Below are 57,671 nucleotides of genomic sequence, written 5' to 3' on the forward strand. Positions count from 1 at the left end.
CGGCCCGCAGGGATCTGCGGGCCGCCCCCTCCTCGTACGTACGCCTGCTGCGGGTCTCAGACCCGGGTCCACGCCTCCAGGGCCAGGCCCGGCTCCGGCTTCTGGCGGGCGACGCGGAGCTCGCCGTCGGTGCCGAGGGCCGCCAGGACCACGCGGCCCTCACCGTCCAGGCAGAGGGCCGGTGCGCCGGTGCAGGGCTCGCCGGTGGCGGTCCACTCGGTGCCCGCCTCCTCGTGCTCGGTCGGGTAGGCGGCGAGCGCGGGGCGGCCCGAGGCGTCGCGCTGGGCCAGCAGGGTGCAGTCCTGGCCGTCGACCGGGGTGCGCAGCACGGCCAGCGGACCGGTGCCGCCCTCGCCGCCCAGGCCCTGGGCGACACCGCCGTCGCGGTGGGCGGTGACCGCGCCGCTCTTGGCGTCGCGCCAGAAGTGGGTGCGGCTGCCGGGGGCGGTCTCCACCGAGGTGAAGGTGCCGTCGGCGATCGCGGCGGGCAGGGCGTCGGCGACCGGGAAGTCCAGGCCGAGCGCGTCCTGGCGCCAGCGCACCACGGTGTCCTCGCCGGGACCCAGCAGGTCGACCAGGCCCTGGCCGTGGACGGTGGCGGCGACCGTGCCGGTGATGCCCTTGCCCTTGAGGTCGGCCCACTTGGGCTGCCAGCGGCCGTTGGTGCCCTGGCCGCGGGCGCTCATGCCGCCGCCCGCGTTGCGCAGGAAGACGTGCAGCGAGCCGCCCGCGTCGAGGACGGTGACGGGCATCCCGATCTGGTCGGCGAAGTGGCGGTGCTGCGGCAGCGCGTAGGGGCTGCCGAGCGGGTGCCAGTCCCGCAGCGGGCGGGCGGTCTGGTACTGGACCGCGTAGACCACGGAGACGTCGGGCAGGCCGTCGGCGCCCGGGGTCCGCTTGAGCCCGGTCAGGTACACGTACCCCTCGGGGCTCTGCACGATCGACAGGTACGGCGCCAGGCCGGGGGCGGCGAGCGTCTCGGAGGTCCAGTCGGGGCCGCCGACGCGGTCCTCCGTCCAGCGGCGCAGTCCCCGGTCGGTGACGGCGTAGGCGGTGAGGCGGCCCTCCGGGCCGCGCACCAGCCAGTTGGCGGTCGCCGGGGGCGGGGTCCTCAGCGGTACGGCGGGGACGTGCGGGCGCGGCCTGGTGAGCTCGGCGACCGTGGAACTCTGCCTCGGCTGCTCCGGGTTCTGACGTCGCGACCTGCGCGCGGACCAACCGGCCATGGCCTGAGGGCCCCTTTCTTCGACACGCTGCGGATTGGAGCGACAATAACACCGGGCGGCCGCTCCCCCTTCGGCCGGGAGCGGAGGACGAGGCGATGGCCGAGCGGGTGCGGACCCTGTTGGTCGTGGACGGCGCGAACGTCGTCGGATCGGTGCCCGACGGCTGGTGGCGGGACCGGCGCGGGGCGGCCGAGCGGCTGCGCGACCGGCTGGCCGGCTACGCGGAGCAGACCGACGCCGAGGTGCTGCTGGTGGTGGAGGGCCGGGCCCGCGGGGTGGAGCCGGTGCCGGGCGTACGGGTGTCGTCGGCGCCCGGCAGCGGGGACGACCACGTGGTGGAGCTGGTGCGGGAGGCCGCCCCGCGGCCGGTCGTCGTGGCGACGGCCGACCGCGAGCTGCGCCGCCGGGTGGCGGAGCTGGGGGCCGAGTGCGTGGGGCCCAGGACGGTGGACCCGCGTTAGTCCTTGCGGGAGTCCTTGCGGGCGGGCGCGGGCGCTTCCGAGCGGCCCAGGCGGCTGTGGCCGCGGCCGTAGGCGAAGTAGACGACGGCGCCCAGCACCATCCAGATGCCGAACCGCAGCCAGGTCTCGGCGGGCAGGTTCAGCATCAGCCACAGCGAGGCCAGCACCGAGAGGACCGGCACCAGCGGCACCAGCGGGGTGCGGAAGGCGCGCGGCAGGTCGGGGCGCTGCCTGCGCAGGATGATCACGCCGAGGGCGACCACCACGAAGGCGAAGAGCGTGCCGATGTTGACCAGCTCGGCCAGCTCGTCGATGGAGGTGAAGCCCGCGACGACCGCCACGATCGCGCCGAGCAGGATCGTCGAGCGGTACGGGGTGCCGAAGCGCGGGTGGACGTGCGAGAACGTCTTGGGCAGCAGTCCGTCGCGACTCATCGCGAAGAACACCCGGGTCTGGCCGAGCAGCAGGATCATGCAGACCGAGGTGAGGCCGACGGCCGCGCCGAAGGAGATCAGGCCCGCCCAGAAGGGGTGCCCGACGGACTTGAAGGCGTCGGCGAGCGGGGCGTCGGTGGAGAGCTCGCTGTACTTCTGCATGCCGGTGACGACGATGGAGACGACGACGTAGAGGACGGTGCAGATGAGCAGCGAGCCGAGGATGCCGCGCGGGACGTCGCGCTGGGGATCGACCGTCTCCTCGGCGGCGGTGGCGACGATGTCGAAGCCGATGAAGGCGAAGAAGACGACGGCCGCCGCGGTGAAGACGCCCATCACGCCGAAGTTCGTGGGCGTGAAGCCGAACATCAACTGGACCAGCGGGGCCATCAGGCCGCTGCCGCCGTCGGCCTCCTGGGACGGCGGGACGAACGGCTTGTAGTTGGCGCCGGTGATGAAGAACGCGCCCACGATGATCACGATCAGCACGACGGTGACCTTGACGGCCACGATCACGCCGGTGACCCGGGAGGACAGCTTCATGCCGACGACCAGGACGCCGGTCAGGACCAGCACGAGCAGGCAGGCCAGCAGGTCGAAGCCGAAGGTGCCGCCCTCGCTGCCGCTGAGCGCGGCGGGCAGGTGCACCCCCGCGGTGTCGAGCAGCGAGCGCATGTACCCGGACCAGCCGACGGCCACCACCGCGCAGCCCAGCGCCAGCTCCAGGACGAGGTCCCAGCCGATGATCCAGGCGGGGAACTCGCCGAGCGAGGCGTACGAGAAGGTGTACGCGGAGCCGGCGACCGGCACGGTCGAGGCGAACTCGGCGTAGCAGAGCGCGGCGAGCGCGCACACCACGCCGGCGACGACGAAGGCGAGGGCGACCGCGGGGCCCGCGGTCTCCTTGGCGATCTTCCCGGTGAGGACGAAGATGCCGGTACCGATGATCACGCCGACGCCGAAGACGGTCAGGTCGAGCGCCGAGAGCGATTTCTTGAGCGCGTGCTCCGGCTCCTCCGTGTCCTGGATGGACTGCTCGACCGTCTTGGTCCTGAACAGGTTGCCGCTCACGGGCACACCTCCGCTGCTGGTGGTCCCCGTCATGATCGGGACGGGAGGAGTGCCGGGTACCGGGCCTGGAGCGTTTTTCACGCGAACGGGCCGGTCCGACCACCCGTACAGGGAAGTCGGACCGGCCCGTTGACCTTTGTCCTACTATGTTCCGCCCGGTCGGCGCGGCGCGCCCACCGGGTCAGTCGCGGGCCGGCTCCACCGCGCGGCTCGCCTCGAAGCGGCCGTCCAGCCGGGAGACCAGACCGGTGACCTGGCGCGCGATGTCCGGGGCGGTGAGCCCGATCTCGGCGAGCACCTCGCCGCGCGAGGCATGGTCCAGGAAGCGCGCCGGGATGCCGAAGTCGCGCAGCGGCACGTCGACGTCGGCGTCGCGCAGCGCCTGGGCGACGGCGGAGCCGACGCCGCCAACGCGGATGTTGTCCTCGACCGTGACGACGACGCGGTGGCGCTCGGCCAGCGGGGCCATCGCCTCGTCCACCGGCTTGACCCAGCGCGGGTCGACCACGGTGGTGGAGATGCCCTGCTGGTCCAGGAGCCCGGCGATCTCCAGGCACATCGGCGCCAGGGCGCCCACCGAGACCAGCAGCACGTCGGGCTTGTCGGTGCCCGCCTCGCGCAGCACGTCCATGCCGCCGACCCGGCCCACGGCGGGGACGGCCGGGCCGACCGCGCCCTTGGAGAAGCGCACCACGGTCGGGGCGTCGTCGACCTCGACGGCCTCGCGCAGCTGGGCGCGGACCTGGTCGGCGTCGCGCGGGGCGGCGAGCCGCAGGCCGGGCACGACCTGGAGGATCGACATGTCCCACATGCCGTTGTGCGAGGCGCCGTCGGTGCCCGTGACACCGGCCCGGTCGAGCACGAACGTCACCCCGCACCTGTGCAGGGCCACGTCCATCAGGACCTGGTCGAAGGCGCGGTTGAGGAAGGTGGCGTACACCGCGAAGACCGGGTGCAGCCCGCCGGTGGCCAGGCCGGCGGCGGAGACCGCGGCGTGCTGCTCGGCGATGCCGACGTCGTACACCCGCTTGGGGAAGGCCTTGGCGAACTTGTCCAGGCCGACCGGCTGGAGCATGGCCGCCGTGATGGCGACGACGTCCTGGCGCTCCTTGCCGAGCTTGACCATCTCCTCGCCGAAGACCGAGGTCCAGTCGGCGCCGGAGGTGGCGATCGGCAGCCCGGTGTCCGGGTGGATCTTGCCGACCGCGTGGAAGCGGTCCGCCTCGTCCTGCAGGGCGGGCTGGTAGCCGCGGCCCTTCTCGGTGAGGCAGTGCACGATGACCGGGCCGCCGAACCGCTTGGCCTTGGCCAGCGCCGACTCCAGGGCCTCGATGTCGTGGCCGTCGATGGGGCCGACGTACTTCAGGCCCAGGTCCTCGAACATGCCCTGCGGCGCGATGAAGTCCTTCAGGCCCTTCTTGGCGCCGTGCAGCGTCTCGTACAGCGGCTTCCCGACCACGGGGGTGCGGTCCAGGATGTCCTTGGTACGGGCCAGGAAGCGCTCGTAGCCGTCGGTGGTGCGCAGGGTCGCCAGGTGGTTGGCGAGACCACCGATCGTGGGGGCGTAGGAGCGCTCGTTGTCGTTGACGACGATGACGAGCGGGCGGTCCTTGGCCTCGGCGATGTTGTTCAGCGCCTCCCAGGCCATGCCGCCGGTCAGCGCGCCGTCGCCGATGACCGCGACCACGCGCTCGTCGGTGCCGCGCACCTCACTGGCCTTGGCCAGGCCGTCGGCCCAGCCGAGCACGGTCGAGGCGTGCGAGTTCTCGATCACGTCGTGCTCGGACTCGGCCTGCGAGGGGTAGCCGGACAGGCCGCCCTTCATCTTCAGCCGGGAGAAGTCCTGCCGCCCGGTGAGCAGCTTGTGCACGTAGGACTGGTGCCCGGTGTCCCAGAGGACCTTGTCCTTCGGGGAGTGGAACACGCGGTGCAGCGCGATGGTCAGCTCGACCACACCGAGGTTGGGGCCGAGGTGTCCGCCGGTCTTGGAGACGGCGTCCACGAGGAAGGTCCGGATCTCTGCGGCCAGCTGGTCCAGCTGCTCCGGGCTGAGCCGGTCCAGATCGCGCGGTCCCTTGATACGGGTAAGCAGCGCCACCCGTGCCTCCTTGCGTTTGAGCTGGTCGAGCTTGCCGATTTTGTCGAGTCTAATGTTCCGCTCCGGCCTGCGGTCATCGGGCGGTGCGTTCTGCGTCACGCCGTTGGCGGACATTTCATCCGACATTCAGCGGGGACGCGAAAGCGCCCGGCACCGGTTCTCGGTGCCGGGCACTTGGTGCGGGCGCTACGCGCGACCTGCGGTCTTCTGGGTGCGGCGGGAGATCGAGTCGATCACCACGGCGGCCAGCAGGACGGCGCCGGTGATCATGTACTGGATGGCGTTCGCCATGCCGATCATGTTCAGGCCCTGCTGGATCGACTGGATCACGATCATGCCCAGCAGCGCCGACCAGACCTTGCCCCGGCCGCCGAAGAGGCTGGTGCCGCCGATCACGGCCGCGGCGATGACCAGCATCAGCGTGTTGCCGCCGCCGACGTTCTTGGTGGCGCCGCCGGAGAGGCTGGCGATGAACAGGCCGCCGAAGGCGCCGAGCGTGCCGGAGATCGCGAAGACGGTGATCCGGACCCGGTCGACGTTGATGCCGGCGCGGCGGGCCGCCTCGGCGTTGCCGCCGACCGCGAAGACCTGGCGGCCGAAGGTGGTGCGGCGGGCCACGAAGTCGGCGACCACCAGGACGGCCAGGAAGAGCACCAGGGCCAGCGGCAGGCCGCGGGCGCCCTCGGGCTCGTTCAGGACGTAGGCGACGACCAGCACGAGCAGCGCGATGACCGCAGTGCGCAGGATGATCTCGCTGGTCGGGCGGGCCGGCAGCCCCGCGGCGCGGCGGCGCTTGCTGTCGAGCAGCAGGGAGGCGGCGTAGGCGACGACCGCGAGGACGGCGAGGCCGTACGCGGCGCCCTTGTCCTCGAAGAAGTAGTTCGTCAGGTTCTCCACCACGCTGCCCGACGGCGCGTTGATGGAGCCCTCCTTGCCCATCAGCCACTCCTGCAGGCCGCTCCAGCCCAGGAAGCCGGCCAGGGTGACCACGAAGGCGGGCACGCCGATCTTGGCGAAGAAGAAGCCGTGCAGGGCGCCCAGCGCCATGCCGGAGAGGATCGCGACGGCGATGGCCGCCCAGTCGTTCCAGCCGCTGTTGACGTTGAGGTTGGCCCACACCGCCGCCCCCACGCCCGCGACCGAGCCGACCGAGAGGTCGATCTCGCCGAGGATGAGGACGAAGACGATGCCGACGGCCATGATGCCGATGCCGGAGCTGTAGACCGCGACGTTGGCGACCGAGCTGGCCGACAGGAAGTTGCTGTTCTGCAGCTGGAAGACGACCGCGATGACGATCAGGCCCAGGATGACGGGCAGCGAGCCGAGCTCGCCGCCGCGCACCTTGCGCTTGAACTCGGTGAGGTAGCCCTTGAAGCCCTCCTCGCGCACCAGCAGGCGCGGGTCGACGGCGGGTATCGCGTCGGCGGCGGGGGCGGCGGACTCGGTGGGAGCGCTCTCGGCGGGCACGACGGGGCTCTCCGGGTCCTGCGGGGTCTTGGCGAGGTCGCTCACTTCGCGTCCTCCTTCTCGGCGGCGGTGCGCGCCTGGCGGCGGGTCACGGCGTTGTCCGTGGCGCCGGTGATCGCGGCGATGATCTCTTCGTGCGAGGTGGTCTTCACGTCGAAGACCCCGTTGTTGCGGCCCAGGCGCAGCACGGCCACGCGGTCGGCGACGGCGCGCACGTCCGCCATGTTGTGGCTGATGAGGATGACGCCGTGGCCGCGCTCGCGCAGCCGCTCGACCAGGTCGAGGACCTGGGCGGTCTGCTCGACGCCGAGGGCGGCGGTGGGCTCGTCCAGGATGACGACCCTGGGGTCGCCGATCAGGGCGCGCGCGATGGCGACGACCTGGCGCTGGCCGCCGGAGAGCGAGGCGACCGGGATGCGCACGCTGGGGATGCGGATCGACAGGGTGTCGAGCAGCTCCTTGGCGCGCTTCTCCATGGCGATCTCGTCGAGCACCGAGGCGGTGCGCAGCTCGCTGCCGAGGAAGAGGTTGGCGACGACGTCGAGGTTGTCGCAGAGCGCGAGGTCCTGGTAGACGGTGGCGACGCCGAGCTCGGAGGCGTCGTGCGGCCGCGCGATGCGGACCGTCTTGCCGTTCCATTCGATGGCGCCCTCGTCGATCGGGTGGACGCCCGAGATCGTCTTGACGAGGGTGGACTTGCCGGCGCCGTTGTCGCCGACCAGGGCGACGACCTCGCCGGCGTGGATCTCCAGGTCTACGTCGGTGAGCGCCTGTACGGCGCCGAACCGCTTGGAGACTCCGCGCAACGCCAGCACGGGCGTAGCGGACACGTGAATCATCTCCTTCGCCGCCTGACCGGCGGGGATGGTGGTACGAGGGGGTGCGAGGGGACGCGGGTGAAGTCCGGCGCCCCGCCGCCGCTGCGGGGCGGTGGATGGGGCGGGGCGCCGGACCGGACTGCTGCGGCAGGATGTCGGCGCTATGAGTGTGCAGCGCCGACGGCCTTGCCGACAGGGGCGGTTACTTGATGCCCGCCGCGTCGCACGCCGCCTTGTACTCGGCCGTGCAGATCTCGGAAGCCTTGTAGACCTGGTCCTTGATGATGCTGCCGGCGATGTCCGTCTTGGTGACGATCTGGGCGTCGTACAGCTTCGCCGGGATGCCCTTGAACTCGCCGGTGAGGCTGTCGACCTTGACCGGGGTGAGGTCGTCGGTCTTCTCGCCCTTGAGCAGGCGTACGGCGATCTCGGCGGTGGTCTCGGCCTCCGGCTTGATCTGCTTGTAGATCGTGAAGGCCTGATCGCCCTTCAGGATCCGCTGCAGGCCCGCCAGTTCGGCGTCCTGGCCGCCGACCGGGACCTTGATGCCCTGCTTGTTGAGGGCGGTGATGATGCCGCCGGCCATGCCGTCGTTGGCGGAGTAGACGCCCTGGAAGCCGCCCTTGCCGAGCGAGTCGATGGCGGCACCCATCTTCTTGTTGGCCTCGTCCGGCGACCAGTCCGGGATGTCCTGCTCGTAGACGACCTTCTTGACCTGGCTGTCCAGGACGCTGTGGGCGCCCTTCTTGAACAGCGGGGCGTTCGGGTCGGTCGGCGAGCCGTTGATCATCACGACGTTGCTCTCCTTGGCCTTGGCGCCAAGCGCCTTGACCAGGGCCTCGCCCTGCAGACGGCCGATCTTCTCGTTGTCGTAGGACACGTAGGCGGAGATCGGGCCCTCGGCCAGGCGGTCGTACGCGACGACCTTGACGCCCTTCTTCTCGGCCTGCTGCACCCAGGACTTGGTCGCCTTGTAGTCGACGGAGTCCAGGATGATGACCTTCACGCCCTGCGTGACGAGCGCGTCGAACTGCTTCTTCTGCGTCTCGGTGTCCTGCGCGGCGTTGTTGTACTTGACTTCGCAGTCCGAGCACAGCGCCTTGATCTTCGCCTCCATGATGGGGCGGTCGAAGGTCTCGTAGCGCGTGGTCTTGTTCTCCGGCAGCAGCAGGCCGATGGTCTTGCTGTCACCGCCGCTGCCGCCCTTGTCGCCGTCGCCCGCCTTGCCGCAGGCGGCGAGGGAGAGGGCCATCGAGACCGCGGCCGTGCCTATGACGACGCGACGCGTCATTGCGTTCATGTGGGTGTGCCTCCCTGACGAGGCCGCGACGTTGCGGCCGAGGTGGCTGGAAGTCAACTCGGCTGCCGGGCCAGCGTCAAGGAGTAAATCCTTAACGAGATGACAACGGTGCCATCCGTTATCTAAGTGAAGGCAGGAGAGGCCGAAGGGAGGGCACTTTCCAGAAGGGTCGAATCACCCATTTCACTCAGTACGAGGGCCAGCGCACCCAGCACTTCGGCGCGTCCGCCGAGCGCTCCCGAGGCCAGCGAGAGCTGGCGCGCGGCGCTCGGGATCGCGTACCGCGAGACCGAGTCGCGGATCGGCCCGAGGACCAGCTCCCCCGCCTCGGCGAGGTCCCCTCCGAGCACCACCCGGCTCGGGTTGAGCAGGTTGCACAGGTTCGCCACGCCGCTGCCGATGTGCCGGCCGACGTCGGCGACCACCCGGCGGCAGCCCGGGTCGCCCTCGCGGGCGAGCTGCACCACGCGCTCCATGGTGAGGTCCGGGCCGTGGCTGGACTGGAGCAGCGGCAGCACGTACCGGGCGGCGGTGAAGGTCTCCAGGCAGCCGCGGTTGCCGCAGCGGCAGACCGGGCCCGACTCGTCGAGCGTGATGTGCCCGATCTCGCCCGCGGTGCCGCCGGGGCCCCGGTAGATCTGCCCGTCGATGACCAGGCCGGCCCCGACCCCGCTGGCGACCTTGATGTACGCCAGGTCCTTCACGCCGCGGCCGCTGCCCCACACCAGCTCGCCCAGGGCGCCCAGGTTGGCGTCGTTGTCGACGTACACCGGGACGCCGAGCCGGGCGGCCAGCTCCTCGCTGGGGTTGATGCCGGTCCAGCCCGGCAGGATCGAGGTGGAGCCGAGGGTGCCGGAGGAGACGTCGATGGGGCCCGGCACGCCCAGGCCGACGCCGACCACCTTGTCGGGACCGATCCCGGTGGCCTCCACCAGCCGCTTGACCAGCTGCTCCGCCCGGCCGAAGCCCTGCGCGGAGGAGGCGTCCACGTCCAGCGGCTCGGCCTCCTCGGCGAGCACCTGGTGGGCCAGGTTGCCGATCGCCACGCGCAGGTGGGTGTGGCCGAAGTCGACGCCGATGACGACGCCCGCGTCACCGCTGAGCGAGACGCTGCGGGCGCGGCGGCCGCCGGCGGAGGTGGGGGTCACCTCGACGGTGCCGCCGTCCTTGAGCTCGCGCACGATGTTGGAGACGGTGGCGGCGGACAGGCCGGTCGTCCTGGCGATCTCGGCCTGGGTGAGCGATCCGGCCATGCGCACCGCGCGGACGACCCGTTCCAGGTTGGCCCTGTGCAGAGATGTCTGCGACCCCGGAGTCTCCATCGACTCTCTCACTCCCACCGTTTTCTCCAACATGTGAACTCTAAGCTGAGCCTTTCGGGTTGGCCCCCGTCAAGACCTTGAGCGGCGCGAGACTCCGATGAGCGCAAGCCGTGCGGAAATGTCCGACATGAGCGGTGTGCTAGCCTCGGCGAGGCGTTGATCCTCTGCGGTCGCTCTCTTTCTTTGACCGGATCACGCTTTCCGCACAGGCACGGACCGAGGAGGTGATCGGGAACCATGAGTCCCGAACGAAGTCCTCGCCGCCGCGCCTCCTCGCGACGCTGACACCCTCCCGTACGCGGTTTCGCGCCACCGGTCACCCGTGACCGGTGACATGTCACGCGTCACACCCGGGCGATCACCCCTCGTACGTCACGCTTCACCGCTCACGGTTCCACGGACCGTACGGAACCCCTTCCGCACCCCGTAGCCGTACGGCGGCGGTGTCGTAGCCGTACAGGAGCGGTGCGCACCGGTGCGTCCCGCCCGGGAGCCCGCCGCGCCGCCTCGGCCGTCGCGGGTCGTCCGTACGCGTACGCACGCCCCTCCCCCGTCCCGCGGACCCGTCCGCCCATCCACGACCACTCCGTGTGCCGACGTGCGCACGGAGGGAGGTTCCGTCATGTCCCAGCACCTGCTCACCCCCGTGAAGAACGCTCCGCCGGGCCGGGGTCCCGGCCACCGCCCCGGGCGCCGCGAGCGCAAGGCCGCCGAGCTCGGCACCCGTACCCGCGCGGTCGCCGACCAGCTCGGCGCCGTCAGCGCGCGCCCCTCCACCGAGGTCCTGCACGACCTCTCGGTCACCCGCCAGGGCCTCACCGTGCAGGAGGCCGCGCACCGCCTGGAGGTCCACGGGCGCAACGTCGTCGCCGAGGAGCGCGCGCCGCGCTGGTACGCCCAGCTGGCCAAGGCGTTCTGGAACCCCTTCATCCTGGTCCTGGCCGGCCTGGCCGCCGTCATGTTCTGGCAGGACCCGGCCGACCCCGGCGTGCTGATCCTGTCCGCCATGGTCGTGATCAGCGCGCTGCTGCGGTTCTGGCAGGAGTACCGCTCCGGGCGCGCGGCCGACGCCCTGAAGGAGCTCGTCACCACGACGACGGCGGTACGGCGCCGGGCCGGGCGCGGCGCGCGTACCACCACCGTCGAGGTGCCGATGGACCAGGTGGTGCCCGGTGACATCGTGCGGCTCGCGGCGGGCGACATCGTCCCCGCCGACCTGCGGCTGCTCACCGGCAAGGACCTGATGGTCAGTCAGGCGGCGCTGTCCGGCGAGTCGTTGCCGGTCGCCAAGGCCGACCTGCGCGGCGAGGACGACGGGCGCTCGGCGGCCGTGGACCCGGTCGACGCCGACAACCTGTGCCTGATGGGCACCTCGGTGACCTCGGGCACCGCCACCGGCGTGGTGGTCGCCACCGGCGCCCGCACCTACTTCGGCTCGATGGCCGGGTCGCTGGTCGGCGAGCGGCCGCGGACCAACTTCGACACCGGGGTGCGCAAGGTCAGCTTCCTGCTGATCCGGTTCATGCTGGTGATGGTCCCGGTGGTCTTCGTCATCAACGGCCTGACCAAGGGCGACTGGGACGAGGCGCTGCTGTTCGCGATCGCCGTCGCGGTCGGCCTCACCCCCGAGATGCTGCCCATGGTGGTCTCGGCGAACCTGGCGCGCGGCGCGGTCGCCATGTCCCGGCGCAAGGTCGTCGTCAAGCGCCTCAACGCGATCCAGAACCTGGGCGCCATGGACGTGCTGTGCACCGACAAGACCGGCACCCTCACCGAGGACCGCATCGTCCTCGACCGCTACCTGGACACCCACGGCCGCGAGGACGGCGAGGTGCTGGAGTACGCGTACCTCAACGCGCACTTCCAGACCGGCCTGCGCAACCTGCTCGACCAGGCGGTCATCGACCGCGTGCACGAGGCCGAGGAGGTTGTCGTCGACACGCGCTTCACGATGGTCGACGAGATCCCCTTCGACTTCGCGCGCCGCCGGATGTCGGTGGTGCTGAACCGCAACAGCGTGCTGGGCGGCGCGGGCCGCCCGGACCACGTGATCGTCACCAAGGGCGCCGTCGAGGAGGTCCTGGCGCTGTGCCGGATGACCGACCCGGAGCGGGCCGAGGTCACCCGCATCACCGACCGGCTCGGCCGTGAGGGCCTGCGGGTGCTGGCCGTGGCGACGCGCACCGTCGAGCACGCCAGGAACGCCTACACCGTCGCCGACGAGGCCGACCTGACCCTGGTGGGCTTCCTCGCCTTCCTCGACCCGCCGAAGCAGGACGCCGCCGAGGCGCTCCGGGCGCTGGCCGGGAACGGGGTGGCCGTCAAGGTGGTCACCGGCGACAACGAGCTGGTCGCCGCGCGGGTCTGCGCGGACGTCGGCATCGACGTGGGCACCGTCGCCACCGGCGCCGCCGTGGACGCCCTCGACGACGAGGGCCTGCGCGAACTGGCGCGCCGCACCACGGTGTTCGCCAAGACCAACCCGGTGCAGAAGGCCCGTGTCGTACGCGCCCTGCAGGCCGACGGGCACACGGTCGGCTTCCTGGGCGACGGCATCAACGACGCCCCCGCGCTGCGCGACGCCGACGTCGGCATCTCCGTCGACACGGCCGTGGACATCGCCAAGGAGTCCGCGGACATCATCCTGCTGGAGAAGGACCTCACCGTCCTGGAGCAGGGCGTCCTGCAGGGCCGCCAGACCTTCGGCAACACCATCAAGTACATCAAGATGACGGCCTCCTCGAACTTCGGGAACGTCTTCTCGGTGCTGGTCGCGTCCGCCTTCATCCCGTTCCAGCCGATGCTCGCCGTGCAGCTCCTGGTGCAGAACCTGGCGTACGACATCTCCCAGCTGGCCACCCCGTGGGACCGGATGGACCCGGACTACCTGCGCCGGCCGCGCACCTGGGATGCCCGCGGCATCGGGCGGTTCATGCTGGTGATGGGCCCGACCAGCTCGGTCTTCGACATCACCACCTTCCTGCTGATGTGGAACGTCTTCGGGGCCGACTCCGAGGCGCACCAGGCCCTGTTCCAGTCGGGCTGGTTCGTGGAGGGGCTGCTCACCCAGACGCTGGTGGTGCACATGCTGCGCACCCGCAAGATCCCGTTCGTGCAGTCGCGGGCGACCTGGCCGGTGCTGCTGATGACGGGCCTGGTGATGGCGTTCGGCCTGTACCTGCCGTTCTCGCCGCTGGCCGGGGCGCTGGGCATGACCGTGCTGCCGATGTCGTACTTCCCGTGGCTGGTCGGCACGCTGCTGGCGTACTGCGCGCTGACCCAGCTGGTGAAGACGTGGTACATCCGGCGCTTCCACGCCTGGCTGTGACGGGGTAGGCGCGCGCCGGACGCGCGAGGGCGGGGCCCGTACGGTGTCACACCGTACGGTCCCCGCCCCATCTGTCACATGTCACGCGGCACATGTCACGCGCCGCACAGCGCGCATCACATGTCACACGCCACACGTCACACGTCACACGCACTACTTCATCGCGCCGGCCGTCAGCCCCGCCTGGACCTGGCGCTGGAAGACCGCGTACACCACGAGCACCGGCAGCATCGCGATCATCATGCCGGCCATCAGCGCGCCCCAGTCGTTCTCGTAGCCCTGCTGGAGCGCGATCATCGCCAGGCCCTGGGTCAGGACGTACTTGTCCTCCTGCTGGTTGAGCACCATCGGCAGCAGGTACTGGTTCCACTGCCCCAGGAAGTTGAAGATGCCGATGCTGATCAGGCCGGGCTTGGCCATCGGCAGCATCACCTGGAAGAACGTCCGGGTGTGCGACGCCCCGTCGATCATCGCGGCCTCGGCCACCGAACTCGGCAGCGTGCGGAAGAACGCGGTCATGAAGAAGACCGTGAAGGGCAGCGAGTACGCGATGTAGACCAGGATCAGCCCCTGGTACGTGGCCAGCAGCGAGCTGCCCGGGAAGTCCCGCAGGACGAAGAACAGCGGGATCACCAGCATGAACACCGGGAAGGACATCCCGGCCACGAACAGGTAGTAGATGAAGCGGTTGCCGGGGAACTGGAAGCGGGCCAGCACGTAGGCGGCCATGGAGCCGAGCACCATGGTGCCGATCACCGAACCGCCCACCACGATCACGGTGTTGATGAAGTACTGCCCCATGTTCGCCTTGTTCCAGGCGTTGGACCAGTTCTCCCAGTGGAAGACGGTCGGCAGTCCCCACGGGTCGCTGAGGATGCCGTTGCTGTCCTTGAAGGCGCTCCACAGCACCCACAGCAGCGGCACGCCGACCATCAGCGCCCACAGGACCAGGATGCCGTGGGAGAAGACGTTGAGGATGCCGCCCTCGCTGCGGCGCCCGTTCGCGGGCCCCAGCTTGCGCAGGCTCCGCTTGCCGCCCGCCGCGGGCGCGTCCTGCTTCGCCACGGCCTTGATCTCTTCGGTGGTCATCGGCCGTACCCCTAGTACTCGATCCGCTCACGGCGCGCGAAGCGCATCGTGAGCACGGCGAACGTCATCGTGACAATGAGCATCGCGATGCCCATGGCGGAGGCGTAGCCGAACTGGCTGTCCCGGAACGCCGTCAGGTAGAGCCGCAGCGGCATGACGTCGGTCGCGCCGTCCGGGCCGCCCATGTTGACGGACATGATCTGCACCAGCGCGAAGGCGTCGAGGGCGACGATGCCCATGTACACCCAGCCGGTCTGGACCGTGTCCCACAGCAGCGGGAGGGTGATCCTGAAGAAGGTGTGGGAGCGGCCGGCGCCGTCGAGCAGCGCCGCCTCGTAGATCTCGCGCGGGATGGAGGCCATCGCGGCGGAGAACAGGACGACGTAGAAGCCGACGTTCGCCCAGACCATGACGGCGCTGATGCACCACAGCGCGAGGCTCTTCTCGCCCAGCCAGGAGTTCTGCAGGCCGTCCAGGCCCACCGCGCCGAGCAGCGAGTTGAGCATGCCGTCACTGGGGTCGGGGTTGTAGATGTTGAACCAGATCACCGCGACGATCGTGATCGAGATGACCTGCGGGAAGAAGAAGACGAACTTGTAGAACTTCGAGCCCGAGACGCCGGTGACGACGTCACCGCGCTTGCGGCGTCCGCCGACGTTCAGCATGAACGCGAAGAACAGGCCGAGGCCGAGCGTGACGACCGGCAGCCCGATCAGCATGTAGACGTTGTGGCGCAGCGCGTTCCAGAACTCCTCGCTGTTCCACAGGCGTACGAAGTTGTCCAGGCCGACGAACTTCGCCGTGCCGACCAGGCCCGACCAGTCGGTCATGGAGATCTGGAAGGCCTGGACGAACGGGGAGATGACGAACACCCCGTAGATCAGCAGTGGTAGGGCCAGGAAGCCCACGATGAATCGGTACTTGCCGTGTTGCATGGTGCTTCCCGGCCCTTCCCCTCGGTCCGTACCTGTGCCGGAGCCCGTCGGCCGGCCGCCGCTCGCCGCGGCGGCCGTGCCCTCGGCCAGGCGGTGCGCCTGGCCGGACGGTGCGCGTGATCAGACGGTGCTTGATCAGACGGTGCGCTTGAACTTCGTGATGGAGCTGTCCGCGGCGACCTTGTCCGCCTCCGCCTGGGCCTTCTTGATCCAGTCGGCGGCCTTGAGCTCACCGGTGAGGAGCTGGCCGGTGAGGCCGCCGAGCTTCTCGTCGGTCAGCGCCGGGTACCACTCCTGCAGCTGGAGGCTGATGATGTTCTTGCCCGCCTCCTTGAACACCTTGCTGGCGGAGGCGAGGCCCGGCGAGAGCTGCATGCCCTCGGTGGCGTCCATGACGCAGGTCAGGGACTTCACCTTGGTGGCGAAGTTCTGCGCGTGCTTCTTGGAGAGCATGATGCGCAGCAGCTCCATGCCGCCGGCCGGGTTCTTGCCCTTGGCGGAGACGATGTACGGCTCGCTGGGCTCGGCGCGCAGGGTGCCGTGCGGCAGCTTGTCGCCGGTGCCGTCGAAGAGCGCGCCGACCGCCATGCCGAAGTCCTTCGGCGTGGTGGGGGCGGCCTCGTTCTCCACCCAGGAGCCGTTGGGGATGAAGACGGCGCGGCCCTTGTTCCAGGCGGTCTGCGACTGGATGTGGGTCAGGCCCTGGCTGCCCTCCAGGAAGTACTTCTTGGCGGCCAGCTCCTCGTAGTGCTCCAGGACCTCCTTGACGGCGTCGTTCTTCGTCCAGGCGTTGGGCTCCAGGTTGTCGATCGCGATCCAGCCGTCCATGCCGCCGATCTTGGCGATCTGGGCGAACAGGTTGAAGTGCACGTAGTACGGGTACTTGCCCGCGTACGTCCAGGGGGCGACCCCGGTCTTCTTGATCTCCCCGCAGAGGGTGACCATCTCGCTCAGGGTCTTGGGGTACTGCCAGCCCTTGGAGTCGAGGAGCTTCTGGGAGTACCAGGTGCCGTAGATGGTGAAGGCGTAGTACAGGACGTCGAAGACGTCGCCGTGCTTGCCCTTCTCGATGGTGCTCGGGTGGATCGTGTCCCGGACCTTCTTGTTCGGGTCGTCGATCGAGGCCGCGTCGAGGAGCACGCCCAGGTCCTGGAGCTGCTTCTGCGAGGACAGCTTGTTCATGTCCAGGTGGTCGGCGCCGGAGTTGTCGATGACGTCCGGCGGGTTGCCGCCCGCGAAGCGCGGGGTGAGCTTGGGGCCGACCGCCTGGGTGCCGGTGTGCTTGACGTCGACGCCGTAGGTGGCCTTGTAGTCGGCCTCCGCGTCCTTGGCGTACTGGTCGCCCAGGCCGCCCTTGAAGATGAACGCCTCCATCGGGGCGCCGTTCTTCACGCCCAGGGGGTTCTTGGCGGTCTTCTCGCCCTCGGGCTTGCTGCTCTTGTCGTCGCCGCCGCCACCGCCGGTGGCGCAGGCGGACAGGAAGCCCATGGTCGGCACGGCGATGAGGCCGAGCGCCGCGGAGCGCTTGATCAGGTCGCGGCGGCCGAGACCGGTGGTGTCGTTGTGGGCGGAGGTGGATCCCATGCTCAAGTCCTCGCCTTCATACAGGACTCAGGCGGTGTACCGGTCGCCCGTCCTGCTCGACTGAGACGAAGGGCCCTGCCACCGCGGTGAATTGCAAGCTCGGTTCGTACGGAATCACCCGGGGAGAACGGAGTTCACCCCGCACTGCGCGAACGGCCAGCCGCCGTCGAGCCCCGTTTCCCCTGGCCCGGGCCGCTCCGCGAACGGGCCGCCCGGACGCGGACAGGTATAGTCCACTGCCCGTCAACTGAGCAAGATCGAAAGCAGGGTTGGCCGCCAGTCTTTCCCGAGTTGAGACCTCACGGATATCTGGAGCGCGCCGCGGAGCTTTTCTCCCGCCCTTCCCGCGCGAACTGGCCGAATACACCCTTCTGACCCCGTCAACACCCTTGACACCACCCTTCACTTGGCGCCCTACTAGAGCCTGCGCGACATAATTGACAACGTTGTCTCAGAGAAAAGGCCCGGGATGCGACCCAGCCCCAGACCTCGTTCCAGACCTCGTTACGGACCACCTCACGGGGGTTGGTACGGACCAATTCGGGTGGCGGCGCTGATCGCGTCCGCCTCACTCGTCCTCGGAGGCGTCCAATCGGCCGCATTCGCGGCTCCCGCCCGGCCCGCGGCGGAAAAGGAGTTCTCTTCCTCCTTCGAGGCCAAGGACCCCCAGCCGCAGTGGCGCAACACCGTCGAAGTGGGAACAGACGGAAAGAAGCGGTCATCGGGAGTGGACGGCGGCTTCTCGGCGGGAATCCCGGGAAACGTCACGGACCGGGTGACCGAGGTGCGCGCGAGCGGTGAGAACGCGGGCTCGGGCGAGACCAAGGAGAACCTGGTCGACCTCCAGCCCACCACCAAGTGGCTCACCTTCGAGACCACCGCCTGGGCCGAGTTCGACCTGGACGAACCCGTCAAGGTCGTGACGTACGCCCTCACTTCGGCCAATGACTTCGCCGCACGCGACCCGAAGGACTGGACCCTCAAGGGCTCGGCCGACGGCAAGGACTGGAAGGTCCTGGACAGCCGCTCCGGGGAGGCCTTCACCGGCCGCTTCCAGACCAGGTCGTACGACTTCGAGAACGGCACCGCCTACCCGCACTACCGCCTGGAGATCACCGCGAACAACGGCGCACCGGACATCCTCCAACTCGCCGACGTGCAGTTCTCCAACGGCGACACCTCCCAGCCGGTGCCCGAGGACATGCGCAGCCTGGTCGACCGGGGCCCGGGCGGCTCCCCCACCGCCAAGGCCAACGCGGGCTTCACCGGGGTGCGGGCGCTGCGCTACGCGGGCACGCACGAGCCGGACGGGCGCGCGTACTCGTACAACAAGGTCTTCGACGTGGACACCGCCGTGGGGCGCGACACCGAGCTGTCGTACCGGATCTTCCCGTCGATGGCGGAGACGGACCTGAACTACCCCGCCACGAACGTGTCGGTGGACCTCGCCTTCACCGACGGCACCTATCTGAGCGACCTGGGCGCGCGGGACGGCCACGGCGGCGTCCTGTCGCCGCGGGGCCAGGGCGCCGCCAAGCGGCTGTACGTCAACCAGTGGAACCAGGTCACCTCCCGGATCGGCGCGGTCGCGGCGGGCAGGACGGTGGACCGGATCCTGGTGGCGTACGACTCCGACCGGGGCCCGGCCACGTTCCAGGGCTGGATCGACGACGTCTCGCTGAAGGTCCGGGCCCCCGAGAAGCCGCTGGCCCGGGTGTCGGACTACGCCTCCACGGTGCGCGGCACCAACTCCAGCGGCTCCTTCTCCCGCGGCAACACCTTCCCCGCGACGGCGGTGCCGCACGGCTTCAACTTCTGGACCCCGGTGACCAACGCGGCGTCCAAGAGCTGGCTGTACGAGTACGCGCGCGGCAACAACGCGGACAACCTGCCCACCGTGCAGGCCTTCGCCGCGAGCCACGAGCCGAGCCCCTGGATGGGCGACCGGCAGACGTTCCAGCTGATGCCGTCGGCGGCGGCCGGCGCCCCGGAGACCGACCGGGTCAAGCGGGGGCTGGCGTTCCGGCACGAGAAGGAGACGGCGAGGCCGCACTACTACGGGGTGACGTTCGAGAACGGTCTCAAGGCCGAGATCGCCCCGACCGATCACGCGGCGATGATGCGGTTCACCTATCCCGGTGACGACGCCTCGGTGGTCTTCGACAACGTCACCGAGGAGGGCGGCCTCACGCTGGACCCGGCGACCTCGTCCTTCACCGGCTTCTCCGACGTCAAGAGCGGACTGTCGACCGGCGCCACCCGGATGTTCGTGTACGGCGTCTTCGACGCGCCGGTCACCGGCTCCGCCGCGCAGGGCGTCAAGGGCCACTTCCGCTTCGACGCGGGCGGGGACCGGACGGTGACGCTGCGCATGGCCACCTCGCTGATCAGCGTGGACCAGGCGAAGGACAACCTGGCCGGCGAGGTGCCGCGGGGCACGCGCTTCGAGCGGGTCCGCGAGCGGGCCCAGGACGCCTGGGACGACGTGCTCGGCCGGGTCGAGGTGGAGGGCGCGAGCCGCGACCAGCTGGTGACCCTGTACTCCAGCCTCTACCGGCTCTACCTCTACCCCAACTCCGGCTTCGAGAAGGTGGGTTCGAAGCAGCGGTACGCCAGCCCGTTCTCCCCGGCGACCGGCCCGGACACCCCGACGCGGACCGGCGCGAAGATCGTCGACGGGAAGGCGTACGTCAACAACGGCTTCTGGGACACCTACCGCACCACCTGGCCCGCCTACTCCTTCCTCACCCCGAAGAAGGCCGGCGAGCTGGTGGACGGCTTCGTCCAGCAGTACAAGGACGGCGGCTGGATCTCGCGCTGGTCCTCCCCCGGCTACGCGGACCTGATGACCGGCACATCCTCGGACGTGGCGTTCGCCGACGCGTACGTCAAGGGCGTCGGCTTCGACGCGGAGGCCGCCTACCAGGCCGCCCTGAAGAACGCCACGGTCGTGCCGCCCAGCCAGGGCGTGGGCCGCAAGGGCATGGAGACCTCGCCGTTCCTCGGCTACGCCTCCACCGAGACCCACGAGGGCCTGTCCTGGTCGCTGGAGGGGTACCTCAACGACTACGGCATCGCGAAGATGGGCGAGGCCCTGTACGAGAAGACCGGCAAGAAGCGGTACAAGGACGAGTCGGCGTACTTCCTCAACCGCGCGCGGGGCTACGTCACGCTGTTCGACTCCAAGGCGGGGTTCTTCCAGGGCCGCGACCTCAAGGGCGACTGGCGGGTGCCCAGCGACCGGTTCGACCCCCGGGTCTGGGGCTACGACTACACGGAGACCAACGGCTGGGGCTACGCCTTCACCGCGCCGCAGGACTCCCGGGGCCTGGCCAACCTCTACGGCGGGCGCGCGGGCCTGGCGGAGAAGCTGGACGAGTACTTCGCCACCCCGGAGACGGCGAGCCCGGAGTTCGTCGGCTCCTACGGCAGCGTCATCCACGAGATGACCGAGGCCAGGGACGTGCGGATGGGCATGTACGGCCACTCCAACCAGGTCGCCCACCACGTCACGTACATGTACGACGCCGCCTCGCAGCCGTACAAGACGCAGGAGAAGGTGCGCGAGGTGCTGTCCCGGCTGTACACCGGCAGCGAGATCGGGCAGGGCTACCACGGCGACGAGGACAACGGCGAGCAGTCCGCCTGGTACCTCTTCTCCGCGCTCGGCTTCTACCCGCTGGTGATGGGCAGCGGCGAGTACGCGATCGGGTCGCCGCTGTTCACCAAGGCGACCGTGCACCTGGACAACGGGCGCGACCTGGTGGTGAAGGCCCCGCGCAACAGCGCGACGAACATCTACGTGCAGGGCCTGAAGGTCAACGGCAAGACGTGGAACTCCACCGCCCTGCCGCACCAGCTGGTCGCCCGGGGCGGCACCCTGGAGTTCGACATGGGCCCGCGGCCCTCCCGCTGGGGCACCGGGCGCGCCGCCGCACCGGTCTCGATCACCCAGGACGACCGGGTCGCCGTCCCGCGCCACGACGTGACGGCCGCTTCGGGCCCGCTGTTCGACAACTCCTCCGCCACCTCGGCGGAGTTGGCGGCCGGGCCGGTGGCCCTGCCGGTGGCGGGCCGGGTCCGTGCGGTCCAGTACACGCTGACCTCGGCGGCCCGCGCGGCGGCCCCGGCGGGCTGGACGCTCCAGGGCTCGGACGACGGCAGGACCTGGCGCACGCTGGACCGGCGCCCCGCCGAGTCGTTCTCCTGGGACCGCCAGACCCGGGTGTTCGGCGTGGCGGCCCCTGGTTCGTACCGCCAGTACCGGCTGGTGACGAGTGGTCGGTCCACGCTCGCGGAGGTGGAGTTGCTGTCCTGACCGGCACGCCCGGCGGGCGCCGGGAACGACCCGAGGGCCGCACCCCGTACGAGACGGGGTGCGGCCCTCGGCCGTGGTACTCGCCGCCGGCCGCTTACTTGCGGATCAGGCTGCGCAGCACGTACTGCATGATGCCGCCGTTGCGGTAGTAGTCCGCCTCGCCGGGGGTGTCGATGCGCACGACCGCGTCGAACTCGACGCCGGTGTCGGTGGTGACCTTCACCGTGCGCGGGGTGGTGCCGTTGTTGAGCTCCTCGACGCCGGTGAAGGAGAAGCTCTCCTCGCCGGTCAGGCCCAGGGAGGCGGCCGAGGCGCCCTCCGGGTACTGCAGGGGCAGGACGCCCATGCCGATCAGGTTGGAGCGGTGGATGCGCTCGTAGGACTCGGCGATGACGGCCTTGACGCCGAGCAGCGCGGTGCCCTTGGCCGCCCAGTCGCGGGACGAGCCGGAGCCGTACTCCTTGCCCGCGAGGACGACGAGCGGGATGCCCTGCTCGATGTAGTTGCGCGAGGCGTCGTAGATGAACGACACCGGCGCGTCGGCCTGGGTGAAGTCGCGGGTGAAGCCGCCCTCGGTGCCCGGCGCGATCTGGTTGCGCAGGCGGATGTTGGCGAACGTGCCGCGGATCATGACCTCGTGGTTGCCACGGCGCGAGCCGTAGGAGTTGAAGTCGCGACGCTCCACGCCGTGCTCGGTGAGGTACTGGCCGGCCGGGGTGTCGGCCTTGATGGCACCGGCCGGGGAGATGTGGTCGGTGGTGACCGAGTCGCCCAGCTTGGCCAGGACGCGGGCGTCGGCGATGTCGCTCACCGGGGCCGGGTCCATGGTCATGCCCTCGAAGTAGGGGGGCTTGCGGACGTAGGTCGACTCGCCGTCCCACTCGAAGGTGTTGCCGGTCGGGATCGGCAGGGCCTGCCACTGGGCGTCGCCCGCGAACACGTCCTGGTAGGACTTGGAGAACATGTCCTCGCCGATGGCGTTGGCGACGACGTCGTTGACCTCGGCCTCGGTCGGCCAGATGTCCTTGAGGAAGACCGGGTTGCCCTCGGCGTCGGTGCCGATGGCCTCGGTGGTGATGTCCACCTTCATCGAGCCGGCGATGGCGTACGCGACGACCAGCGGCGGGGACGCCAGGTAGTTCATCTTGACGTCGGGGTTGATCCGGCCCTCGAAGTTGCGGTTGCCGGAGAGCACCGAGGTGACGGCCAGGTCGGCGTCGTTGATCGCCTTCGAGATCTCCTCGTCCAGCGGACCGGAGTTGCCGATGCAGGTGGTGCAGCCGTAGCCGACCAGGTTGAAGCCCATCTTGTCGAGGTAGGGCGTCAGACCGGACTTGTCGAAGTAGTCGGTGACGACCTTCGAGCCCGGGGCGAGGGTGGTCTTGACCCACGGCTTGCGGGTCAGGCCCTTCTCCACGGCCTTCTTCGCGACGAGCGCGGCGGCGACCATCACGTACGGGTTCGAGGTGTTGGTGCAGGAGGTGATGGCCGCGACCGTCACCGCGCCGTGGTCGATCTCGAACGTGGTGCCGTCGGCCAGGGTGACCGGGGTCGGCTTCGTCGGGACGCCGTTGGCGGACGCCGGGGCGTCGGACGCCGGGAAGGACTCCTTGCCGGCCTCCTCGTCGTCGCTGACGTAGTTGCGCACGTCGGCGGCGAACTGCTGCGCGGCGTTGGCCAGGACGATGCGGTCCTGCGGGCGCTTCGGGCCGGCGATGGAGGGGACGACCGTCGCGAGGTCGAGCTCCAGCTTCTCCGAGAAGTCGGGCTCGGCGGCCGGGTCGAGCCAGAGGCCCTGCTCCTTGGCGTACGCCTCGACGAGCGCGACCTGCTGGGCGTCGCGGCCGGTCAGGCGCAGGTACTTCAGCGTCTCGTCGTCGATCGGGAAGATCGCGGCGGTGGAGCCGAACTCCGGCGACATGTTGCCGATGGTGGCGCGGTTGGCCAGCGAGGTGGCGGCGACGCCCTCGCCGTAGAACTCGACGAACTTGCCGACGACGCCGTGCTTGCGCAGCATCTCGGTGATCGTGAGCACCAGGTCGGTGGCGGTGGTGCCGGGCTTGAGCTCACCGGTGAGCTTGAAGCCGACGACGCGCGGGATGAGCATGGAGACCGGCTGGCCGAGCATCGCGGCCTCGGCCTCGATGCCGCCGACGCCCCAGCCCAGCACGCCCAGGCCGTTGACCATGGTGGTGTGCGAGTCGGTACCGACCAGGGTGTCCGGGTACGCCTGGCCGTTGCGGACCATGACCGTGCGGGCCAGGTGCTCGATGTTGACCTGGTGGACGATGCCGGTGCCGGGCGGGACGACCTTGAACTCGTCGAAGGCGGTCTGGCCCCAGCGCAGGAACTGGTAGCGCTCCTTGTTGCGGCCGTACTCCAGCTCCACGTTCTGCGCGAACGCGTCCTTGGTGCCGAACTTGTCGGCGATGACGGAGTGGTCGATGACCAGCTCGGCCGGGGCCAGCGGGTTGATCTTCGCCGGGTCGCCGCCGAGCTCCTTGACGGCCTCGCGCATGGTGGCGAGGTCGACGACGCAGGGCACACCGGTGAAGTCCTGCATGATCACGCGGGCCGGCGTGAACTGGATCTCCTGGCTGGGCTGGGCCTGGGAGTCCCAGCCGCCGAGCGCGCGGATGTGGTCGGCGGTGATGTTCGCGCCGTCCTCGGTGCGGAGCAGGTTCTCCAGGAGCACCTTCAGGCTGTAAGGGAGGCGCGCGGAGCCCTCGACCTTGTCCAGCTTGAAGATCTCGTACGACTCGTCGCCCACGCGCAGCGTGCTGCGGGCGTCGAAGCTGTTCGCCGACACGACAGTCTCCTTCATCAATGTGCGCGTACTACCGCAATCCTGCCGCCACCCCTGGGGGCCGATCCGCTAAGGTAAGACTTAGTTAGGTAACCCTTACCGGGTGACGACCGCGGTGCGTCTTCGGCAGATATCTCGATGTCGAGATAACTCTAGTACATCACCGCTGCCTGGTCATGCCCGGGCGCCCCGCTGTGCGCCAGGCCACGCCCGCGACCCGCGCCCGCCCCGGCCCCCGGGGGCCGTCGCACGCATGGATCGCGCGACCGGGGGCAGTCGCACCTCTGTGCGGGGTCCGGGTACCCCCTCTCCCGGACCGGCACACCGCCGGGCGCCGCACCCCCGGAGCGACAGGACGGGGGTGCGGGCACCCGGACGGAGCCCCAGCGTTTGACGACCCGTCAGATCCGTTCGAGCATCGAGCCGCACGGGCCGGGCCGCGAAACGGTACGGACAGCCGGAAATGCCACTCGTATGACCGTCACACCAATGGACCACCCCCGCGCGAGCGTCATCTCATATCTGAGATAGCCTGCGTCGCATGGCAGACGACTACCTCGTACGCATCGGCAAGCTCATCCGCGACGCCCGCCAGCACCGGGGCTGGACGCAGACGCAGCTGGCCGACGCGCTCGGCACCAGCCAGAGCGCCGTGAACCGCATCGAGCGCGGCAACCAGAACATCAGCCTTGAGATGATCGCGCGCATCGGTGAGGCGCTCGACAGTGAGATCGTGTCCCTCGGCTACGCCGGTCCGATGCACCTGCGGGTGGTCGGCGGCCGCCGGCTGTCCGGCGCCATCGACGTCAAGACGAGCAAGAACGCGTGCGTGGCCCTGCTGTGCGCCTCGCTGCTCAACAAGGGCCGCACGGTGCTGCGCCGCGTCGCCCGCATCGAAGAGGTCTTCCGCCTCCTGGAGGTCCTCAGCTCCATCGGCGTACGGGTCCGCTGGATCAACGACGGCGTCGACCTGGAGATCGTCCCGCCCGCGCAGCTGGACATGGACGCCATCGACGCGGAGGCCGCGCGCCGCACCCGCTCGATCATCATGTTCCTCGGCCCGCTGCTGCACCGCCTCGACCGCTTCAAGCTGCCCTACGCCGGCGGCTGCGACCTGGGCACCCGCACGATCGAGCCGCACATGATCGCGCTGCGCCGGTTCGGCCTGGACATCACCGCCACCGAGGGCCTCTACCACGCCGAGGTCGAGCCGTCCGTGGCGCCCGACCGCCCGATCGTGCTGACCGAGCGCGGCGACACGGTCACCGAGAACGCGCTGCTGGCCGCCGCCCGCCACGACGGCGTCACCGTCATCCGCAACGCCTCCTCCAACTACATGGTCCAGGACCTGTGCTTCTTCCTGGAGGCGCTGGGCGTACGGGTCGACGGCATCGGCACCACCACGCTGACCGTGCACGGTGTGCCCCAGATCGACGTCGACGTCGACTACTCCCCCTCCGAGGACCCGGTCGAGGCGATGAGCCTGCTGGCCGCCGCGGTGGTCACCGAGTCGGAACTGACGATCCGCCGGGTGCCGGTCGAGTTCATGGAGATCGAGCTCGCGGTCCTGGAGGAGATGGGCCTGGACCACGACCGCTCCCCGGAGTACGCCGCCGACAACGGCCGCACCCGCCTGGTCGACCTCACGGTCCGCCCCTCCAAGCTGGAGGCGCCGATCGACAAGATCCACCCGATGCCGTTCCCCGGCCTGAACATCGACAACGTCCCCTTCTTCGCGGCCATCGCGGCGGTCGCCCAGGGCAAGACGCTGATCCACGACTGGGTGTACGACAACCGCGCGATCTACCTCACCGACCTCAACCGCCTCGGCGGCCGCCTCCAGCTCCTGGACCCGCACCGCGTCCTGGTCGAGGGCCCGACCCGCTGGCGCGCGGCCGAGATGATGTGCCCGCCCGCGCTGCGCCCGGCGGTCGTCGTCCTGCTCGCCATGATGGCCGCGGACGGCACCTCGGTGCTGCGCAACGTGTACGTCATCAACCGCGGCTACGAGGACCTGGCGGAGCGCCTGAACTCGGTGGGCGCGCAGATCGAGATCTTCCGGGACATCTAGACCCGGCCTTCTCCCGCCCGCACCGGCCGCTTCCTGACCTCGCGTCAGGAAGCGGCCGGCTTGCGCGCGTTCAGCGGGGCCACGCCCAGGCGGCGCTTGCGGCGGGGGGCCACCGGCTCGTCGCGCGCCTGGGCCCACTGGGAGCGGACGTGGCCCAGGTGGCGGGCCAGGCACTCCTCGGCCGCCTTGGCGTCCCCGGAGATCATGATGTCGAGCAGCTCGTGGTGCTCCTCGGCCGAGTCCACGAGCAGCCCCCGCTCGGCCAGGCCCGTCAGCCCGTACAGCCGCGAGCGGTTGCGCAGGTCGCCCACCACCTGGACCAGCCGGTCGTTCCCGGACAGGCCGAGCAGGGAGAGGTGGAAGCGGCGGTCCGCCTCCAGGTAGCCGATCAGGTCGTGCTTGCGCGCGCACGCCACGATCTCGTTCGCGATCGGGCGCAGCGCCTCCAGCTGCTCGCGCGTGGCGGTGCGCGTGATCGCACCGATGGTCGGGATCTCGATGAGCTCGCGCAGCTGGGCGTACTGGTCGAGGTCCCGCTCGCTCACCTCGGTGATCCGGAACCCCTTGTTCCGTACCGGCTCGACCAGCCCCTCGCGCGCCAGGTCCAGCATCGCCTCGCGCACGGGGGTGGCCGAGATACCGAACTCCGCGGCCAGCTGCGGCGCGGAGTAGATCTCGCCGGGCACCAGGTCCCCCGAGATCATCCCCGCGCGCAGCGCGTTGCCCACCTGGTCACGCAACCGCTCATGGGTGGTGACGACGAGAATCTTCTGCTTGAGCTGGCCCCCCATGGCGGGTCCCTCCGTGTCCGTGAAACGCCGACGTCCTCTGTCACGTCGCGCCCGTCCGGACCGCACGGTGCAGGGCGGCGGCGACAGCCAGATCTTCCCAGGCCATGCCGACACTCTTGAAGACCTGTGGATAACCCCGGGTCGGCGTGATCTCGCCGCTGACGAGTTCCGCGAGCGTACCCGCGATGTGCTCCGGTCCGAAGGCCCCTTCGGCGATCGGCACCAGCAGGTCCCCCGCCTCGCGCAGGGCGGCCGAGCGCGCCTCGACGAACACGGCGGACCGGCGCATCAGTTCCGTGTCCAGTTCACGGGCCTCCGGCTCGTGCGAGCCGACCGCCACCACGGCGGCGTGGGCGGGGACGAGACTCCCGTCGAAGAGCGGCTCGCGGGCCGTGGTGCAGCAGGCCACCAGGTCGGCCCGGGCGACATCGGAAGCCGTACCCGTACGGGCGTCGAGCCCGAGGGACTCGGCGTGCGCCACCAGCGCCCCGGCCGCGTCCGGCCGTCGCGCGACCACGGTCACCTCGCTCAACTCGGCCACGCCGAGCGCCGCTTCGACGTGGTGGTACGCCTGCGGTCCCGCCCCGAACACCACCAGGTGCCGGGCCCCCGGCGGCGCGAGGTGCCGCAGGGCGAGCGCGGAGACGGCCGGGGTGCGCAGGGAGGTGAGGGCGGGCCCGTCCACGTACGCGAGCGGGGTCAGGGTCGGGCCGTCGAACAGCAGGTAGCCGCCGGTGATCCGGGGCAGCCCGCGCTCCGGGTTGCCGGGCGCGACCCCGGCGAGCTTGACGCCCGCGTAGCCACCGCCGGCGGCGGGCATCAGCAGCAACTCGCCGTCGCCCACCGGGGCGTGGACGCGCGGCTGGCCCTCCTCGGGGTCAAGCCCGTCGCGCAGCGCCTGTTCGAGGGCGTCGGCGGCGGCGACGGGGGTGAGGAGGGCGGGGACGTCGTCGGGGCCGATGAAGGGGAAGGGCGGGGCGGAGGCCGCGGCGTGGGAGGGCGGGGTGTGCTTGGTGGGGTGTGGCGTCGGAGTGTCATGGGTGGCGCGTGACATCGCACTGTCATGGGTGGGGTGTGACATATCACCGGTCCTACCCGAAATGTCACACACTCCATCCCCCATGTGACCGTTCACACTCGTTCACGCCCCTCCGCTCCTCCACGCTCCTCTTCCTCCACACCCCATCTGTTCCTCGCCCCCTGCCCCTCTCCTTCGCCGCCGCTCAGAGCAGGAACCCCGCCCCCAGCACGTCCCCCGCCTCCCGTACGAAGGTGTGCTCACCGGTGCGGTGAGCTGTCCCCGTCACCTCGGTGACCAGCCCGTTCGCCTGCGTGTCCGCCCCCGTGACCCGGCCGAGGAAGACCGTCCCGACCACGGACTCGTGGCGCAACTCCTCCCCCGCGCCGATGCGGCCGTCCTCCGCGAGCAGCGCCAGCCGGGCCGAGGTGCCCGAGCCGCACGGCGACCGGTCCACCTGGCCGTCGGCGAAGACGGTGATGCTCCGCTGGTTCGGGCCACGCGGGGTGTCGGGGAGGTCCTCGTGCAGGATCACCCCGTACACCCCCGACAGCAGCGCACCGTCCGGGTGCCAGGTGGCGGGGTGGCCCGCCAGGGCGGCGCGGACCTCCCGGCCGACCGCCGTGAGCACCGGCAGCGCGGCCCGGTCGACGGCGAGGCCGAGCTGCGTGGCGGACACCGAGGCGTAGCAGGCGCCGGCGTGCGCGATGTCGACGTCCACCGTCCCGTGGCTGGTGGCGACGGGCACCTTGCGCGCGGTGACCTGGGAGGCGACGTTGCGGAAGGTGACGCCGGTGGTGCGGCCCGCAGCGCGGTGAACGGTGGCGCAGACCCGGCCCGACGGTACGTCGACGCGGACCTGCGCCGCTCCGTCGTCCGGGGCCGGGACCCGGCCGCTGTCCACCGCCCAGGCGCCGAGTGCCATCGTGCCGTGCCCGCACGCGGTGGAGTAGCCGTCCTTGTGCCAGAACAGCACGCCGAAGTGCGCGCCGTCGTCGTCCGGGGGCACCACGAAGCCGCCGTACATCCCGGCGTGGCCGCGCGGCTCCTGGACCAGCAGCCTGCGCAGGTCGTCGAGGGCGCCCGGGCGGGGTGCGGTGGTCGCGCCGCCCGGGCCGATCGCGGTGGCGCAGCGCTCGGCGACCGTGTCACCGGGGACGGGCGGCAGCCCCTCGTGGACGATCCGGAAGGGCTCGCCCGCCACGTGGTAGTCGGTCGTACGGACCGTCAGTTCACCTGCCGGGTAAGTGGTGTTGGGGCTGCTCACAGGAGGAACCCGCCGGGGAAGGGGTCCTTGGGGTCGAGGAAGTACTGCGCGGTGCCGGTGATCCAGGCGCGGCCGGTCACGGTGGGCAGCACCGCCGGGACTCCCCCGACCTCCGCCTCGCCCACCAGCCGTCCGGTGAACCGGGTTCCGATGAACGACTCGTTCACGAAGTCCTGTTCCAGGGGCAGTTCGCCCCTGGCGTGCAGCTGCGCCATGCGTGCGGAGGTGCCGGTGCCGCAGGGCGAGCGGTCGAACCAGCCGGGGTGGATGGCCATCGCGTGGCGGGAGTGGGTGGCGTCGGATCCCGGGGCGGCGAGGTAGACGTGCTTCACGCCGTTGATCTCGGGCTGCTCCGGGTGGACCGGGCGGTCGGTCGCGTTGATCGCCTCCATGATGGCGAGCCCCGCGGTGATCAGGTCATCCTTGCGGGCACGGTCGAAGGGCAACCCGAGGGAGTCCAGGCTGACGAAGGCGTAGAAGTTGCCGCCGTATGCCATGTCATACGTGACCGTGCCATGTCCCGGCACCTCGACCTTGCGGTCCAGGCCGACGCTGAAGGCGGGCACGTTGGCGAGGGTGACCGACCTGGCCTCCCCGTCCACGACGTGCACGTCCACCGAGACGAGCCCGGCCGGGGTGTCCAGGCGGACGGTTGTGACGGGCTCGACGACCGGCACCATCCCGGTCTCGACCAGGACGGTCGCAACGCCGATGGTGCCGTGCCCGCACATCGGCAGCAGCCCGGACACCTCGATGTAGAGCACGCCGAAGTCCGCGTCGGGGCGGGTCGGCGGCTGGAGGACCGCGCCGCTCATGGCCGCGTGCCCGCGCGGCTCGTACATGAGCAGCGTGCGCACCTGGTCCAGGTGCTCGATGAAGTGCAGCCGTTTCTCGGCCATGGTGGCGCCGGGGACGACGCCGACGCCGCCGGTGATCACGCGGGTCGGCATGCCCTCGGTGTGCGAGTCGACGGCGTGGTAGACGTGACGGGTTCTCATGGTGGATTCCCCTCCCCTGGAAGCTCTCTGATGCCTCGGGTACCTGTGCTAATACCTGGCTGCCCGGCTACTTGTGGCCGTCGGCGAGGGCCTTCTCGGTGGCCGCGCGCACGGCCGCCTCCTGCTCACTGGTCAGCGGTGAGCGCGGCGGGCGGGTCGGGCCCGCGGGGCGGCCCGCGATCTCCATGGACAGCTTGATGGCCTGGACGAACTCGGTCTTGGAGTCCCAGCGCAGCAGCGAGTGCAGCGAGCGATACAGGGGCAACGCGGTGTCCAGGTCCCCTTCGGCAGCCGCGCGGTAGAGGGCGGCGGAGGAGACGGGCAGCGCGTTGGGGTACCCGGCGATCCAGCCCACGGCACCCGCCAGCACCAGTTCGAGGAGAACGTCGTCGGCTCCCACCAACAGGTCGAGCCCCGGGGCGAGTTCGGCTATCTCATAGGCGCGCCGGACGTCTCCGCTGAACTCCTTCACCGCCACGATCGAACCCTCCGCGTGCAGCGCGGCGAGCAGGGCGGGAGTCAGGTCGACGCGGGTGTCGTAGGGGTTGTTGTACGCGACCACGGGGAGGCCGGCCCGGGCCGTCTCGGCGTAGTGGGCACGCACGGTCGCGTCGTCCGCCCGGTAGGCGTTGGGCGGCAGCAGCAGTACGGATCCGGCGCCCGCCTCGGCCGCCTGCTCGGCCCATCGGCGCGACTCGGCGCTGCCGTAGGCGCTGACGCCTGGCATCACCCTGGCCCCGTCCCCCGCCGCCTCGACGGCGACGCGCACGACCCGCGCGCGCTCCTCGTCGGTCAGGGTCTGGTACTCACCGAGCGAGCCGTTGGGCACCACGCCGTCACAGCCGTTCGCGACGAGCCAGGCGACGTTGTCGGCGAAGGCGTCGTAGTCCACGGAGAGGTCGTCGCGCAGCGGCAGCGCCGTGGCGACCATGATGCCGTGCCAGGGCCTGGCGCGTCCGGCGGGCGCGTCCGGGGTCGCGTCTGGGGTCGGAATCGGGGTCGAAGTCGGGGTCGAGGTCGAGGTCGAGGTCGAGGTCGTACCAGGGTTCGTCAGCGCGTTCTCAGCCGTCATCACATGACTCGTCGCATGGCCCATCTCATGGCTCATCGCATGACTCCTAGTGTGAGGTGTGACATTTTATTAAGGCGCGAACGGCGCCCACAAGGGATCGACGGACCGGGGATCGGTAGACCTGAGCGCGCCCGCCCAACAGGTCAGGCGCCGTAACCGATCCCGGCTCTGACTATTCGTCAGACGGCAGCTCCGCCAACTGTTTCAGCGGTACGGGGCAGGAGAGCGGCCGCGTCTCGGGCGCGGGCTCCCCGCCCGCCAGGCACGCCACCGCCTGGCCGCACATCCGCCCCTGGCACCAGCCCATGCCGGCCCGGGTCAGCAGCTTGACGCTCCGGGCGTCCCGCGCGCCCAGCTCCACCACGGCCTCCCGGACGCGCCCGGCGGGCACCTCCTCGCAGCGGCAGACGTCGGTGGCGTCGTCCAGCCACTCCACCCAGCCGTCCCCCGGCCGGTGGGCCGCCGCCATCGCGTCGGCGAAGGCCCGCAGCCGCGCCCTGCGCCGCGGCAACCTCCCAGGAACGGCTCCGGACGCCCCTCCTCGTACGACGGCCGCGATCGAGTGGGCCGCCAGCTCCCCCTCGATCAGAGCGAGTTGAGCTCCACCGACACCGCCCGCCTCCCCCGCCGCCCAGACCCCTGGCACCGAGGTGCGCTGGGACGCGTCGAGGTCCAGGGCGAGGGTTCCGTCCGGGGTGCGGCGGGTCGCGCAGCCCAGGCCGAGGGCGAGTTCCAGTTGCGGGACGAGTCCGTGCCCGACGGCGAGCGCGTCACAGGGGATGCGGCGCCCGGTTCCGGGCAGCGGGCGCCAGTGACGGTCGAGCCGGGAGGCGGTTACCGCTTCGACCCGGTCGGTGCCGTGCACGGCGGTGACGGCGTGCCGGGTGAGCAGGCGTACGGAGTGCCTCAGGAGTCCGCCGCCGAACAGCGCGCCCTCGGCGAGCTTTGCCGGATTCCTTGCCAGGAGCGGCAGTTGGCGCGCGTATCCGGCGTAGTCGGCAGCCTCCACCACCGCCGGGACGCGGGCGCCCGCGGCGGCCAGCGAGTCGGCGACGGCCAGCAGGAGCGGTCCGCTGCCCGCGACGACGACGCGCCGCCCGGGCAGCACGAGCCCGGACTTGAGCATGGCCTGCGCTCCGCCCGCGCCGACGACGCCGGGCAGGGTCCATCCGGGGAAGGGGAGTTGGCGTTCGTACGCGCCGGTGGCGATGAGCACGGTACGCGCCCTGATGGTGGCGGGCCGCTCGTCCGGGCCCTCGACGGCGTGCAGCCGCCAGCCCGGGCCGCCGCCCGAGGCTTCCGTGGCGGGAGGTTCCGTGGTGTCTCCCTCGCGTCGCGCCTCCGGGTCGCCGTCGCGCACGACGGTCCAGATGTGGTGGGACGGCAAGTACGTGATGGCGCGGGTCTGTTGGTGGCGCGCGAGCTTGTCCGTACGGCGGGTGAAGGCGCTCCAGCCGTGGTGCAGGGCCTGGGGGCGGCGGGCGCCGAGCTCGGGGGCGGGGTGGCGGTAGTACTGGCCGCCGGGGCGCTCTCCCGCGTCGACCAGCGCGACCCGCAGCCCCAGGTCGGCGGCAGTGACGGCGGCCGCCAGCCCGGCAGGCCCGGCTCCGACCACGGCGAGGTCGTACGGCGCACCCATGTCCGGGCCGCCGTGCACGCGCTCCGGTCGCCCAAGCGGCCCGGATCGAAAGGCCCACTCCGGCCCCTCGGGCCGCACAGCCGACTCAGGTCGCACAGCCGGCCCAGGTCGCACAGCCGGCTCAGGCCGCTCAGACGCCGAGGTCGCCATGGCCGGTGCCCTCCTGGGTGGTGACGGCGTCGCCCGGGCGGGCGGGGACCATGCAGAGGCGCTGGTTGGGGCGTCCGTTGACGGTGGCGAGGCAGTCGTAGCAGGCGCCGATCCCGCAGAAGGCGCCGCGGGGGCGGCCGCCCTCGCGGGTGGTGCGCCAGGCGAGGATGCCCGCGGCCCACAGCGCCGCGGCGATGCTCTGGCCCGGCAGCGCGGTGATCTCACGGGTGTCACATGTGATGGTGTACTGCGTCGCGGGCGCGGCGCCGACGAGCGAGGCCGGGGTCCTGCGCGGTCCGGGGCGGGTCACGCGGCGTCTCCTGTCCGCTGGTCGGCGGTGAAGCGTGCGGGATCGAACGGGCCTGTGTCCAGCGCGGGTTGGGAGCCGGTGAGACCGGCGGCGATCAATGCGCCGGTGGCCGGGGCGAGGCCGATGCCCGCCCCCTCGTGGCCGCAGGCGTGGTGCAGCCCGGGCACGCGCGGGTCGGGGCCGATCGCGGGGAGGTGGTCGGGCAGGTAGGGCCGGAAGCCGTGGTAGGCGCGGATGACGCGGACGTCGGCGAGGACGGGGAAGAGCGCGGCGGCCTGGACGGCCAGGCGGCGCAGGGCTTCGGTGGACAGGCTCCGCTCGAAGCCCACGCGTTCGCGGGTGGCGCCGATGAGGACGGGGCCCGAGGGGGTGCCCTCGACGACGGGCGAAGACTGGAGGGCTGCGGACCCGCTGGCGACGTCGGCGATGTAGTCGGCGGCGTACACCTTGTGCCGCACCACGCGGGGCAGCGGTTCGGTGACGAGGACGAAGCCGCGACGGGGCAGGACCGGCAGCCGGGTGCCGGCCAGGGCGGCGATCCGGCCGCCCCAGGTGCCCGCGGCGTTGACCAGGGCGGGGGCGAGCAGGTCGCCGCCCGGGGTGCGTACGCCCCGGACCGCGCCGCCGGGGCCGGTGAGCACTTCGGTGACTTCGGTGCCGAGCCGTATCTCGGCCCCCGACTCGGCTGCGGCCCGCAGGAGTTGGGCGGCGGCGCGGGCGGGCTGGAGCTGGGCGTCCTGGGGATAGTGGAAGCCTCCGGCGAGGCCGGGGGCCAGGTGGGGTTCGAGGTCGTGCAGGGCGTCGGCCGGTATCTCGCGGGCCTCCACCCCTGCCGAGCGCTGGCCTTCGGCGAAGGTGCGCAGGGCGCGCAGGGCGGTCTCGTCGGGCGCCACGACGAGACCGCCCTTGGGCTCGTACTCGGTCTCCGGTGGGAGTTCCCGCGCGAGGTCGCGCCAGAGTCGGGTGGACAGCAGCGCGAGGTCGAGCTCCGGGCCCGCCTCCTTGTCGGAGACGAGCAGGTTGCCTTCCCCGGCGCCGGTCGTACCGCCCGCGACGGAACCGCGGTCGACGACCGCGACGGCGAGGCCGGCGCGGCCCGCGTAGTACGCGCAGGCGGCTCCGACGACTCCGGCACCGATGATCACGACGTCCAGGGTGTGTCTCTTGGGCACGGCAGTAATATTTCACATTTCATAGAGCACGGACAAGGGGTGATCCCCGGGCCGGGGCGGAGTACGGAACTCCGAATCCGCCCCGGCCACAGGGCAGTTGGGCTTCGCGCGGAGGAGCCCGGACAGCGCGGTGGGCCTCAGCTACGCAGCGGTCCCTCACAGTTGAAGGGGGCCGTGCCGGCCGTGCGGTTGCTCCAGATCTCGACCTCGCCGAACGAGCAGTTCATGTCGGCGAAGTTCGTGGAGGCGGGCTTGGCCCGGTCGAGGATGAAGTAGTCGACCGTCTCCGACATGTCCTTGAAGACCTTGTCGGCGCTGGACGCGTCCGAGAGGTTCGCGGTGATCCGCCCGGTGCAGGTGAAGCGCCGCTTGCCGGGCTCGCCGTTCTCCACGCAGTCCGGCGTGTTGTAGGTGGCGCTCGCGAAGGCGGAGCGCACCGCCGCCGCTGTGGAGTCGCGCAGCTGGTCGTTGGCCACGAAGGCGGTGTTGGGCACGAACAGGTCGTTCACCTTGGCGATCTGCGCGTCCAGGAACCGGCCGTAGGCGCTCTGCACCGAGGCGTCCCGGCCGAGCCTGTTGCGCCAGGCGTCGAAGCCCGCCGGGTCGTCCGCGCGCAAGTAGCGGTACATGGACTGCAGTTCGGAGGGCCGCTCGGTCCACAGGAACTCGAAGAACGTGCCCGCGTAGTTGTAGAAGCGGAAGCCGTCCCCGTCGTACGTGGCGTGCAGCAGCTGGTCGACCGTCATCCGCGGACCACCGCCCGCCGTGTCGGCCATGATGCCCTTGACCAGGGACTTGCGCACCGCGATGCCGTTGTCGCGGGTCGCGCCGTCGAAGAACTCGGCCGTGCCCTCGTCCATCGCGGTGGTGCGGTCCCCCTCGTACCAGGCGCCCTCGCCGAAGTAACCGGGCACCGCGAAGCGGCCGTTGAGGTAGTGCGTGTACTCGTGGCGGAACAGCTCCTCCAGCGTGAGCGAGGAGTCCTGCGGCACCCGGCGCTGGTACGTGTAGAACGTCGCGCCGCGCTCGATGTAGATGCCGCCGTTGTTGGTGTCCATCCCGGTGAGGATCGGGTGGTAGTTCTCGTAGTCGGCGCGCGAGGCGTACAGCACGATGTTCAGCGTGGTGTTGGTGTCCCCGGCCAGCGGCTGGTCGGAGCCGACCACCCGGTGGAACTGCGCCTTGACCTGCTTGCTCGCGTAGTAGAGCTGGTCCACGGTGGCCCGGTCCAGCGCGGTGCGCACCTTGATCCCGCCGTTGTCGTAGCTGTACGTGTACGGGAACAGCTGGCGCTCGATGTCCTCCTTGCACACGTTGTACGGCTTGCAGGCCTCGTAGAAGTTCAGCCAGGACACCAGCTTGGCCCAGGGCTGGCTGCCCTGCCCGAAGTCCCGTACCACCGGGGCGAGCAGGGCCCCGAGGTTCTGCACCACCTCCGCCTGCAGGCCCGCCACCTGCCCGAACCGCCCGTACTCGGACAGCGCGTCGCGCACGACCCACTCGTTCGCGGTGCCCTTGAGGTGCGTGTATCCCGCGAACTTCTTGAAGGCGTCGCGGTACGCGGCGTCGCGGGCCACCAGGGTGTGGAACGCGGTGTCGTTGTTGCCCGGGTAGACGCCCAGGTAGTTCACGGAGAGCGCGGCGAGGGCCGCGCCGCCCCATGTCGCGTCCGAGTACTGGGTGTTGTGGTACTGGTCCATGGTGGCCAGGACCTTCTTGATCAGGCCCAGCTGGGACTGGCGCAGGCCGGGGGCGGAGCCTGCGTAGAGGGCCTCGCGCAGCGTCTCGGCGTTGGTGGCGGTGACGTTGAAGGTGCGGGCGGCGGTGCCGAAGTCGTTGATGGCCCGGCGCATCGCCTCGGCGGTGGGGGCGTCGGTGACGTCGATCTCAGGGCGCGAGAAGTCGTGGTACGCGACGGCGTGGAGGTAGGTGAACATCTCCAGCAGGTGCGTGGAGTTCCTGCCGTCGTGGGCGGCGGCGAGGCTGGATATGCGCCGGGAGACCGCCTGGACGTGGGCGTCGGACATGACCGGCGCGAGCCGGGCGTCCCAGGTCCAGATGAGGTCGCGCAGACAGCCGTCGGCGGTGACGGCGGGGTCGGCGAGGAAGTCGGCGAACTGCTCGGGGGCCAGCCGGGTGATCCCGTCGAGGGCGCAGGGGACGGCAGCGGCCGTTCGCGGCGAACCGCCGTTCATTGCAAGAGACTTGGCGGCCTTCTTCGCGTCGGCCTTGTGGGCTCCGGGGACGCGGCCGGCCGTGATGCCACCGGGCGCGGGAGCGGGGGCGGCCGTGGGCACGGGGGCCTGGGCCAGGCGCGTCACCTCGTCGAACGGGTTCGGGGCCTGGGCCGCAGGGCGGCCGGTGAAGGTCGGCGGGACCGCGGGGGCGGGAGCCTGCGGCGCGGCGGGGGCCGCGGCCGGTGCGGCGGGGGCGGCCGCTCCGAGCAGCGCGGCGGTCAGGGCCGCGGCGAGGAGGGGCGTGCGCACACGTCTGAACTGGGACACCTGGGTGCTCCTGGTGGGGAGTTGATGTGAGGGGGGTGTTTCAGCAGTGCGGATCTGCGGTGCGTGCGGACCGGCTCGAAAGCCGTCGTTGCGGTCGGCCGTTGGGTGTCATGGCCACTGCAATGTGAGACGTAAAATAGTAATGTGAAATTGCACTGACAAGCCCCGTGCACCTCCCCGTTGCCCGCGCGTCACGCCATCGGACACGACAAAAGCCGCCAAGCACCCTCACTCAAGGGGCACTTGGCGGCCGAGTACGCAGGTGGGCGGCCCTGCCGGGCCGGATCAGTCGAGGACGGCGAAACCGTCCAGTTCCACCAGCGCCTGCTCGTCCCACAGCCGGGTCACACCGATCACGGCCATGGCCGGGTAGTCGCGCCCGGCCAACCGCTGCCATACCAGGCCGAGTTCACGGGCGTGCGCCCGGTAGTCCGCGACGTCCGTTGCGTACACCGTGACCCGCGCCAGGTCACCGGGGGAACCGCCGGCCGCGCGCAGGGCGGCCAGCAGGTTGCCCAGCGCGCGCTCGAACTGCTCGGGCAGCGTCGCGCCGACCACCTTGCCCTCCCCGTCCAGCGCGGTCTGCCCGGCCAGGAAGACGACCCGGGTCCCCGTCGCGACGGTCGCCACGGTCGCGTGCGAGAAGCCGGTGGGCGGCGACAGCTCCTCGGGATTGCGTCGGTCCAGGCTCACGCCCCGGCCTCCTTCGCGGCGTCCAGGTCCTTGTACAACTCCTTGGCGATGATGGTCCGTTGGACCTCGCTCGCCCCCTCGTAGATGCGCGGGGCCCGCACCTCGCGGTACAGGTGCTCCAGCAGGTGCCCCCGCTGCAGGGCGCGGGCGCCGTGCAGCTGGACGGCGGCGTCCACGACGAACTGGGCGGTCTCGGTGGCCAGCAGCTTGGCCATCGCGGCCCGCCGGGGGACGTCGGGCGCCCCCTCGTCGTACGCGCTCGCCGCCGCGTACACCAGCAGCCGCGCCGCCTCGGTGCGGGTGGCCATCTCGGCGACCTGGTGCGACACCGCCTGGAGGTCGCGGAGCGGTCCCCCGAAGGCCCGCCGCCCGGTGGTGTGCGCCAGCGTCGCGTCCAGCGCGGCCTGGGCCATGCCGACGGCGAAGGCGCCGACGCTGGGACGGAACAGGTTCAGGGTGCGCATGGCGACCCGGAAGCCCCGGTCGGTCTCGCCCAGTACGTCGTCACATGTCACCGGTACCGCGTCAAAGGTGACCGTGCCGATGGCGTGCGGGGCGAGCATGTCGAGCGGGCGCCCGCCGAGCCCGGCCCGGTCGGCCGGCACCAGGAAGGCGGTGACCCCGCGCGCCCCGGCGCCCGGGGTGGTGCGGGCGAAGACGGTGAGGACGTCGGCCTCGGGGGCGTTGGAGATCCAGCACTTCTCACCGTTCAGCCGCCAGCGCCCGGAACCCTCCGGCCCGTCCGGCTCCGCGGCGAGCGCCAGGGCCGCCGCGTCCGACCCGGCGTCCGGCTCGCTCAGCGCGAACGCCGCCACCGCGCGCCCGGCGGTCACCTCCGGCAGCCAGCGTTCCCGCTGGGCGGCGGTGCCCGACGCGGCGACGGGGTGGGCGCCGAGCCCCTGGAGGGCGAGCGCGGTCTCCGCCTCGGTGCACACGCGGGCCAGCGACTCCCGCATCAGGCACAGGTCGAGTGCCCCCGAGGTGAACAGCCGCCCGATCAGGCCGAGTTCACCGAGGGCGGCGACCAGCGGCCGGTTCACGCGGCCGGGTTCGCCCTTGTCGGCGAGGGGGCGGAGGCGCTCGGCGGCCAGGGCGCGCAGCTCCTCGCACCAGGCGGCCCGGTCGGGTTCGAGCGAGAATACGGGCATTCGTTACCCCAATTCCTCGGCACTGCCATCGCTTCTATCGCGCACCGTTGACTGTCGTCACCTTCACGATACGCTCGATGGGCGACCCCACCACGACGAGGGGCGAATCATGGAGCTGACCGTCTCGGCCCACCTCGACACGTTTGCCCGTGACCATCTGCCGCCCGCGGGGCAGTGGCCGGAACTCGACCTGTCCGGTCTGCCCGCGTACCCCGATCGGCTCAACTGCGGCGCCGAACTCCTGGACGGCACGATCGGGCGGTTCGGCCCGGACCGCACCGTCTTCCGCGACGGCTCCGGCGGCAGCTGGACCTACGGGGAACTGCGCGAGCGCGTGGACCGCATCGCCCACGTGCTGACCGGGCCGCTCGGCGTGGTGCCGGGCAACCGGGTGCTGCTGCGCGGACCGACCGGCCCCTGGCTCGCGGCGTGCTGGCTGGCCGTGATGAAGGCGGGCGCCGTGGCCGTGACGGTGCTGGCCCAGCAGCGCGCCCAGGAGCTGGCCGTCATGTGTGACATGGCACGTGTCACACACGCACTGTGCGACGTGCGCTCCGTGGACGACCTGGTCAAGGCCGAGGTGCCCGGACTGCGCGTCACCGCGTACGGCGGGGACGCCCCGGACGACCTGCTGAGGCTGGCCGCCCGGATGCCCGCGCGGTACGAGCCCGTGGCCACCGCCGCCGACGACGTGGCGCTGATCGCCTTCACCTCCGGCACCACGGGACGGCCCAAGGGCTGCATGCACTTCCACCGCGACGTCCTGGCCGTCGCCGACACCTTCTCCGCCCAGGTGCTGCGGCCCCGCCCGGACGACCTGTTCGCGGGCAGCCCCCCGCTCGGCTTCACCTTCGGCCTCGGCGGCCTGGTCGTCTTCCCGATGCGGGCGGGCGCCGCGTCCCTCCTCCTGGAGCAGGCGGGCCCCAAGCAGCTCCTGCCGGCCATATCCGGCCACGGGGTGACCGTCCTGTTCACCGCGCCGACGGCGTACCGCGTGATGCTGGACGAGCTGGCCGCCGCGGGAACCGGTGCGGCGCCCGCGTACGACGTCTCCAGCCTGCGGCGCTGCGTCTCCGCCGGGGAGAACCTGCCGGCCGCCACCTGGCGCGCCTGGCACGAGCGCACCGGGGTGCGCGTCATCAACGGCATCGGCGCCACCGAGCTGCTGCACATCTTCATCTCCGCCGCCGACGACGCCATCAGGCCCGGCACCACCGGCGTCCCGGTCCCCGGCTGGCAGGCCCGCGTCGTCGACGCCTCCGGGCATCCCGTGCCGGACGGCGAGGAGGGGCTCCTCGCCGTGCGCGGCCCCGTGGGGTGCCGCTACCTGGCCGATCCGCGCCAGCTGGAGTACGTACGTGACAGGTGGAATGTCACCGGTGACGCGTACGTGCGCGAGCCCGACGGCTACTTCCGCTACGTCGCGCGCGCCGACGACATGATCATCTCGGCCGGGTACAACGTCGCGGGTCCCCAGGTCGAGGACGCGCTGCTGGCCCACCCCGACGTCGTCGAGACCGCCGTGGTGGGCCTGCCGGACGAGCTGCGCGGCCAGGTCGTCGTCGCGTACGTGGTACTGCGCGAGGGCCTCCCCCGCGACGAGGGGGCCGCCGAGGAGCTGCGGGAGTTCGTCAAGAGCCGGCTCGTCCCGTACAAGTGCCCGCGCCGCGTCGTCTTCCTCGACGCACTCCCCCGCACCGCCACCGGCAAGCTCCAGCGCTTCCGGCTGCGCGAAGGGCTCCCCGCCCCGCAGCGGCCCCCAGGGGCCCCCGGCGGGCCGAGGTCCTAGAGTGATCACGTGGCCGAGCAGCACACCCCCCGCTCCCTGATCGTCTCCCTGTACGGCGCGTACGGACGCACACCGGACAACGCACCGCTCCCCGTGGCCGAGTTGATCAGGCTCCTCGGCGTGCTCGGCGTGGACGCGCCCTCGGTGCGCTCCTCGGTGTCCCGGCTGAAGCGGCGCGGCCTGCTCGTCGCCGCGCGCACCGGCGGGGGCGGCGCCGGATACGCCCTGTCCGAGGACGCCCGCCAGCTCCTGGACGACGGCGACCGGCGCATCTACTCCCGCACCCGGCCCGGAGCGGACGAGGGGCGCGACGACGGATGGGTGCTCGCGGTGTTCTCCGTGCCGGAGGAGGAGCGCAGCAAGCGGCACCTGCTGCGCTCGCGGCTGGCCCGGCTCGGCTTCGGCACGGCGGCGCCCGGCGTCTGGATCGCGCCCGCGGGACTCCACGAGGAGACCCGCCACACCCTGCGCCGCCTCCAACTCGACCCGTACGTCGATCTGTTCAAGGGCGAGCACCTGGGCTTCGCGGCGACCGCCGAGGCCGTCTCGCGCTGGTGGGACCTGTCGGCGATCGCCCGTCTGCACGAGGACTTCCTCGCGACGCAGGAGCCGGTCCTGCTCAAGTGGGAGTCGGGAGAGGCCGGTTCAGCGGAGGAGGCCTACCGGGACTACCTGGTGGCACTGGACGCCTGGCGCCAACTGCCGTACGCGGACCCGGGACTGCCCGCCTCCCTACTGCCGCCGCACTGGCCGGGGGCAAGGGCGGCGGAAGTCTTCACGGCGCTGCACGAACGGCTGCGGGACCTCGGGGAACGGTTCGTACGGCAGGGCTGAACCCGGGCCGCACACCCCCGCGCCCCGTCACGGCCCGGTGAGCGTGAGACGGGGCTTGGGCGCGTCCGTGCGGCCCGTCGGCGGCTTGCGGCTGCCGGCCAGGTACGGCACGGGCCAGGGCGCGCCCGGCCCCGCGTACTCCTGCTCGGCGGCCGCGTGCAGCGTCCAGTGCGGGTCGTACAGGTGCGGCCGGGCCAGCGCGCACAGGTCGGCACGGCCCGCGAGCAGCAGCGAGTTGACGTCGTCCCAGGAGGAGATGGCGCCGACGGTGATGACCGGGACGCCGAGGGTGTTGCGGATGCGGTCGGCGTAGGGCGTCTGGTACGAGCGCCCGAACTCGGGGCGCTCCTCGGGCACCACCTGGCCGGTGGAGACGTCGATGGCGTCGGCCCCGTGGCGCACGAAGGCGCGGGCGATCTCCACCGATTCCTCGGGGGTGGTGCCGCCGGGGGCCCAGTCGGTCGCGGAGATCCGAACGGTCATCGGACGCTCCTCGGGCCACACCTCCCGTACCGCGTCGAAGACTTCGAGCGGGAAGCGCAGACGGCCCGCGAGTTCCCCGCCGTAGCCGTCGGTGCGCAGGTTGGTCAGCGGGGAGAGGAAGCCGGAGAGCAAGTAGCCGTGTGCGCAGTGCAGTTCGAGCAGATCGAAGCCGCACTGGGCGGCGCGGCGGGCGGCGTCGGCGAACTGGTCCCGGATCAGGGCGAGTCCGGTCGCGTCCAGCTGGTGCGGGACCTGGTTGACGCCGGGGCGGTACGGGAGCGGGGAGGCGGCCGAGAGCGGCCAGTTGCCGCCGTCGAGCGGCTGGTCGATGCCGTCCCACATCAGCTTGGTGGAGCCCTTGCGGCCGGAGTGGCCGAGCTGCACGCCGAGCGCGGTGCCCGGTGAGCCGCCGTGCACGAAGTCGGTGATCCGCCGCCAGGCGTCGGCCTGTTCGCTGGTGTACAGGCCGGTGCAGCCGGGCGTGATGCGGCCCTCGGGGCTGACGCACACCATCTCCGTCATCACCAGTCCGGCGCCGCCGAGGGCGCGGGCGCCGAGGTGGACCAGGTGGAAGTCGGCGGGAACGCCGTCCTCGGCGGAGTACATGTCCATCGGGGAGACGACGACGCGATTGCGCAGGGTCAGCCCGCGCAGCCGGAAGGGCGTGAACATCGGGGGCGTTCCGGCGGGGCAGCCGAAGTCCCGCTCGACGGCATCGGTGAACCCGGGGTCGCGCAGGCGCAGGTTGTCGTGGGTGACGCGGCGGCTGCGGGTGAGCAGGTTGAACGCGAACTGCCGCTGCGGCTGGTCCAGATACGTACCGAGCTCCTCGAACCAGCGCAGGCTCGCGGCGGCCGCGCGCTGGGTCGACTCCACGACGGGCCGGCGCTCCTCCTCGTACGCCCGCAGCGCCGTGCGCAGGTCGGGGTGCTCCTGGACGCAGGCGGCGAGCGCAAGGGCGTCCTCGACGGCGAGCTTGGTGCCGGACCCGATGGAGAAGTGCGCGGTGTGGGCGGCGTCGCCGATCAGGACCGTATTGCCGTGCGACCAGCTGGAGTTGGTGACCGTGCGGAACGCGGTCCAGGAGGACTTGTTACCGCGCAGGGCGCGTCCGCCGAGGGCGTCGGCGAAGATCTTGGCGCAGCGTTCGGTCGAGGCGCGCTCGTCGAGGTCCGCGAACCCGGCCGCGTACCAGACCTCTTCGCGCATCTCGACGATGACGGTGGAGGAGTCCGCCGAGTAGGGGTAGCCGTGCAGCTGCATGACGCCGTGCTCGGTCTCGGCGATCTCGAAGCGGAAGGCGTCGAGGGCGAAGTCGGCCGCGAGCCAGATGTAACGGCAGCGGTGCGTGGTGAGTTGGGGACCGAAGACGTCGGCGTGTGCGGCGCGGGTGGCGCTGTTGACCCCGTCGGCGGCGATCACCAGGTCGTGCTCGGCGGCCAGTTGGGCGGCGGGCGGGGCCTCGGAACGGAAGCGGAGCCGTACGCCGAGCTCGGTGCAGCGCTCGTGCAGGATCTGCAGGAGCCTGCGGCGGCCCAGGGCCGCGAAGCCGTGGCCGCCGGAGGTGAGGGTGCGACCCCGGTGGACGATGTCGATGTCGTCCCAGCGCACGAAGTCGGCCTGCAGGGCGCGGTAGACGGCCGGGTCGGCGTGCTCGATGCCGCCCAGGGTCTCGTCGGAGAGGACGACGCCGAAGCCGAAGGTGTCGTCGGGGGCGTTGCGCTCCCAGACGGTGATCTCGCGCTCGGGGTCGAGGCGCTTGAGGAGGGCGGCGGCGTAGAAGCCGCCGGGTCCGCCGCCGATGACGGCGACCCGGAGCGCCCTCGCGGCGGGCCCCGGGGCCCCGGGACCGGGCGCGCTCACCGGCCCCGCCACTTCGGGGGACGCTTCTCGGTGAACGCGGCGTGGAACTCGGCGTAGTCCTCGCCGTTCATCAGCAGGGCCTGCGTGGCGGCGTCCAGCTCCACCGAGGCGGCGAGCGGCATGTCCAGCTCGGCGGTGAGCAGCGCCTTGGTCTGCGCGAGCGCGAGCGCGGGACCGTCGGCGAGGCGACGGGCCAGCTCGGCGGCGCGCACCCCGGCCTGCCCCTCCTCGGTCAACTCGCTGATGAGCCCGATGCGTTCTGCCTCCGGCGCGCGCACGGCCTCGCCGAGCATCAGCAGCCGGGTGGCGTGCCCGAGCCCGACGACGCGGGGCAGCAGGTACGCCGCCCCCATGTCGCCGCCCGACAGCCCGACCCGGGTGAACAGGAACGCGAACCGGGCCGTGGGGTCGGCCACCCGGAAGTCCGCCGCGAGCGCAAGGACGGCGCCCGCCCCGGCGGCGACACCGTGCACGGCCGCGACCACGGGGAAGGGGCATTCCCGCACGGCACGCACGACCTGGCCGGTCATCCGGTTGAAGTCGAGCAGCTGCGCCATGTCCATGCCGAGGGTCGCGCCGATGATCTCGTCGACATCGCCGCCGGAACAGAAGCCGCGCCCTTCGCCCCCGAGGACGAGGGCGCGTACGGAACGCTCGCGGGAGAGCTCCGCGAGCAGATCCCGCAGATCGGCGTAGGCGCCGAAGGTCAGGGCGTTGAGCTTGTCGGGACGGTCGAGGGTGACGGTGGCGACGCCGTCGTCGAGGTCGAGGCGCAGATGCCGCCACTGCTCGGTGCGGGACGCGGAGCTGGGGAAGGGGCTCATGCGGTGCGGCCTCCCTGGGCGGAGTGGCACGGCCGGCGCGACAGAGAGCGCTGCTGCTGCCGGGCGATGGCTGCCCCTCGAAGCTATCACTCGTACGTGACTGCCGTCACGAGGGCGCGATACGCATGTCGGCTTCTCGATGCGGGCGGACGGGGCGCGAGTCGGCTGGCTGGTAGCCCGACAGCTGACAGGTGACGTCGGACAGACATCCGCTGACAAATGACGGCTAACAGATAGCAGCTGACGGCTGACGGCTGACGGCTGACGGCTGACGGCTGACGGCTGACGGCTGACGGCTGACGGCTGACGGCTGACGGCTGACGGCTGACGGCTGACGGCAAACCGTCGAGACCCACCGCACGTCACCCCTCCGACCGCCGATCGCTCACATCGCCCCTTCAACGCATCGCCGACCGCCCGACCGCCGACCGACCCGGCCGAAAGTCCCACCTCCCGTGTGGCGCAGGTCCCACTCCCCACCCGCCGGGTGCCCCTTGTCCCGGTCCTTGCGGTTCGTAAGGTTGAAACCAGGACGTCACCGGCTCTCCACCCACGAGCCTTCACTCCCGATCGGACCGAACGGACCCAGCCTTGCCCGCAGCTTCCGGCCGCCCCACCTCCTGGCGTATCGCACTGCCCCACACCACCGCCGCCGTGCCCATCGCCCGCGCCCTGATCCGTACCGTGATGGCGGACCTGCTGGAGTCGGACGCCCCCGCCGCGGACAGTGACACGGCGGAGCTGCTCACCGCCGAGCTGGTGGCCAACGCCGTGGAGCACACGAAGGGCGAGGGTCCGCTGGAGCTGGTCGTCGAGCTGCTGCCCACCGGCTGTCAGGTCGAGGTCCACGACCCCGATCCGGCCCCGCCCGGCGACCTCGCCCCCGGCCGTCCGGGCGGTCCGCCCGATCCGTGGCAGGAGCACGGGCGCGGCCTGCTGCTGATACGTACGCTCAGCTCCGCCTGCGGGCACCGGCCCACGGCCCAGGGCAAGGCCGTCTGGTTCACGCTGCCGACCCGTCCGGCCCACGCCTGACCCCGCCCCGGCCGGAAAGCAGCACCGGGCCCGAGGAGCGGGGACGCGCCCCTCGGACCCGAGATCCACTCAGGACGCGGGCGCTCGGCCCGGCGCGTCCTGTTCCGCGGCTCCGAGCCGCGAGTTGCGGCGTCCGTACGCCACGTACACCAGCGCCCCCACCACCAGGAACGCGGCGAACTGGAGCCAGGTCGTCCAGCCCGTGCCCCAGATCAGGTACAGGCAGAACGCCACGCCGAGGACCGGGCTGACCGGGTAGAGCGGCACGCGGAACGAGCGCTGCAGGTCCGGGTCACGGCGGCGCAGGGCGATCACCGCGATGTTGACGACGGCCATGATGGCGAGGGTGCCGATCGTCGTGAGGTTGACGACCACGTCGAGTGACGAGAAGGCGGCGGGGATAGCGAAGACGGACGCGACGATCCAGGTGTTGGCGACCGGTGTCGCGGTGCGCGGGGAGATCCGTTCGAAGACGCGCGGGATCAGGCCGTCGCGGGACATCGACATCAGGATGCGGGTCTGCCCGTACATGACCGCGAGGACGACCGACGCGATGGCGACGACCGCGCCGAAGGCGATGACGCCGCCGCCGATGGTGGAGTCGGTGACCTGGTTGACGATCAGGGAGAGCGCCGCGGGCTTGTCCGCGACGTCGTCCGCGCCGAGCGCGCCGATGGCCGCGACGGCGACGGCGACGTACAGCAGCGTCACCAGGCCGATGCAGATCAGGATGGCGATGGGGATGTTCCGCCGGGGGTTCTTGACCTCTTCGCCGGCCGTGGTGATCGCGTCGAAGCCGATGTACGAGAAGAACGCGACGGAGGCGCCGGAGGTGATGCCCGCGACGCCCTCGGTGGCGAACGGCGAGAGGTTGCCGTCGCGGTACGCCGAGTAGGCGATGGCGCAGAACAGGATCAGGATCGCGATCTTCAGGATCGCCATGGCGGCGGTCGCCCGCGCGCTCTCGCGGATGCCGCGGACGAGGAGGAGGGCGGCGAGGAGTATCACCACGACGGCGGGGAGGTTGATCACGCCGCCTTCGCCGGGGCCGGCGGAGAGCGCGGCGGGCAGTTGCCAGCCGGTGATGCTGTTCAGCAGTTCGTTGAGGTACTGGCTCCAGCCGACCGCGACGGCCGAGACGGAGACGCCGTACTCCAGGAGCAGGCACCAGCCGACGAGGAAGGCGACGCGCTCGCCGAGGGTGGCGTAGGCGAAGGAGTACGAGGATCCGGAGACCGGGATCGCGCTGCCCAGCTCGGCGAACGAGAAGGCGGTGAAGACGCAGGTGATCGCGGCGAGTACGAAGGAGACCACGACGGCGGGCCCGGCTTCGGCGACGGAGTCGGACAGGCCGACGAAGATGCCGGTGCCGACGATGGCGCCGATGCCGAAGCAGACCAGCTGGAACAGGCCCATGGTGCGGCGCAGGCCGTGGCCTTCGAGGTCGGTGCCGGATTCGGCGATCAGCTGCTGGGGGGACTTGATCCGCGTTCCGAGGGGGTTCCGGTTCCGCGGTCCTGCCGAGGGCGGGCGCATGGGGTGGTTCTCATCTCTGGTTCGTACACGACGCAAAGGTGGGGTTCCGAGCGTGCGAGCCCGGAACCCCACCTTGTCGGCCGATACTAACCGCCACTCCGCATATTCACCCAATCGGGCGCATCTCTATGCATCGATGGTCGTGCGCGGGGCCGGTCAGGCGTCCGGGCCCGCCAGTGTGGCCACCATGACGGCCTTGATCGTGTGGAGCCGGTTCTCGGCCTCGTCGAAGACGACCGAGTGCGCGGACTCGAAGACCTCGTCGGTGACCTCCAGCTCGGACAGGCCGTACCGCTCGTGGATCTCGCGCGCCACGGCCGTGCCGAGGTCGTGGAAGGCGGGGAGGCAGTGCAGGAACTTCACGTCCGGGTTGCCGGTCGCGCGCAGCACGTCCATCGTCACCGCGTACGGACGCAGGGCCGTGATCCGCTCGTCCCACACCTCCTGCGGCTCCCCCATGGACACCCACACGTCCGTGACGACGAAGTCCGCGCCGCGCACGCCCTCCTCGACGTCTTCGGTCAGGGTGATGCGGGCTCCACTGTCGGCGGCGAGCTTGCGCGCCCGGTCCACGACCTCCTCGGCGGGCCAGTACGCGCGGGGCGCCGTGATGCGCACGTCCATGCCGAGCAGGGCGGCGGTGACGAGGTAGGAGTTGCCCATGTTGAAGCGCGCGTCGCCGAGGTAGGCGAACGAGACCTCCTCCAGCGGCTTGGCGCAGTGCTCGGTCATGGTGAGCACGTCGGCCAGCATCTGGGTGGGGTGCCATTCGTCGGTGAGGCCGTTGTAGACGGGCACTCCGGCGTGTGCGGCCAGCGCTTCGACGGTGGCCTGGGCGTCGCCGCGGAACTCGATCGCGTCGAACATCCTGCCCAGGACGCGTGCGGTGTCGCGCGCGGACTCCTTCTTGCCGATGTGGGAGCCGGCCGGGTCGATGTACGTGGTGGAGGCGCCCTGGTCCGCCGCCGCGACCTCGAAGGCGCAGCGGGTGCGGGTGGAGGACTTCTCGAAGATCAGTGCCACGTTCCGGCCACGCAGGCGCTGCGTCTCGGTCCCTGCCTTCTTGTCCGCCTTGAGCCGGGCGGACAGGTCGATCAGGGCACGGAACTCCTCGGCGGTGAGGTCCAGCTCCTTGAGGAAGTGGCGGCCGGTGAGGTCTGTGGCCATGGCGACGCTCCTGGATTCCTGGGGTCCGGTCGCATCCGGGGTACCGTCGGCCTCAGGGCGGGTATCCGAATGCGCTTCCGAATGCGGGACTCTGGAAGTCTATACGAGATCTTGAATTTATATACAGCCCTGTCGAGTCACGGTCCCGGGGTCATACGCCGTCCCGCTCCACCGGACAGCTCATGCAGCGCGGGCCGCCCCGGCCGCGCCCCAGCTCGCTGCCCCGGATCTCGATCACCTCGATCCCCTGCTTGCGCAGATGCGTGTTGGTGGTGACGTTGCGCTCGTACGCCACGACGACCCCGGGCTCGACCGCCAGCACGTTGCACCCGTCGTCCCACTGCTCGCGCTCCGCCGCGTGCACGTCCTGGGTGGCCGTCAGGACCCGGATCCGGGGCAGCCCCAGGGCGGCGGCGATGGCGCTGTGCATCTGCTCCGGCGGATGGTCGGTGACCCTCAGGGACCGGCCGCCCTCGCCCGGTTCGATCGTGTACGAACGGAGCATGCCCAGGCCCGCGTACTGGGTGAAGGTGTCGTGGTCCACCATCGTCATCACCGTGTCCAGGTGCATGAACGCGCGGCGCTTGGGCATGTCCAGGGCCACGATCGTGCGCGCCGACCCCGCCGCGAACAGTCCCCTGGCCAGCATCTCCACCGCCTGCGGCGTGGTCCGCTCGCTCATCCCGATCAGCACCGCCCCGTTCCCGATGACCAGGACGTCGCCGCCCTCGATCGTCGACGGGTAGTCGTCCTGCCCCTCGGACCAGTGGTGGAAGGCGCCCGCCTCCGGGCCGGTGAACAGCGGGTGGTGCTTGTAGATCGCCTCGAAGTGCACGGTCTCGCGCTGGCGGGCGGGCCAGCGCATCGCGTTGATCGAGACGCCGTCGTAGATCCAGGCGGAGGTGTCCCGGGTGAACAGGTGGTTGGGCAGCGGCCCCAGCAGGAAGTCGTCCAGGTCCATCACGTGGAACCGCACCGACGTCGGCTCCTGGTGGCCCGCCAGGAACTCGCGCTTGGTCATCCCTCCCACCAGCGCTTCCACCAGCCGGGGCGTCTCCATCTCGTCGAACACGGCCCGCAGGTGGTCCGTCGCCAGCGGGCCGTATTCCTTCTCGTCGAAGACGCGGTCCAGGACGAGCTTGCGCGCGGCCGGGACCTCCAGCGCCTCGCGCAGCAGGTCCCCGAAGAGGTGCACCCGCACCCCCCGGTCGCGCAGGACGTCCGCGAAGCCGTCGTGCTCCTGGCGCGCCCGGCGCACCCACAGCACGTCGTCGAAGAGCAGCGCGTCCTTGTTCGTCGGGGTGAGTCGCTTCAGCTCCAGGTCCGGCCGGTGCAGGATGACGCGGCGCAGCCGCCCGGTCTCGGAATCGACATGGAATCCCATGACCCCATCCTCACCGCGCGGGCCCGGGTTCACCCGGTGAAGGACGCAGCTTCTCCTGTCGCGTCCGACACTGCACCGCGTCGTACACCGCGACGACGGCCCGGTCCCACCCCGCTCCCGCGTCCCCACCAGCCCCTCCGGAGCCGGCTTCTCCTTCCGGCCCGGTGCTCGCAGCCGTTCCAGGACCGGGCTCCACTGCCCCTCCGGATCCGGTCGCCTCCGCCCCTCCCGGTCCGGTCTCGACCAGCTCCGGCAGTGCGCGCCCCACCAGGGCCCGCAGGCCTCCCCAGGCGCCGCTGCCCCGGGCGGTCTCCCCACCGGCGACGCTGACGTTGCCGCCGATCAGCCTCCTGGTGTCGTACGCCAGGGCCAGCGCCTCCCGCTCCTCCACGGCGGCGAGCAGCGCCGCCGCCCGCTCCGGCGTCATGTCCACGGCCCCGCAGCGCCGCAGTTCCTCGGCCAGCAGGGGTACGGGATCGGTGTCCCGGGCCACTCGTACCGCCTCGGCCGCCGGGTTGCCCTCGATCGGTGCGGCGAACGCCTCCGCGTGCACCAGCAGCGCGAGCAGCACCCTCAGCCGCCCGGCCCCACCTTCCCCGGCCCCATCCTCGGCCTCCTCGGCCAGGGTGCGTGCCCACCGGTCCAGCTCCGGCAGTACGACGCCCCGCAGCCGCTCCGAACGCAGCAGGCGCCCGGCCGCGAACGGCAGCTTCGCCAGCGGGTGCGTGCCCGGCGACGACCCCGGCTCCGCGTCGACGGGCACGACGAGCTCCGCCCGTACCCGCCGTGCGAACCAGGGCAGGTCCAGCAGCTCCTCGGCCACGGCGGCGTCCCGACGCTCCAGCCACTGCGACACGCCCAGGTAGGCGTCCTCGGGCCAGGGCGCCGTCGGCATCCCGGCGCGCACCAGTGAGGCCAGCATCCCGAGCTCCACGGCGGCCGGCCAGGGCCACTTCATGACCCGCGCGGCCAGCGCGCGCAGCGGTTCGCGCTCCAGTCCGGCCTCCCGGGTCCGCCGGGCGACCGCGCGCAGCACCTCGTCCAGGCGCGGGACGGGTACGGCCGCGCCCGCGTACGTCCGCAGGACCAGGTCGAGCCACTGCTGCGCGGTCTCCACAGGTAGCGGGTCGGCACCGGGTGCAGCGGTGATCCGGTCCAGGATCCCGGACGCGTCGAGCAGGTCCAGCCAGGTCTCGGCGGCCCGGGCGAGCCCGGCGGGAGAGTTGCCCCGGTGCTGGGGCGGCAGGGGCAGGACCACGAGGGCGAGCTCGGGTTCGCGCGCCAGCGCGCGCCGCAGCGGGGGCAGCCACGACTGCCAGACCTTGGGCGGGGTCTCGTCGAAGGCGTGGCCGCGCAGGAGTCCGGCGACCAGTTCCGCGTGCTCGTCGTCGTCCGGCAGCGGGGCTCCGGCGGGGCCGGCGAGTTCGACGGCGAAGGTGGCCGGGGTGGTCCGCCCCGAGCGGCACCAGGTGAGGACGAGGTCCCGGAAGCGCCGGTCGGCCTGCTCGGCGGGCAGCCGGGTGGTCAGGCCCTTGCGGTACTCCTTGAGCATCTTGTCGGTGATGACGCCGAGGGTGGTGAACTCGGCCATGCGTGCCGCCAGTTCGTCCTCATCGGGCGCCCGGCCGCTGCTCAGCTCGGCCTCACGGGCCGCCGCGAACAGAGGCTTGGCCATCGCGGGGCTGCCCGCACCGGCCACCACCCGGGCGCCCTCGTCGAGCGCGTACGGCAGCAGCTGTGGCGCATCGGCCGTCAGCTTGACCAGGTTGTCACGCAGTTGGGTGGCCGCCCGGCCCGGTTTGGCCACGGCCTGCTCCTCGCACCGGCGCAGTGGCGCGAGCAGGGCGACGGCGCGCGCGGCGTGCTCGGGGTGGGCACGGCACGCTTGGGAGAGGAAGGACAGCGGCGCGGTGCGCACCCGGCCCACCACGGCCGCCGGACCGACCCCGGGGTCCAGGCCCAGCGCGCGGGCGACGGCGTCCTCCGCCGTGCCGGCCCGCTCCGGCACCAGGCGGACCACGTACTGCCCGTCGTCGAGCGCGTCCCAGCCGTACGTCCGCGCCGTCATCGTCTCCTCGGGCCGCCCGCCGACGGGCTCTCCGGCGAGCACCGCACCGACCCCGAGCAACTGCCCGTCCGTCGCGGGCTCGGGCGCGGGCTGCGGCGGGCACGGCTCGGCCGAGCGCCCGTACTCGGCGCACTCCACCAGGAAGGCCTGGTAGGCACTGTGGGCGTCGGGCGGCACGTCCCGGCCCCCGGACCGGGTGGTCTCGTCGGGTGACCGCTCGTCGTACACGGCGGCCATCGCCCGCAGTCCCTCGGACCACACCACGTGCGGGATCGCGTCGAATGCCCCCGGCCCGAACCGGCCCCGGGTGCGGGTCCACCAGAAGTCGTGGACGTTCACCCCGGAGAAAGGGCCCTGGTAGCGCAGGTCGAGGGTGAGGCCGAAGCCTTGGCCGCGCTCGGAGAAGCCGAACCGGGCCTGCTCTCCGGCGATGCGGCCGCCGAAGCGGGAGACGACCCGCTCGAAGCGGGCCCCGCTGTCGTACTCCACGCCGTCGAACGCCCGGATCTGCAGGCGCTGCACGTGCGGATGGGGAGCGGGCGAGGAGTCGGGGCGCACGAACACCGCACGGCGCAGTTGCTCGATGCGCTGCTCTCCCCCGAACCGGTCCAGCAGCTCGCGCCACTTGGCCAGCCTGCCGGTGCCGCGCGGGTCGAGCAGGGCCGGGTGCAGCACGGCCACCGTCGTGTCGGACACGCCGAGGTCGCCGTCGAGCCCGGTCAGCGCGAGGCCCCCGTGCGCGGGCGCGTCCAAGAGGAGCCCGGCCCTGGCGGTGTCCGGTGCGCCGTCCTCGTACGGCGCGAGGACCGCGAGGCGCAGGGCCCGGCGCCAGTACGGGTCGGGCCACACCTGCCGGATCAGCTCCGCGGGCACGGGGAGCGACTGGGTCATCCAGTGCTCGACCCGGGCGCGGGCCTCTTCGGCGTGGTCCCCGATCCAGTCGGCGAGCGCGGTCAGCCCGGCCAGGTGCGGATCGCCCTTGAGCGCGGCCGGTACCTTCTTGAGCTCGCGCCCCGTCGAAGTCCTGCGGCACAGCACCGCCGGCTTCGGTTCGTCGTAGGCGTCGAGGCCCAACTCGTAGTCCCCGACGGCCTTCCAGTGTCCCTGGTCCCCCATGTCGTACCCCCGTGACGTGCTCACCCGCCCACGGTCCGAGCGAGTGATCACACCTTACGAGCCCCCACTGACAACGAGGTCCGCACCACACCTGACCAGGCACGATGACGCCGAAGGCCTGGGGCCGGGCCCGAGCCCGGCCCCGGAGTCCTGGCTCCGAACCAGAGCCCGGGCCCAAAACCGGAAGCCTGGCCCGGAACCCGAACCCGGGCCCAGAACCGGAAGCCTGACCCCCGAACCCGAACCCGAACCCGGGCCCAGCACCGGAGGCCCTGCCCCAACCCCCGAACCGGAGCAGAGCCCCCGGACCTCGCCGCTACAGCCTCGGGTCCACCGGCTCCGACTCCAGCGCCAGGACCGCGAACACCGCCTCGTGCACCCGCCACAGCGGTTCGCCGTCCGCGAGGCGGGCCAGTGCCTCCAGGCCCAGGGCGTACTCGCGCAGCGCCAGGGACCGCTTGTGGCCCAGGTGCCGCTCGCGCAGCCGCTCCAGGTTCTCCGGCCGGGTGTACTCGGGGCCGTAGATGATCCGGAGGTACTCGCGGCCGCGGACCTTCACTCCGGGCTGCACCAGGCGTCCCTTGCCGTCGCGGACCAGGGCCCCCAGCGGCTTGACGACCATGCCCTCGCCGCCGGCCGCGGTCATCTCCAGCCACCAGTCGGCTCCGGCGCGCACCGAGGCCTCGTCGCCCGTGTCCACGACCAGGCGGCGGGTGACCTGGAGCAGGCCCGTCGGGTCCTGTTCCACCAGCTGGTCCAGCCAGGCCAGTTGCTCGTCGTGCGGGACGGCCGCCAGGGAGCGTCCGCGGACGGCGAGGACCTGGAAGGGCGCGAAGCGGACGCCGTCCAGCCCTTCGGTGGCCCAGCAGTAGCGCCCGTAGGCGTCGGTGAACGCGGCGGCGTCCACGACCCGTTCCCGCTGCTTGGCGAGCAGGTCCCCGACTCCCTCGACGCCCCGTGCGGCGGCGGCCTCCAGCGCGGCGACCGCGCCCGGCAGGGCCGCTCCGGCGGCGGCGCCCACGGCCGCGTACTGGGTGCGCAGCAGTCCGGCGGCCTTCAGCGACCACGGCATCAGCTCGCCGTCGAGCAGCAGCCAGTCGGTGTCCAGCTCCTCCCAGAGCCCGGCCGCCGTGATGGCCCGGCGCAGCCGCTCCAGGACCTGTTCGGTGACCTTCTCGTCGCCGAAGAAGGGCCGTCCCGTGCGGGTGTGCAGCGAGCCGGTGGGGCCGTCGACGCCGAACGTCTCGCGTGCCGCGTCCGCGTCGCGGCACACCAGGGCCACCGCGCGCGAGCCCATGTGCTTCTCCTCGCACACCACGCGCGCGATGCCGTCGGACGCGTACTGCGCGAACGCCTCGGCGGGGTGCTCCAGGTAGCCGTCCTGCCGGGAGGTCGCCGTCGGTGCCATGGTGGGCGGCAGGTAGGCGAGCAGGCGCGGGTCGACGGCGAACCGGCTCATGACCTCCAGGGCCGCCGCGGCGTTCTCCTCGCGCACGCCGACGTTGCCGATCTGCCGGGTCTCCACGACGCGCTTGCCGTGCACGTCGGCCAGGTCCAGGGGGCGTCCCTGGTGCCCGCCGGGCGCCTCGGTGGCGAGCGGCTTCACCGGCTCGTACCAGACGCGCTCGGCGGGTACGTCGACCAGTTCGCGCTCCGGCCAGCGCAGGGCGGTCATCTTCCCTCCGAAGACCGCGCCGGTGTCCAGGCAGATGGTGTTGTTGATCCACGAGGTGTTGGGTACGGGGGTGTGCCCGTACACCACGGCGGCCTTGCCGCGGTACTCCTCGGCCCACGGGTAGCGCACGGGCAGGCCGAACTCGTCGGTCTCTCCGGTGGTGTCCCCGTACAGCGCGTGCGAGCGCACCCTTCCGGAGGTGCGGCCGTGGTACTTCTCGGGCAGACCGGCGTGGCAGACGACGAGCTTGCCGTCGTCGAGGACGTAGTGGCTGACGAGTCCGTCGATGAACTCGCCCACGCGCGCGGAGAACTCCTCCGGCTCGCGCTCCAGCTGTTCGATGGTCTCGGCCAGTCCGTGCGTCTGCTGGACCTTCTTGCCCTTGAGCCAGCGGCCGAGCTTGTTCTCGTGGTTCCCCGGTACGCACAGGGCGTTTCCGGAGGCGACCATGCCCATGACGCGGCGCAGCACGCCGGGGCTGTCGGGGCCACGGTCGACGAGGTCTCCGACGAACACGGCGGTGCGGCCGTCGGGGTGCTGTCCGTCGACGTAGCCGAGCCGGGTGAGCAGGGTCTCCAGTTCGGAGGAGCAGCCGTGGATGTCGCCGACGATGTCGAACGGTCCGGTGAGGTGGCGCAGGTCGTTGTAGCGCTTCTCCAGGACGATCTCGGCGGCGTCGACCTCTTCGGTGCCGCGCAGCACGTGCACCTTGCGGAAGCCCTCGCGTTCCAGGCCCTTCAGGCCCCGGCGCAGTTCGCGGCGGTGGCGCTGGATGACGTGGCGCGGCAGGTGCGCGCGGTCGGGGCGCCGGGCGTTGCGCTCGGCACAGACGTCCTCGGGGAGGTCCAGGACGATGGCGATGGGCAGCACGTCGTGCTGCCGGGCCAGCTGGACCAGCTGCTTGCGGCTCTCCTGCTGGACGTTGGTGGCGTCGACGACGGTGAGCCGTCCGGCGGCCAGGCGCTTGCCCACGATGTAGTGCAGGACGTCGAAGGCGTCGCGGCTGGCGCTCTGATCGTTCTCGTCGTCGGCGACGAGGCCGCGGCAGAAGTCCGAGGAGACGACCTCGGTGGGCTTGAAGTGCTTGCGCGCGAACGAGGACTTGCCGGATCCGGTGGCGCCGACGAGGACCACGAGGGACAGGTCGGTGACGGGAAGCGTGCGTGCGGTGCGGTTGGTGCTGGTGGTCATGCCGCCTTCTCCTCCTTCGGGGTCGGTGCGGCCAGGGTGAAGACGGCCATCTGTGTGGGCGGTCCCACGTCGGGGTCGTCGGGGCCCACGGGGACGAACTCCACGTCGTACCCGTGCCGTCCGGCGACGTCGCCGGCCCAGGTGCGGAACTCCCCGCGGGTCCACTCGAAGCGGTGGTCACCGTGGCGTACGTGTCCGGCGGGCAGGGTCTCCCAGCGGACGTTGTACTCGACGTTCGGCGTGGTCACCAGCACGGTCGTGGGGCGGGCCGAGCCGAACACCGCGTACTCCAGGGCGGGCAGCCGCGGCAGGTCCAGGTGCTCGATGACCTCGCTGAGGACGGCCGCGTCGTAGCCCTTGAGCCGCTTGTCGGTGTACGTGAGCGAGCCCTGGAGCAGGGTGACGCGGTCGGACATCCGCTCGCCCATGCGGTCCAGGCGCAGCCGCTTGGCGGCGATGGACAGCGCGCGTACGGAGACGTCGACGCCGACCACGTCGGTGAACCGGACGTCCTTGAGCAGCGCCTGGACCAGCTGGCCCTGCCCGCAGCCCAGGTCGAGCACGCGGGAGGCCCCGGCGGCGCCCAGGGCGGCCAGGATCGCCTCGCGGCGCTGCTCGGCGAGGGGCACGGGGCGCTCCTCGGTGTCGACGGCCTCGTCGACGGCGTTGTCGACGTCCTCGACCTCCAGTCCTTCGGCCTCGGCCAGGCGCACCAGTTCCAGGCGCTCCATCGCCTGGCGGGTGAGGCCCCAGCGGCGGGAGAGGTAGCGGCTGGTGATGAGCTTCTGCTCGGGGTGGTCGGCGAGCCAGCCCTCACCGGCGCGCAGCAGCTTGTCGACCTCGTCGGGGGCGACCCAGTAGTGCTTGGCGTCGTCGAGGACCGGCAGCAGTACGTACAGCTGGCGCAGCGCCTCGGCCAGCCGCAGCTCGCCCTCCAGGACGAGGGTCACGTACCGCGAGTCGCCCCATTCGGGGAAGCGGCCGTCCAGCGGGACCGGTTCGGCCTGTACGGAGGTCCAGCCCACCGGTTCGAACAGCTTGCGCACGAGTTCGGCGCCGCCGCGTGCGGGCAGTGCGGGGATCTCGACGCGCAGGGGCATCGCCCGCTCCGGCAGCTCGGGGCGGGCCTTGCAGTCGCCGCGCAGGGCGTTCTTGAAGACCGCGCTGAGCGCGACCGCGAGCAGCGACGACGCGGCGTAGGGCCGGTCGTTGACGTACTGCGCGAGGGCCGCGTCGGGGGCGCCGCCCCGGCCCTTGCCCTTGCCCCGGCGCACGAGTGCGACGGGGTCGACCTCCAGGACGAGGGCCGCCGTGCAGCGCTCGGCGGTGGCCTCGGGGTAGAGCACGTGCGCTTGGCCGTGCGAGGTCGAGAACGCCTGCGCCTTGTCGGGATGCTTGTGCAGCAGGAAGCCCAGGTCGGTGGCGGGGCGCTCGGGGGTACCGGTCGTGCTGATCGTCAGGAACACGCGTCCGATTATGACCGGAATCGTGCCCCGGCTACGACGGGTTTTCCGGTGGCCCGGCCAGACTCGGGCCGACCGGGGTGGCCCGCGCCCCTCGCGCCCCCTAGCGGGCCGCCACCGCGCGCGTGAGGGCCGCGATGGACTCGGGGCCGA

The 57,671-nt window shown here is 71.5% G+C and carries 38 protein-coding genes (1 of these 38 running past the window's edge); 7 read left to right on the top strand and 31 right to left on the bottom strand.

The features are described from left to right. Positions 1-56 precede the first annotated feature (56 nt). Positions 57-1,226, bottom strand: a complete 1,170-nt coding sequence (locus tag ABT160_RS24625) for a PLL family lectin (RefSeq protein WP_351649945.1) — start codon at positions 1,224-1,226, stop codon at positions 57-59. A 95-nt stretch (positions 1,227-1,321) separates the two neighbouring features. Between ABT160_RS24625 and ABT160_RS24630 the strand changes: the two genes are divergently transcribed. After that, entirely contained in the window at positions 1,322-1,687 is a 366-nt protein-coding gene (locus ABT160_RS24630; protein WP_351649946.1) for a PIN domain-containing protein, read from the top strand. On the opposite strand, the gene ABT160_RS24635 is transcribed toward ABT160_RS24630, so the two are convergent. The 6 genes from ABT160_RS24635 to ABT160_RS24660 form a co-directional block, all read right to left on the bottom strand. Then, positions 1,684-3,225, bottom strand: a complete 1,542-nt coding sequence (locus tag ABT160_RS24635) for an amino acid permease (protein ID WP_351649948.1) — start codon at positions 3,223-3,225, stop codon at positions 1,684-1,686. The genes ABT160_RS24630 and ABT160_RS24635 overlap by 4 nt on opposite strands. Positions 3,226-3,373: 148 nt before the next feature. Beyond that, positions 3,374-5,290, bottom strand: a complete 1,917-nt coding sequence (gene dxs, locus ABT160_RS24640) for a 1-deoxy-D-xylulose-5-phosphate synthase (protein ID WP_351650003.1) — start codon at positions 5,288-5,290, stop codon at positions 3,374-3,376. Between the two features lie 186 nt (positions 5,291-5,476). Then, complete coding sequence (locus tag ABT160_RS24645; RefSeq protein WP_351649949.1) at positions 5,477-6,802, bottom strand: sugar ABC transporter permease; 1,326 nt, start codon at positions 6,800-6,802, stop codon at positions 5,477-5,479. Further along, a complete protein-coding gene (locus tag ABT160_RS24650; protein WP_351649950.1) occupies positions 6,799-7,596 on the bottom strand; it encodes an ATP-binding cassette domain-containing protein in 798 nt (265 codons plus the stop codon). Before ABT160_RS24650 ends, ABT160_RS24645 begins: the two co-directional genes overlap by 4 nt. A 181-nt stretch (positions 7,597-7,777) precedes the next feature. Then, positions 7,778-8,875, bottom strand: a complete 1,098-nt coding sequence (locus ABT160_RS24655; RefSeq protein ID WP_351649951.1) for a substrate-binding domain-containing protein — start codon at positions 8,873-8,875, stop codon at positions 7,778-7,780. A 122-nt stretch (positions 8,876-8,997) separates the two neighbouring features. Then, the gene (locus tag ABT160_RS24660) at positions 8,998-10,197 is read right to left on the bottom strand and encodes an ROK family transcriptional regulator (RefSeq protein ID WP_351649952.1); all 1,200 of its coding nucleotides are present in this window, start codon (positions 10,195-10,197) and stop codon (positions 8,998-9,000) included. Positions 10,198-10,819: 622 nt separating this feature from the next. On the opposite strand from ABT160_RS24660, the gene mgtA reads away from it, so the two are divergent. Further along, positions 10,820-13,525, top strand: coding sequence for a magnesium-translocating P-type ATPase (gene mgtA / locus ABT160_RS24665; RefSeq protein ID WP_351649953.1), 2,706 nt, complete (start codon positions 10,820-10,822; stop codon positions 13,523-13,525). Between the two features lie 153 nt (positions 13,526-13,678). Here the strand turns inward: mgtA and ABT160_RS24670 are convergent, their stop codons facing one another. From ABT160_RS24670 to ngcE, 3 genes are all read right to left on the bottom strand, one after another. Beyond that, a complete protein-coding gene (locus ABT160_RS24670) occupies positions 13,679-14,614 on the bottom strand; it encodes a carbohydrate ABC transporter permease (RefSeq protein ID WP_351649954.1) in 936 nt (311 codons plus the stop codon). An 11-nt stretch (positions 14,615-14,625) separates the two neighbouring features. Continuing rightward, entirely contained in the window at positions 14,626-15,549 is a 924-nt protein-coding gene (locus ABT160_RS24675) for a carbohydrate ABC transporter permease (protein ID WP_351649955.1), read from the bottom strand. A 135-nt stretch (positions 15,550-15,684) separates the two neighbouring features. Continuing rightward, a complete protein-coding gene (gene ngcE, locus ABT160_RS24680; RefSeq protein WP_351649956.1) occupies positions 15,685-17,133 on the bottom strand; it encodes an N-acetylglucosamine/diacetylchitobiose ABC transporter substrate-binding protein in 1,449 nt (482 codons plus the stop codon). A 469-nt stretch (positions 17,134-17,602) separates the two neighbouring features. Here ngcE and ABT160_RS24685 point away from each other — a divergent pair, with 469 nt between their 5' ends. After that, positions 17,603-21,451 carry a GH92 family glycosyl hydrolase gene (locus tag ABT160_RS24685; RefSeq protein WP_351649957.1) on the top strand — a complete coding sequence of 1,283 codons (3,849 nt, stop codon included), beginning with the start codon at positions 17,603-17,605 and terminating at the stop codon, positions 21,449-21,451. A gap of 94 nt (positions 21,452-21,545) precedes the next feature. Here ABT160_RS24685 and acnA read toward each other — a convergent pair whose 3' ends face one another. Next, complete coding sequence (gene acnA, locus ABT160_RS24690) at positions 21,546-24,260, bottom strand: aconitate hydratase AcnA (RefSeq protein ID WP_351650004.1); 2,715 nt, start codon at positions 24,258-24,260, stop codon at positions 21,546-21,548. Positions 24,261-24,798: 538 nt separating this feature from the next. Between acnA and ABT160_RS24695 the strand changes: the two genes are divergently transcribed. Further along, positions 24,799-26,328, top strand: a complete 1,530-nt coding sequence (locus ABT160_RS24695; protein ID WP_351649958.1) for a helix-turn-helix domain-containing protein — start codon at positions 24,799-24,801, stop codon at positions 26,326-26,328. Positions 26,329-26,372: 44 nt separating this feature from the next. Here ABT160_RS24695 and ABT160_RS24700 read toward each other — a convergent pair whose 3' ends face one another. The 11 genes from ABT160_RS24700 to ABT160_RS24750 form a co-directional block, all read right to left on the bottom strand. Then, positions 26,373-27,119: a GntR family transcriptional regulator gene (locus tag ABT160_RS24700; RefSeq protein ID WP_351649959.1), complete on the bottom strand. Its 747-nt coding sequence runs from the start codon at positions 27,117-27,119 to the stop codon at positions 26,373-26,375. A gap of 40 nt (positions 27,120-27,159) precedes the next feature. Continuing rightward, positions 27,160-28,173 carry an ornithine cyclodeaminase family protein gene (locus ABT160_RS24705; protein WP_351649960.1) on the bottom strand — a complete coding sequence of 338 codons (1,014 nt, stop codon included), beginning with the start codon at positions 28,171-28,173 and terminating at the stop codon, positions 27,160-27,162. A gap of 169 nt (positions 28,174-28,342) precedes the next feature. Beyond that, entirely contained in the window at positions 28,343-29,404 is a 1,062-nt protein-coding gene (locus ABT160_RS24710; RefSeq protein WP_351649961.1) for a proline racemase family protein, read from the bottom strand. Beyond that, entirely contained in the window at positions 29,401-30,402 is a 1,002-nt protein-coding gene (locus ABT160_RS24715; protein WP_351649962.1) for a proline racemase family protein, read from the bottom strand. Before ABT160_RS24715 ends, ABT160_RS24710 begins: the two co-directional genes overlap by 4 nt. A 67-nt stretch (positions 30,403-30,469) precedes the next feature. Beyond that, positions 30,470-31,333: a dihydrodipicolinate synthase family protein gene (locus ABT160_RS24720; protein ID WP_351650005.1), complete on the bottom strand. Its 864-nt coding sequence runs from the start codon at positions 31,331-31,333 to the stop codon at positions 30,470-30,472. Between the two features lie 313 nt (positions 31,334-31,646). After that, positions 31,647-33,113, bottom strand: coding sequence for an FAD/NAD(P)-dependent oxidoreductase (locus ABT160_RS24725; RefSeq protein ID WP_351649963.1), 1,467 nt, complete (start codon positions 33,111-33,113; stop codon positions 31,647-31,649). A gap of 130 nt (positions 33,114-33,243) precedes the next feature. After that, positions 33,244-33,573 (bottom strand): (2Fe-2S)-binding protein, encoded by a 330-nt coding sequence (locus ABT160_RS24730; protein WP_351649964.1) that lies wholly within the window; start codon positions 33,571-33,573, stop codon positions 33,244-33,246. Continuing rightward, on the bottom strand, positions 33,570-34,745 hold the full coding sequence (locus ABT160_RS24735; protein WP_351649965.1) for an NAD(P)/FAD-dependent oxidoreductase: 1,176 nt from the start codon (positions 34,743-34,745) through the stop codon (positions 33,570-33,572). Before ABT160_RS24735 ends, ABT160_RS24730 begins: the two co-directional genes overlap by 4 nt. Before the next feature lie 137 nt (positions 34,746-34,882). After that, positions 34,883-37,249 carry a collagenase gene (locus ABT160_RS24740; RefSeq protein ID WP_351649966.1) on the bottom strand — a complete coding sequence of 789 codons (2,367 nt, stop codon included), beginning with the start codon at positions 37,247-37,249 and terminating at the stop codon, positions 34,883-34,885. A 285-nt stretch (positions 37,250-37,534) separates the two neighbouring features. Next, positions 37,535-37,942 (bottom strand): RidA family protein, encoded by a 408-nt coding sequence (locus ABT160_RS24745; protein ID WP_351649967.1) that lies wholly within the window; start codon positions 37,940-37,942, stop codon positions 37,535-37,537. Beyond that, positions 37,939-39,090 (bottom strand): acyl-CoA dehydrogenase family protein, encoded by a 1,152-nt coding sequence (locus ABT160_RS24750; protein WP_351649968.1) that lies wholly within the window; start codon positions 39,088-39,090, stop codon positions 37,939-37,941. Before ABT160_RS24750 ends, ABT160_RS24745 begins: the two co-directional genes overlap by 4 nt. 109 nt (positions 39,091-39,199) lie before the next feature. Between ABT160_RS24750 and ABT160_RS24755 the strand changes: the two genes are divergently transcribed. Further along, positions 39,200-40,879: an AMP-binding protein gene (locus tag ABT160_RS24755; RefSeq protein ID WP_351649969.1), complete on the top strand. Its 1,680-nt coding sequence runs from the start codon at positions 39,200-39,202 to the stop codon at positions 40,877-40,879. A gap of 9 nt (positions 40,880-40,888) precedes the next feature. Further along, complete coding sequence (locus tag ABT160_RS24760) at positions 40,889-41,713, top strand: PaaX family transcriptional regulator (protein WP_351649970.1); 825 nt, start codon at positions 40,889-40,891, stop codon at positions 41,711-41,713. Positions 41,714-41,740: 27 nt separating this feature from the next. On the opposite strand, the gene ABT160_RS24765 is transcribed toward ABT160_RS24760, so the two are convergent. Together ABT160_RS24765 and ABT160_RS24770 are read right to left on the bottom strand one after the other, a co-directional pair. Then, a complete protein-coding gene (locus ABT160_RS24765; protein WP_351649971.1) occupies positions 41,741-44,059 on the bottom strand; it encodes a bifunctional salicylyl-CoA 5-hydroxylase/oxidoreductase in 2,319 nt (772 codons plus the stop codon). After that, a complete protein-coding gene (locus ABT160_RS24770) occupies positions 44,056-44,883 on the bottom strand; it encodes an enoyl-CoA hydratase family protein (RefSeq protein WP_351649972.1) in 828 nt (275 codons plus the stop codon). The genes ABT160_RS24765 and ABT160_RS24770 overlap by 4 nt, the downstream gene beginning before the upstream one ends. A 591-nt stretch (positions 44,884-45,474) precedes the next feature. Here ABT160_RS24770 and ABT160_RS24775 point away from each other — a divergent pair. Further along, positions 45,475-45,918 (top strand): ATP-binding protein, encoded by a 444-nt coding sequence (locus tag ABT160_RS24775; protein ID WP_351649973.1) that lies wholly within the window; start codon positions 45,475-45,477, stop codon positions 45,916-45,918. A 69-nt stretch (positions 45,919-45,987) separates the two neighbouring features. On the opposite strand, the gene ABT160_RS24780 is transcribed toward ABT160_RS24775, so the two are convergent. From ABT160_RS24780 to mmuM, 7 genes are all read right to left on the bottom strand, one after another. Next, positions 45,988-47,454 carry an amino acid permease gene (locus ABT160_RS24780; protein WP_351649974.1) on the bottom strand — a complete coding sequence of 489 codons (1,467 nt, stop codon included), beginning with the start codon at positions 47,452-47,454 and terminating at the stop codon, positions 45,988-45,990. A gap of 156 nt (positions 47,455-47,610) precedes the next feature. Continuing rightward, positions 47,611-48,621, bottom strand: coding sequence for an ornithine carbamoyltransferase (argF, locus tag ABT160_RS24785; protein WP_351649975.1), 1,011 nt, complete (start codon positions 48,619-48,621; stop codon positions 47,611-47,613). Positions 48,622-48,772: 151 nt separating this feature from the next. Beyond that, positions 48,773-50,005, bottom strand: a complete 1,233-nt coding sequence (locus ABT160_RS24790; RefSeq protein ID WP_351649976.1) for an arginine deiminase — start codon at positions 50,003-50,005, stop codon at positions 48,773-48,775. A gap of 10 nt (positions 50,006-50,015) precedes the next feature. Then, positions 50,016-53,213 (bottom strand): DUF4132 domain-containing protein, encoded by a 3,198-nt coding sequence (locus tag ABT160_RS24795; RefSeq protein ID WP_351649977.1) that lies wholly within the window; start codon positions 53,211-53,213, stop codon positions 50,016-50,018. A 292-nt stretch (positions 53,214-53,505) separates the two neighbouring features. After that, positions 53,506-56,055: a polynucleotide kinase-phosphatase gene (locus ABT160_RS24800; RefSeq protein ID WP_351649978.1), complete on the bottom strand. Its 2,550-nt coding sequence runs from the start codon at positions 56,053-56,055 to the stop codon at positions 53,506-53,508. Beyond that, on the bottom strand, positions 56,052-57,521 hold the full coding sequence (locus ABT160_RS24805) for a 3' terminal RNA ribose 2'-O-methyltransferase Hen1 (RefSeq protein WP_351649980.1): 1,470 nt from the start codon (positions 57,519-57,521) through the stop codon (positions 56,052-56,054). The genes ABT160_RS24800 and ABT160_RS24805 overlap by 4 nt, the downstream gene beginning before the upstream one ends. 100 nt (positions 57,522-57,621) lie before the next feature. Continuing rightward, positions 57,622-57,671, bottom strand: partial view of a homocysteine S-methyltransferase gene (mmuM, locus tag ABT160_RS24810; RefSeq protein WP_351649982.1) — the 3' portion only. Its footprint extends 859 nt past the window's final position; the window shows 50 of its 909 coding nt (coding positions 860-909); its start codon lies beyond the right edge, outside the window; it ends in the stop codon at positions 57,622-57,624.

Origin of the sequence: Streptomyces sp. NPDC001941, from assembly GCF_040296945.1 — a bacterium.
Lineage (GTDB): Bacteria > Actinomycetota > Actinomycetes > Streptomycetales > Streptomycetaceae > Streptomyces.

Coding starts and splice junctions, on each gene's coding strand:
- ABT160_RS24625 (WP_351649945.1), bottom strand. CDS start 1,226: ATGGCCGGTTGGTCCGCGCGCAGGTCGCGACGTCAGAACCCGGAGCAG.
- ABT160_RS24630 (WP_351649946.1), top strand. CDS start 1,322: ATGGCCGAGCGGGTGCGGACCCTGTTGGTCGTGGACGGCGCGAACGTC.
- ABT160_RS24635 (WP_351649948.1), bottom strand. CDS start 3,225: ATGACGGGGACCACCAGCAGCGGAGGTGTGCCCGTGAGCGGCAACCTG.
- ABT160_RS24650 (WP_351649950.1), bottom strand. CDS start 7,596: ATGATTCACGTGTCCGCTACGCCCGTGCTGGCGTTGCGCGGAGTCTCC.
- ABT160_RS24655 (WP_351649951.1), bottom strand. CDS start 8,875: ATGAACGCAATGACGCGTCGCGTCGTCATAGGCACGGCCGCGGTCTCG.
- ABT160_RS24660 (WP_351649952.1), bottom strand. CDS start 10,197: ATGGAGACTCCGGGGTCGCAGACATCTCTGCACAGGGCCAACCTGGAA.
- mgtA (WP_351649953.1), top strand. CDS start 10,820: ATGTCCCAGCACCTGCTCACCCCCGTGAAGAACGCTCCGCCGGGCCGG.
- ABT160_RS24670 (WP_351649954.1), bottom strand. CDS start 14,614: ATGACCACCGAAGAGATCAAGGCCGTGGCGAAGCAGGACGCGCCCGCG.
- ABT160_RS24675 (WP_351649955.1), bottom strand. CDS start 15,549: ATGCAACACGGCAAGTACCGATTCATCGTGGGCTTCCTGGCCCTACCA.
- ngcE (WP_351649956.1), bottom strand. CDS start 17,133: ATGGGATCCACCTCCGCCCACAACGACACCACCGGTCTCGGCCGCCGC.
- ABT160_RS24685 (WP_351649957.1), top strand. CDS start 17,603: ATGCGACCCAGCCCCAGACCTCGTTCCAGACCTCGTTACGGACCACCT.
- ABT160_RS24695 (WP_351649958.1), top strand. CDS start 24,799: ATGGCAGACGACTACCTCGTACGCATCGGCAAGCTCATCCGCGACGCC.
- ABT160_RS24700 (WP_351649959.1), bottom strand. CDS start 27,119: ATGGGGGGCCAGCTCAAGCAGAAGATTCTCGTCGTCACCACCCATGAG.
- ABT160_RS24705 (WP_351649960.1), bottom strand. CDS start 28,173: ATGTCACGCGCCACCCATGACACTCCGACGCCACACCCCACCAAGCAC.
- ABT160_RS24715 (WP_351649962.1), bottom strand. CDS start 30,402: ATGAGAACCCGTCACGTCTACCACGCCGTCGACTCGCACACCGAGGGC.
- ABT160_RS24720 (WP_351650005.1), bottom strand. CDS start 31,333: ATGGTCGCCACGGCGCTGCCGCTGCGCGACGACCTCTCCGTGGACTAC.
- ABT160_RS24725 (WP_351649963.1), bottom strand. CDS start 33,113: ATGGGTGCGCCGTACGACCTCGCCGTGGTCGGAGCCGGGCCTGCCGGG.
- ABT160_RS24750 (WP_351649968.1), bottom strand. CDS start 39,090: ATGCCCGTATTCTCGCTCGAACCCGACCGGGCCGCCTGGTGCGAGGAG.
- ABT160_RS24755 (WP_351649969.1), top strand. CDS start 39,200: ATGGAGCTGACCGTCTCGGCCCACCTCGACACGTTTGCCCGTGACCAT.
- ABT160_RS24770 (WP_351649972.1), bottom strand. CDS start 44,883: ATGAGCCCCTTCCCCAGCTCCGCGTCCCGCACCGAGCAGTGGCGGCAT.
- ABT160_RS24780 (WP_351649974.1), bottom strand. CDS start 47,454: ATGCGCCCGCCCTCGGCAGGACCGCGGAACCGGAACCCCCTCGGAACG.
- argF (WP_351649975.1), bottom strand. CDS start 48,621: ATGGCCACAGACCTCACCGGCCGCCACTTCCTCAAGGAGCTGGACCTC.
- ABT160_RS24790 (WP_351649976.1), bottom strand. CDS start 50,005: ATGGGATTCCATGTCGATTCCGAGACCGGGCGGCTGCGCCGCGTCATC.
- ABT160_RS24800 (WP_351649978.1), bottom strand. CDS start 56,055: ATGACCACCAGCACCAACCGCACCGCACGCACGCTTCCCGTCACCGAC.